Source organism: Christiangramia qingdaonensis (assembly GCF_048381525.1).
GTDB lineage: Bacteria > Bacteroidota > Bacteroidia > Flavobacteriales > Flavobacteriaceae > Christiangramia.
In genome coordinates this window covers 35,815-93,485 of record NZ_JBLWIM010000015.1, presented here as the reverse complement: position 1 = coordinate 93,485, position 57,671 = coordinate 35,815, and the positions used below count along the sequence as shown (strand labels likewise).

Annotated in this window: 54 protein-coding genes (1 of these 54 running past the window's edge); 16 read left to right on the top strand and 38 right to left on the bottom strand. The window is 37.7% G+C overall.

Going from position 1 to position 57,671, the window contains the following annotated elements; all coding sequences use genetic code 11:
* The 3 genes from ACNI3T_RS11750 to ACNI3T_RS11740 all read right to left on the bottom strand — a co-directional run.
* Positions 1 to 2,210, bottom strand: the 5' portion of a protein-coding gene (locus tag ACNI3T_RS11750) for a choice-of-anchor L domain-containing protein (RefSeq protein WP_418227972.1). Its footprint begins 118 nt before the window's first position; 2,210 of the gene's 2,328 nt are visible here — the first part of the coding sequence; it begins with the start codon at positions 2,208 to 2,210; its stop codon lies off the left edge, out of view.
* A 478-nt stretch (positions 2,211 to 2,688) separates the two neighbouring features.
* Positions 2,689 to 3,372, bottom strand: a complete 684-nt coding sequence (locus ACNI3T_RS11745; RefSeq protein ID WP_418227971.1) for a response regulator transcription factor — start codon at positions 3,370 to 3,372, stop codon at positions 2,689 to 2,691.
* On the bottom strand, positions 3,362 to 4,933 hold the full coding sequence (locus ACNI3T_RS11740; RefSeq protein ID WP_418227970.1) for a sensor histidine kinase: 1,572 nt from the start codon (positions 4,931 to 4,933) through the stop codon (positions 3,362 to 3,364). The genes ACNI3T_RS11745 and ACNI3T_RS11740 overlap by 11 nt, the downstream gene beginning before the upstream one ends.
* A gap of 125 nt (positions 4,934 to 5,058) precedes the next feature.
* On the opposite strand from ACNI3T_RS11740, the gene ACNI3T_RS11735 reads away from it, so the two are divergent.
* Positions 5,059 to 5,457 carry a hypothetical protein gene (locus tag ACNI3T_RS11735; protein WP_418227969.1) on the top strand — a complete coding sequence of 133 codons (399 nt, stop codon included), beginning with the start codon at positions 5,059 to 5,061 and terminating at the stop codon, positions 5,455 to 5,457.
* Between the two features lie 61 nt (positions 5,458 to 5,518).
* On the opposite strand, the gene hisIE is transcribed toward ACNI3T_RS11735, so the two are convergent.
* The 22 genes from hisIE to ACNI3T_RS11625 form a co-directional block, all read right to left on the bottom strand.
* A complete protein-coding gene (gene hisIE / locus ACNI3T_RS11730; protein WP_418227968.1) occupies positions 5,519 to 6,142 on the bottom strand; it encodes a bifunctional phosphoribosyl-AMP cyclohydrolase/phosphoribosyl-ATP diphosphatase HisIE in 624 nt (207 codons plus the stop codon).
* A gap of 4 nt (positions 6,143 to 6,146) precedes the next feature.
* A complete protein-coding gene (hisF, locus tag ACNI3T_RS11725; RefSeq protein ID WP_418227967.1) occupies positions 6,147 to 6,902 on the bottom strand; it encodes an imidazole glycerol phosphate synthase subunit HisF in 756 nt (251 codons plus the stop codon).
* 51 nt (positions 6,903 to 6,953) lie between these two features.
* The gene (gene hisA / locus ACNI3T_RS11720) at positions 6,954 to 7,682 is read right to left on the bottom strand and encodes a 1-(5-phosphoribosyl)-5-[(5-phosphoribosylamino)methylideneamino]imidazole-4-carboxamide isomerase (RefSeq protein ID WP_418227966.1); all 729 of its coding nucleotides are present in this window, start codon (positions 7,680 to 7,682) and stop codon (positions 6,954 to 6,956) included.
* A 1-nt stretch (position 7,683) separates the two neighbouring features.
* Positions 7,684 to 8,265 (bottom strand): imidazole glycerol phosphate synthase subunit HisH, encoded by a 582-nt coding sequence (gene hisH, locus ACNI3T_RS11715; RefSeq protein ID WP_418227965.1) that lies wholly within the window; start codon positions 8,263 to 8,265, stop codon positions 7,684 to 7,686.
* Positions 8,265 to 9,404, bottom strand: a complete 1,140-nt coding sequence (gene hisB / locus ACNI3T_RS11710) for a bifunctional histidinol-phosphatase/imidazoleglycerol-phosphate dehydratase HisB (protein WP_418227964.1) — start codon at positions 9,402 to 9,404, stop codon at positions 8,265 to 8,267. Before hisB ends, hisH begins: the two co-directional genes overlap by 1 nt.
* On the bottom strand, positions 9,401 to 10,447 hold the full coding sequence (gene hisC, locus ACNI3T_RS11705; protein ID WP_418227963.1) for a histidinol-phosphate transaminase: 1,047 nt from the start codon (positions 10,445 to 10,447) through the stop codon (positions 9,401 to 9,403). Before hisC ends, hisB begins: the two co-directional genes overlap by 4 nt.
* Complete coding sequence (hisD, locus tag ACNI3T_RS11700; RefSeq protein WP_418227962.1) at positions 10,447 to 11,733, bottom strand: histidinol dehydrogenase; 1,287 nt, start codon at positions 11,731 to 11,733, stop codon at positions 10,447 to 10,449. The genes hisC and hisD overlap by 1 nt, the downstream gene beginning before the upstream one ends.
* 9 nt (positions 11,734 to 11,742) lie before the next feature.
* Positions 11,743 to 12,606, bottom strand: coding sequence for an ATP phosphoribosyltransferase (gene hisG / locus ACNI3T_RS11695; RefSeq protein ID WP_418227961.1), 864 nt, complete (start codon positions 12,604 to 12,606; stop codon positions 11,743 to 11,745).
* A 210-nt stretch (positions 12,607 to 12,816) separates the two neighbouring features.
* On the bottom strand, positions 12,817 to 13,632 hold the full coding sequence (locus tag ACNI3T_RS11690) for a prohibitin family protein (protein WP_418227960.1): 816 nt from the start codon (positions 13,630 to 13,632) through the stop codon (positions 12,817 to 12,819).
* A gap of 14 nt (positions 13,633 to 13,646) precedes the next feature.
* Complete coding sequence (locus ACNI3T_RS11685) at positions 13,647 to 15,683, bottom strand: hypothetical protein (protein ID WP_418227959.1); 2,037 nt, start codon at positions 15,681 to 15,683, stop codon at positions 13,647 to 13,649.
* A 98-nt stretch (positions 15,684 to 15,781) separates the two neighbouring features.
* A complete protein-coding gene (locus ACNI3T_RS11680) occupies positions 15,782 to 15,982 on the bottom strand; it encodes a hypothetical protein (protein ID WP_418227958.1) in 201 nt (66 codons plus the stop codon).
* Between the two features lie 12 nt (positions 15,983 to 15,994).
* A complete protein-coding gene (gene fabG / locus ACNI3T_RS11675; RefSeq protein ID WP_026916300.1) occupies positions 15,995 to 16,741 on the bottom strand; it encodes a 3-oxoacyl-[acyl-carrier-protein] reductase in 747 nt (248 codons plus the stop codon).
* A 110-nt stretch (positions 16,742 to 16,851) separates the two neighbouring features.
* The gene (gene sucD / locus ACNI3T_RS11670; protein ID WP_141877647.1) at positions 16,852 to 17,727 is read right to left on the bottom strand and encodes a succinate--CoA ligase subunit alpha; all 876 of its coding nucleotides are present in this window, start codon (positions 17,725 to 17,727) and stop codon (positions 16,852 to 16,854) included.
* Between the two features lie 151 nt (positions 17,728 to 17,878).
* The gene (locus ACNI3T_RS11665) at positions 17,879 to 19,867 is read right to left on the bottom strand and encodes a M56 family metallopeptidase (RefSeq protein ID WP_418227957.1); all 1,989 of its coding nucleotides are present in this window, start codon (positions 19,865 to 19,867) and stop codon (positions 17,879 to 17,881) included.
* A 1-nt stretch (position 19,868) separates the two neighbouring features.
* On the bottom strand, positions 19,869 to 20,234 hold the full coding sequence (locus tag ACNI3T_RS11660) for a BlaI/MecI/CopY family transcriptional regulator (protein ID WP_418227956.1): 366 nt from the start codon (positions 20,232 to 20,234) through the stop codon (positions 19,869 to 19,871).
* Between the two features lie 106 nt (positions 20,235 to 20,340).
* Entirely contained in the window at positions 20,341 to 20,736 is a 396-nt protein-coding gene (locus ACNI3T_RS11655; protein WP_418227955.1) for a nuclear transport factor 2 family protein, read from the bottom strand.
* A gap of 5 nt (positions 20,737 to 20,741) precedes the next feature.
* A complete protein-coding gene (locus tag ACNI3T_RS11650) occupies positions 20,742 to 21,671 on the bottom strand; it encodes a UDP-3-O-(3-hydroxymyristoyl)glucosamine N-acyltransferase (RefSeq protein ID WP_418227954.1) in 930 nt (309 codons plus the stop codon).
* 3 nt (positions 21,672 to 21,674) lie between these two features.
* Positions 21,675 to 22,241, bottom strand: a complete 567-nt coding sequence (efp, locus tag ACNI3T_RS11645) for an elongation factor P (protein WP_298247039.1) — start codon at positions 22,239 to 22,241, stop codon at positions 21,675 to 21,677.
* A gap of 6 nt (positions 22,242 to 22,247) precedes the next feature.
* Positions 22,248 to 23,033, bottom strand: coding sequence for an acyl-ACP--UDP-N-acetylglucosamine O-acyltransferase (gene lpxA / locus ACNI3T_RS11640; RefSeq protein ID WP_141877641.1), 786 nt, complete (start codon positions 23,031 to 23,033; stop codon positions 22,248 to 22,250).
* A gap of 5 nt (positions 23,034 to 23,038) precedes the next feature.
* Positions 23,039 to 24,436 carry a bifunctional UDP-3-O-[3-hydroxymyristoyl] N-acetylglucosamine deacetylase/3-hydroxyacyl-ACP dehydratase gene (locus ACNI3T_RS11635; protein ID WP_418227953.1) on the bottom strand — a complete coding sequence of 466 codons (1,398 nt, stop codon included), beginning with the start codon at positions 24,434 to 24,436 and terminating at the stop codon, positions 23,039 to 23,041.
* Positions 24,429 to 25,454: a UDP-3-O-(3-hydroxymyristoyl)glucosamine N-acyltransferase gene (gene lpxD / locus ACNI3T_RS11630; RefSeq protein WP_141877639.1), complete on the bottom strand. Its 1,026-nt coding sequence runs from the start codon at positions 25,452 to 25,454 to the stop codon at positions 24,429 to 24,431. Before lpxD ends, ACNI3T_RS11635 begins: the two co-directional genes overlap by 8 nt.
* Positions 25,455 to 25,478: 24 nt before the next feature.
* On the bottom strand, positions 25,479 to 26,708 hold the full coding sequence (locus ACNI3T_RS11625; RefSeq protein WP_418227952.1) for an HD domain-containing protein: 1,230 nt from the start codon (positions 26,706 to 26,708) through the stop codon (positions 25,479 to 25,481).
* 108 nt (positions 26,709 to 26,816) lie between these two features.
* On the opposite strand from ACNI3T_RS11625, the gene porX reads away from it, so the two are divergent.
* From porX to ACNI3T_RS11595, 6 genes are all read left to right on the top strand, one after another.
* Positions 26,817 to 28,367, top strand: coding sequence for a T9SS response regulator signal transducer PorX (gene porX / locus ACNI3T_RS11620; RefSeq protein ID WP_418228301.1), 1,551 nt, complete (start codon positions 26,817 to 26,819; stop codon positions 28,365 to 28,367).
* 129 nt (positions 28,368 to 28,496) lie between these two features.
* Positions 28,497 to 28,901 carry a tRNA (adenosine(37)-N6)-threonylcarbamoyltransferase complex ATPase subunit type 1 TsaE gene (tsaE, locus tag ACNI3T_RS11615; RefSeq protein WP_418227951.1) on the top strand — a complete coding sequence of 135 codons (405 nt, stop codon included), beginning with the start codon at positions 28,497 to 28,499 and terminating at the stop codon, positions 28,899 to 28,901.
* A 279-nt stretch (positions 28,902 to 29,180) separates the two neighbouring features.
* The gene (locus ACNI3T_RS11610; protein ID WP_418227950.1) at positions 29,181 to 29,327 is read left to right on the top strand and encodes a hypothetical protein; all 147 of its coding nucleotides are present in this window, start codon (positions 29,181 to 29,183) and stop codon (positions 29,325 to 29,327) included.
* Between the two features lie 232 nt (positions 29,328 to 29,559).
* Positions 29,560 to 29,868 carry a hypothetical protein gene (locus tag ACNI3T_RS11605; RefSeq protein ID WP_418227949.1) on the top strand — a complete coding sequence of 103 codons (309 nt, stop codon included), beginning with the start codon at positions 29,560 to 29,562 and terminating at the stop codon, positions 29,866 to 29,868.
* A gap of 55 nt (positions 29,869 to 29,923) precedes the next feature.
* Positions 29,924 to 31,126, top strand: a complete 1,203-nt coding sequence (locus tag ACNI3T_RS11600) for an alanine dehydrogenase (RefSeq protein ID WP_417920897.1) — start codon at positions 29,924 to 29,926, stop codon at positions 31,124 to 31,126.
* Between the two features lie 3 nt (positions 31,127 to 31,129).
* Positions 31,130 to 31,510, top strand: a complete 381-nt coding sequence (locus ACNI3T_RS11595) for a hypothetical protein (protein WP_418227948.1) — start codon at positions 31,130 to 31,132, stop codon at positions 31,508 to 31,510.
* A gap of 22 nt (positions 31,511 to 31,532) precedes the next feature.
* Here the strand turns inward: ACNI3T_RS11595 and bcp are convergent, their stop codons facing one another.
* Positions 31,533 to 31,985: a thioredoxin-dependent thiol peroxidase gene (bcp, locus tag ACNI3T_RS11590; protein ID WP_418227947.1), complete on the bottom strand. Its 453-nt coding sequence runs from the start codon at positions 31,983 to 31,985 to the stop codon at positions 31,533 to 31,535.
* Positions 31,986 to 32,016: 31 nt separating this feature from the next.
* Here bcp and ACNI3T_RS11585 point away from each other — a divergent pair, with 31 nt between their 5' ends.
* Positions 32,017 to 32,676: an endonuclease III domain-containing protein gene (locus ACNI3T_RS11585; RefSeq protein ID WP_418227946.1), complete on the top strand. Its 660-nt coding sequence runs from the start codon at positions 32,017 to 32,019 to the stop codon at positions 32,674 to 32,676.
* Between the two features lie 27 nt (positions 32,677 to 32,703).
* Here the strand turns inward: ACNI3T_RS11585 and ACNI3T_RS11580 are convergent, their stop codons facing one another.
* A complete protein-coding gene (locus tag ACNI3T_RS11580; protein WP_418227945.1) occupies positions 32,704 to 32,856 on the bottom strand; it encodes a hypothetical protein in 153 nt (50 codons plus the stop codon).
* A 58-nt stretch (positions 32,857 to 32,914) separates the two neighbouring features.
* A complete protein-coding gene (locus ACNI3T_RS11575) occupies positions 32,915 to 33,499 on the bottom strand; it encodes an RNA polymerase sigma factor (RefSeq protein WP_141877630.1) in 585 nt (194 codons plus the stop codon).
* 223 nt (positions 33,500 to 33,722) lie between these two features.
* Here ACNI3T_RS11575 and uvrA point away from each other — a divergent pair, with 223 nt between their 5' ends.
* Positions 33,723 to 36,512 carry an excinuclease ABC subunit UvrA gene (gene uvrA / locus ACNI3T_RS11570; protein WP_418227944.1) on the top strand — a complete coding sequence of 930 codons (2,790 nt, stop codon included), beginning with the start codon at positions 33,723 to 33,725 and terminating at the stop codon, positions 36,510 to 36,512.
* A 132-nt stretch (positions 36,513 to 36,644) separates the two neighbouring features.
* Positions 36,645 to 37,871: a hypothetical protein gene (locus ACNI3T_RS11565; protein WP_418227943.1), complete on the top strand. Its 1,227-nt coding sequence runs from the start codon at positions 36,645 to 36,647 to the stop codon at positions 37,869 to 37,871.
* A gap of 82 nt (positions 37,872 to 37,953) precedes the next feature.
* Here the strand turns inward: ACNI3T_RS11565 and ACNI3T_RS11560 are convergent, their stop codons facing one another.
* From ACNI3T_RS11560 to ACNI3T_RS11545, 4 genes are all read right to left on the bottom strand, one after another.
* Positions 37,954 to 39,411, bottom strand: a complete 1,458-nt coding sequence (locus ACNI3T_RS11560; protein WP_418227942.1) for an oligosaccharide flippase family protein — start codon at positions 39,409 to 39,411, stop codon at positions 37,954 to 37,956.
* Entirely contained in the window at positions 39,411 to 40,691 is a 1,281-nt protein-coding gene (locus ACNI3T_RS11555; RefSeq protein ID WP_418227941.1) for a glycosyltransferase family 4 protein, read from the bottom strand. The genes ACNI3T_RS11560 and ACNI3T_RS11555 overlap by 1 nt, the downstream gene beginning before the upstream one ends.
* Positions 40,692 to 40,699: 8 nt before the next feature.
* Complete coding sequence (locus ACNI3T_RS11550; RefSeq protein WP_418227940.1) at positions 40,700 to 43,129, bottom strand: YfhO family protein; 2,430 nt, start codon at positions 43,127 to 43,129, stop codon at positions 40,700 to 40,702.
* A gap of 62 nt (positions 43,130 to 43,191) precedes the next feature.
* Positions 43,192 to 43,485, bottom strand: a complete 294-nt coding sequence (locus ACNI3T_RS11545; RefSeq protein WP_418227939.1) for a DUF4834 family protein — start codon at positions 43,483 to 43,485, stop codon at positions 43,192 to 43,194.
* A 106-nt stretch (positions 43,486 to 43,591) separates the two neighbouring features.
* Between ACNI3T_RS11545 and ACNI3T_RS11540 the strand changes: the two genes are divergently transcribed.
* Positions 43,592 to 44,557, top strand: a complete 966-nt coding sequence (locus ACNI3T_RS11540; RefSeq protein WP_418227938.1) for a transporter — start codon at positions 43,592 to 43,594, stop codon at positions 44,555 to 44,557.
* A 49-nt stretch (positions 44,558 to 44,606) separates the two neighbouring features.
* Here the strand turns inward: ACNI3T_RS11540 and ACNI3T_RS11535 are convergent, their stop codons facing one another.
* The 3 genes from ACNI3T_RS11535 to ACNI3T_RS11525 form a co-directional block, all read right to left on the bottom strand.
* A complete protein-coding gene (locus ACNI3T_RS11535; RefSeq protein WP_322302710.1) occupies positions 44,607 to 45,869 on the bottom strand; it encodes an aminotransferase class I/II-fold pyridoxal phosphate-dependent enzyme in 1,263 nt (420 codons plus the stop codon).
* Positions 45,870 to 46,007: 138 nt separating this feature from the next.
* Complete coding sequence (locus tag ACNI3T_RS11530) at positions 46,008 to 47,048, bottom strand: PLP-dependent cysteine synthase family protein (RefSeq protein ID WP_322302709.1); 1,041 nt, start codon at positions 47,046 to 47,048, stop codon at positions 46,008 to 46,010.
* A gap of 70 nt (positions 47,049 to 47,118) precedes the next feature.
* Complete coding sequence (locus ACNI3T_RS11525) at positions 47,119 to 49,245, bottom strand: S9 family peptidase (protein ID WP_418227937.1); 2,127 nt, start codon at positions 49,243 to 49,245, stop codon at positions 47,119 to 47,121.
* Positions 49,246 to 49,309: 64 nt separating this feature from the next.
* On the opposite strand from ACNI3T_RS11525, the gene ACNI3T_RS11520 reads away from it, so the two are divergent.
* Positions 49,310 to 49,633, top strand: coding sequence for a YbaB/EbfC family nucleoid-associated protein (locus ACNI3T_RS11520; RefSeq protein WP_418227936.1), 324 nt, complete (start codon positions 49,310 to 49,312; stop codon positions 49,631 to 49,633).
* Positions 49,634 to 49,678: 45 nt separating this feature from the next.
* On the opposite strand, the gene ACNI3T_RS11515 is transcribed toward ACNI3T_RS11520, so the two are convergent.
* The 3 genes from ACNI3T_RS11515 to ACNI3T_RS11505 all read right to left on the bottom strand — a co-directional run bounded on the left by ACNI3T_RS11515 (position 49,679) and on the right by ACNI3T_RS11505 (position 53,888).
* On the bottom strand, positions 49,679 to 50,194 hold the full coding sequence (locus tag ACNI3T_RS11515; protein WP_141877618.1) for a redoxin domain-containing protein: 516 nt from the start codon (positions 50,192 to 50,194) through the stop codon (positions 49,679 to 49,681).
* 79 nt (positions 50,195 to 50,273) lie between these two features.
* The gene (locus tag ACNI3T_RS11510; RefSeq protein WP_418227935.1) at positions 50,274 to 51,302 is read right to left on the bottom strand and encodes a threonine aldolase family protein; all 1,029 of its coding nucleotides are present in this window, start codon (positions 51,300 to 51,302) and stop codon (positions 50,274 to 50,276) included.
* A gap of 198 nt (positions 51,303 to 51,500) precedes the next feature.
* Positions 51,501 to 53,888 carry a zinc-dependent metalloprotease gene (locus ACNI3T_RS11505; RefSeq protein WP_418227934.1) on the bottom strand — a complete coding sequence of 796 codons (2,388 nt, stop codon included), beginning with the start codon at positions 53,886 to 53,888 and terminating at the stop codon, positions 51,501 to 51,503.
* A gap of 95 nt (positions 53,889 to 53,983) precedes the next feature.
* On the opposite strand from ACNI3T_RS11505, the gene prfB reads away from it, so the two are divergent.
* The 4 genes from prfB to ACNI3T_RS11485 all read left to right on the top strand — a co-directional run.
* A protein-coding gene (gene prfB / locus ACNI3T_RS11500; RefSeq protein ID WP_418227933.1) for a peptide chain release factor 2 occupies positions 53,984 to 55,082 on the top strand; the annotation gives its coding sequence in 2 pieces (ribosomal slippage) (positions 53,984 to 54,046 and positions 54,048 to 55,082; 1,098 coding nt in all).
* Between the two features lie 51 nt (positions 55,083 to 55,133).
* Positions 55,134 to 55,478, top strand: a complete 345-nt coding sequence (gene arsC / locus ACNI3T_RS11495; RefSeq protein ID WP_322302703.1) for an arsenate reductase (glutaredoxin) — start codon at positions 55,134 to 55,136, stop codon at positions 55,476 to 55,478.
* 11 nt (positions 55,479 to 55,489) lie between these two features.
* Positions 55,490 to 55,858 carry a hypothetical protein gene (locus ACNI3T_RS11490; RefSeq protein ID WP_418227932.1) on the top strand — a complete coding sequence of 123 codons (369 nt, stop codon included), beginning with the start codon at positions 55,490 to 55,492 and terminating at the stop codon, positions 55,856 to 55,858.
* 111 nt (positions 55,859 to 55,969) lie between these two features.
* Positions 55,970 to 57,671: outer membrane beta-barrel protein (locus ACNI3T_RS11485; protein WP_418227931.1), on the top strand; the 1,702-nt coding region annotated here is incomplete at its 3' end.

Below are 57,671 nucleotides of genomic sequence, written 5' to 3'. Positions count from 1 at the left end.
TTAGGATCCAACACGGTATATAACTTACCATACCTGCTATAGATTTGCACGACATAATCTGCAGATATTCCATGAATAGTCCAGGTGTCATTAAGACCATCACCGTTTGGAGTAAAGAAATGATCATATCCAAATATGGATAATTCTTTCGAAATCAAACTGCAAGACTTGGTATCTCGAACATATACAGTATGATTTCCAGGCGAAACATTACTAAAGATCGAACTTTGCTGAAATTGTCCGGTATCATCTAGCGAATATTCATAGGTTGCATTTCCGGTGATATCAACCTCTACCTCGTATCCATTAGTAAGGTTCCTTATATTCACATCCCGAATGATAGCTGTTTCTATAAAGTTAACTTCGAAGTATCTTGAACTTACACAGGAATTTTGATTTGTAACTTCTACTCTGTAATTTCCTGATTGAGAAATGTAAATTTTCGAGGATGACTGCGGAAGTTGCTCCTCTTCGTAAAACCATTCAATTGAAAAATCTTCTGAAGCATTCGAGTCCAGACCAGAATCAAGCAACAATTGTTCTTCATTAGCATTGCATAAACTTAATACCAAATCTTCCGGAAGTTCAGCCACACCCGCATTTTGAATTGGTAAAACCGCAAAACCTAAGCAAGCTTCTTGGTCAAGAATTTTTACGTATAGCTTTTCCTGTTCTAATTCTGAAAATGAAATATCTGTTAGTATTTCAGATTCCTCGTTTAAGGCATTTTCTTTACTTAAGTAAATTTGGAAGTCGGAAGCATTATTATTTTGTTCAAAAAGATGATCTCTAAGCTCGTTGATTTGTAACTCAGCATCACCAGATCCTACAGTTGAACAAATTGTGAAAGCGTTCAAAATGGTTTCAGAAGCTATAGTAAGTTTTATCTCTGCGATTTCAGAACATCCAAAACCATCATGAACAGTCCCGTAAACGATTGCCAGACCAGAACTGTAATTTTCAGGGTCGCTGATCTGATTAACTCCGTTTTCAGCATCTGCCCTATTCATAAAAAACTCTTCTACAACCGTTCTCTGACTCGGATTCAAAATTTGGGAAGCACTTTCAAGCAAGTTGAAGCGGACAGTTTCAGTATCAGAAAAACCACATGCGACAAGTTCTGCCGGGCTATAATCTATTTGAGGATAATATTCTATTATCGCGTTACCCTGCGCAATGCAGCCTTCCGTAGAAGTTAATTTAATTGAGTATTCACCTGGTGCGGTTACAAGAAGTTGATTCTCTGTCTCATCCTGCAATAGTTTACCATCTCTGTACCACTCGACCTGATCTCCAGTTGCTGTAGCCGGCGTAAGTAATAAACTTTCACCATGGCAAATAGCATCATTATTCTGAACCAATCGATCTGGCCCTAGATCTGCACTGGATCGAAAACTTCCGGCTTCCAGGAATACTGCAGAATCATATTTATCATTGAGATCGTCAGCGATTACTAGCTTCACATGGTAGGTTTCACCAGGGATGACATCTGCGACAGCATTCAAAACTTTCGTCTGACCATCGAAAATCGTTTCAGCATCAAAATTAAAGCGATCAAAATAAGCTTCGTTCACGGCCGGACAATTATCAGAGATAAAAGGATGAACGGTCGTATTCAAAATAGGAGTTTGGGTACCCGGAACTACTGCAAGGTTTTCATATGTAGTTTCATCTGCCTTCCGAATGAAAAAGGCAAAAGCATCAGAAAAATGACAAGTCACCGAATTATCAAACTGATATTCTTCCGAAGCAAAAAGATAGCGAAAACTAATGCCGGCTACATTAGGCACAAAATCAAATTCTATAACCGTGGCGTTATAGGAGTCGATATTAAGTTCTTCCTCTAACTGACTATCACCATCCCAAGCGGGATGAAAATCATTTGCAAGGTTGGAAGTAGGTTCTGTAATGGTCTTTAGCTTTCCTGTGCTTAGAACCAGTCCAGTACTAATTGGAAATCCTGTTCCTGCTGCATCAAAATATCCATAACTTTTGCTGCCATCTGAAAAATTTGCTCCGGAAACATTGGTCACAACCACCTCTGTAATACAGTCACTTTGAATTAGTACATCTTCAATAAGTTCCTGTGCAGTATATCTATCCTGATCGACCTGAATGCTTTGAGAGAAAACAAATCCTGAAAATTGCAGAAATATTAAAACGAATAAAAAGCGTCGCAGCATACTGTAAAAATACGTTCGTGCGATCATTTATAAAACTTTATTTGTATTCACTTAATTAAAACTTGATAAGGTTTAGGAATCCAGAATTTTCTTTTCAATTATTGCAATACAATTAGACTAAACTTTACAAAGTAGTGATTACAATCTCTGCTAATACAACCTTAGAACCTTTAGATTAAGGTAACATCTATTAAAATCACATAAATAGACCTGAGAATGAAATTGCTATTGTAGATGAGGATCAAAGTTCATAGCATTTTGAGAATTGACATTACTTTGTTAGCATCTTCAGAAATTGCGATAAGAAACACCAGGACAGTATAATATTTCGATATCGAGAGTAGGTAAAAGATCCCGACGGTGTAATTATGAAAGTAGAGAAAGTAATTGGTGCGGTATAAAATATTGGAAACTCTATAGAAAAGGTCATTCAGTAGTAACATATTCCGCAGACTCTCTAAAAGATAATTGTGGAACTAGGTATTGAATTACTACAAAGGATTTTTTAAAAAGTAAGTTTATACCCAAAGCCTCTAACATTGAGGATCTGTATCGACTCATCTTTTTTAAGCTTTTTTCGTAACTTGGTAATAAATACATCCATACTCCGAGCAGTAAAAAAATCATCATGTCCCCATAACTTTTCAAGAATATAGGTTCGATCAAGAACTTTATTGCGATTTTTATAAAGATTAAATAATAGATGTGCTTCCCTATGAGTAAGTCTTACCTCCTCTTCATTCATATACTTTAGAATCTGCTTTGGGAAATCAAAGGTATAAGTTCCTATTTCAATTTTTTCCGAATTCTTCTGTACCTTCTTCCTTGATAGAAGATTATTGATCCTAACGATCAATTCTTCCATGCTAAATGGTTTTTTCAGGTAATCATTCCCACCAATTGAGAATCCTTCTACTACATCCTTAGTTTGAGACTTTGCCGTAAGAAATATAATCGGGATCGTATCATCAAAATTTCTGATCTCTTTCGCAAGTGTAAATCCATCCTTCTTAGGCATCATTACATCCAGCACCAACAAATCTGGTTTGTCATTTTTAAAAGCCTGTAAAGCTATCTCGCCATTTTCGTAGTGTTGTACCTTGAAATTCCTGCTTTCAAGACTCTCCTTTGTAATATAAGCCAGGGAAGTCTCATCTTCGGCAAGTAATATCTTGATTTTATTTTCCATCAGGTAAGTTTATTTTAAAACTGGTTCCATTTTTCTGCAATTTTACTTCAATAGTTCCACCATGTTTTTCAATAACCTTTTTCGTATAATATAGACCGATTCCAAATCCTTTAACATCATGTATATCTCCTTTAGGCACCCTGTAAAACTTATCAAAGATCAAATCAAGATCTTTCTGCTTTAATCCAGTACCATTATCAAAAACTTCAATATTAATGTAATCTGCATTTTTGTTGAGCACAACATGAATTATATCACCACCATATTTAACTGCATTATCAATCAAATTATTCATCGCATTCTCAAGGTGAAAAGGGTCCCCAATGAAATGAATCACTCCAGAAATATTTCTTCGCTCAAGGGTTTTCTCCTTAAGATGCATTCTATGGTTATCAACACAGTTTTGAATTAATCGCGTCAGATCAATTTTCTCAGCCTGGAATTGCAAATTGTCTTTATCCAGACTGGCAGTTTCCAATAATTTCTCTACCATAAGATTTAGCTTTCGAAGTTGAACTTCAGAAATATCCAGGTAGTTTCTGGTCTTCTCCTTATTCTTTAACGCATCAAAATGCTTCATTCCTTCAACTGCCGCAGAGACCGTGGCAATAGGTGTTTTAAATTCATGAGTGATATTGCTGATAAGGTCATTCTTCATTTCAGCAAGCTGTTTTTGATTATTTATGATCTTCAGTAGATAAAAGAGAATACCTATAACTCCCAATATCAATACTACTGAAATAAAAATACCAGTTAAACTTCTTAAAAAAACTTCCTGGTTGGGATTGTCAAAATAGATTAGTAAAGAAGTGCCCTTAGGAAGAAAAGAAGATTCAGACCGTGATTCGAGTTCAGCATTTTCAACTATACTCTCATTAAAAAATGAACTTGTACTGTCTTTTTTTATAAACTCCAATCCGTAAGAAGATTTAATATTTTTGCGAGCTAGCTCTTTTTTGACAATTGTATCAAACACTTTAAGTGGAATAGAATCTGAAGTGTAGGTGATGATGATTTGCGAGGTTAGAAAATCAATATCCAGCGCTGACTTTATATTTGAAGTGTCTTCATCCATAGCTTTTAAGTCTTCCATTGTAACTTCAGGAATTCTTAAATTAGTAGAACCTTTTTCAATACCATCCTCGTTATATTTAGTGTTATCAACATTGAACCCAGCTCCCGAATTTTTCAGTTCCAGAGCCCGCTTTGCAGAATCTGCTTGCTTCCCCTGGTAGATCTTTACCTTATCTGAGGATAAATTTTCAACAGAATCAATTCCCGCAATACTGTTACTTCTGTCTATTCTTTTGGTAATGCTGTCTAGAGTTCCATCTTCAAAAATATCAAACCCCTCATTTGGCTCAAGTGCCAATGTGTTTTTTTCAGCTTCATTAGTGAAATATGTATTCACAGCATTATCAAGGCTTACCTGAACATCATTCACTAATTGAATTTTATTATTCTGATAATTTAATACATTCCAATATATCTGAATGCTTATCACTACAGTGATTATTCCGATAATGGCATATATAGCATACTTATATCTCTGCGCGTTCATAAGTCAAATTTAATTTTTTTAAAAGACTAAATACGAATCTGTTAACACTCGATAACACTAGTTAACCAGCATTAAAGGAAATGATGCTGAAGTTTGTATCAGTAAAAATCATTAAAACTTAAATTATGAAAACTTTATTCTTTGTTATCGCACTTGGATTTTCAACTCTAATGGTTGGTCAAAAATCAGAAAAAACGAACAGTACTGCTTCTTCAATTAACTACGTAGAAAGTACAGAAGTAGAAAAGATGAACTTGAGCAACTTGAAAATTGCTGTTTCTATGGAAAGTCTAAAAGAACTTAAGGAATTTGAAGTGGAAAATCTAAGAGAGATTTTTGACGAAATGAAACCAGACGAAAAAATTGAATTTAGTTTAAAATATATTTATCCAGAAAAGGTAAATAATGTAGAAATGACTCGTTCTTTCAGCTATAAATTAGAAGGAAATAGCAATAAAATCGATGATTTAATAACGAGTATTAGTGAAATTCAGAAAATAGCTATTAGGGTTGCGAGTAAGTAATATTCGTACATGAACTTAAAAATGGGATTTGAAATGAGTCTTTTTCAAATCCCATTTTTAACTATTTATGTCTTTGCTTTAAAGTCATTACAATATCCTCAAGTCCATAACCTTTGGCTTTGAGTAAGATCATATAATGAAACAACAGATCTGCGCTTTCATTCAGGAAAAGCTCTTCGTCATTATCCTTGGCTTCAATAACCACTTCTACAGCTTCTTCACCAACCTTTTGTGCGATCTTATTGAGCCCTTTATCGAACAATGAAACCACATAACTATTCTCATTTTCCTGCCTGTTTTCCTTAGGTGTCTCACTCAGTTTCTTCCTGCTGGCTATAATTCCTTCCAATTCTGAAAGAAAACCATATTCGGTAGCGTTTTCCTCAGCCCAGCAAGTATCTGTTCCTTTATGGCAAACTGGTCCTTCAGGGCGAACTTTGATTAGTAAAGTATCTTTATCACAATCAAGTTTTATAGAAACCAGGTTCAGAAAATTTCCGCTTTCCTCACCTTTGGTCCAGAGTCTCTGTTTGGTTCTACTGAAGAAGGTTACTTTTTTGGATTCGTTGGTTTTCAGGTATGCTTCCTCATTCATATAGCCAAGCATCAAAACCTTTCCAGTATCCTGATCCTGAATGATCGCAGGAACGAGTCCGTCGTTATTTTTATTAAAATCGATATCCATAATATTATATTCTTACCGGAATTCCGGAATTTTTAAGACTGTTTTTTAGATCTGAAATTTCAATTTCTTTAAAGTGAAAAACGCTTGCAGCCAGAGCGGCATCTGCTTTACCTTCCTTAAAGGTATCTTCAAAATGCTGAATATTTCCTGCACCTCCAGAGGCAATGATCGGAATATTCAATTCTTCTGAAAGTCTGGCTAATGCTTCATTCGCAAAACCATTCTTTGTACCATCGTGATCCATGGAAGTGAACAGGATCTCTCCAGCCCCACGGCTTTCTACTTCCTTAGCCCATTCAAAAAGATCCAGTTCTGTTGGAACCTTTCCTCCAACCAGGTGAACCGTCCATTTGCCATCAATATTTTTAGCGTCTATAGCAACCACAACACACTGACTCCCAAATTTTTCTGATAATTGATTAATAAGATCAGGATTCTTTACTGCGGAAGAGTTTATAGACACCTTATCTGCACCATTCTTCAGAAGTATGTCTACATCTTCTACGGAAGAAATTCCGCCACCAACAGTAAATGGAATATTTAGCTGCTCTGCAACATTAAGAACAAGTTTCGCCAGCGTTCTTCGTTTTTCTTCAGTAGCTGAAATATCCAGGAATACTAATTCGTCTGCACCTTTTTCAGCATAAGCAGCGGCCAGTTCTACAGGATCACCAGCATCACGCAAGTCAATAAAATTGACGCCCTTTACCGTTCGGCCATTTTTAATATCCAGACAGGGAATTATTCTTTTTGTAAGCACAGGTCTTAAATTTCAAGGTTTTTGAGTAGTTCTTAGTTAAGTGGTCTACTCCTATTCGTTTTCTAAAATATAATTTTCAAGTTGTTTCAGACTAATACGATTCTCATAGATCGCTTTTCCTATGATCACGCCTTCGCAACCAAGTTCCAGCAGTTTCGGAAGTTCATCGAAATGAGATATTCCACCAGAAGCGATCAATTTAATATCTTTAGTTTCGTCCAGAATATCAGCATAAAGATCAAAAGATGGACCTTCAAGCATACCGTCCTTGCTAATATCTGTACAGATCACATATTTGATACCTTCAGTTTCGAAGTTCTGAATAAATGGAATCACCTCCTGTTTGGATTCTTCCAGCCAACCTGAAACCGCGATCTTTTTGTTCCTGGCATCTGCTCCAAGAATGATCTGTTCAGCTCCAAATTTGGTAAGCCATGACTTAAAAATCTCCGGATCTTTTACCGCGATACTCCCACCGGTAATCTGGTTCGCACCACATTCAAAAGCGATCTCCAGATCCTTATCTGTTTTGAGTCCGCCACCGAAATCCACTTTTAAAGAAGTTTTTGAGGCGATGGATTCCAATATTTTATGGTTGACGATATGACTGGATTTAGCTCCATCGAGATCTACCAGGTGAAGATATTTGATTCCATGAGCTTCAAAGGATTTTGCCACTTCCAGAGGATCCTCATTGTATATTTTCTTTGTGTTGTAATCTCCTTTAGAGAGTCTTACACATTTGCCGTCGATAATATCGATCGCAGGGATAATTCGCATACTATAAATTCAAAAAGTTCTTTAATATCTGTTCTCCGGTTTTACTGCTCTTTTCAGGATGGAATTGTACACCGTAAAAATTATTCCTGTTTAAAGCAGTGGAATAATCGACACCGTAATTCGTTCTGGCAATTTCATCGCTGCATTCCGGAACATAGAAACTATGCACCAGGTAAACATATTCTTCTGCAGAAACATTTTCAAAAAGTTTACCTTCCAATTCGGTAATGGTATTCCAACCAATTTGAGGCACCTTTAGATCTGCGTTAAATTTCTTCACTTCAGCATCGAAGATACCTAATCCCGCAGTATTTCCTTCTTCCGAAGATTTACACATCAACTGCATTCCCAGGCAAATTCCAAGTACCGGTTGTTTCAAATCTGGAATGAGCTTGTCTAAACCAGTGGATCGCAACATTCGCATAGCGCTACCAGCTTCTCCAACCCCAGGAAAAATAACTTTATCAGCATTTTGAATTTCTTCGGCATTACTGGAAAGAACAGCTTCAAAACCCAATCTTTGAACAGCAAATTTTATAGACTGGATATTTCCTGCCCCATAATCGATAATCGCAATTTTCATTATAGCATTCCTTTTGTAGATGGAAGGATCATTTTTTCTGTATCTCGTTTAACCGACATTTTTATCGCCTTGGCAAAAGCTTTAAATATCGCCTCGATCTTATGATGCTCGTTAGCCCCATCAGCTTTGATATTTAAATTAGCTCTGGCACCATCTGTAAAGGACTTAAAGAAGTGAAAGAACATTTCCGTAGGCATTTTACCAATAATTTCACGTTTGAACTCTGCTTCCCAAACCAGCCAGTTTCTACCACCAAAATCAATAGCAACCTGGGCAAGACAATCGTCCATTGGTAAACAGAAGCCATATCGTTCCGTTCCGAGCTTATTTCCAAGTGCTTTATTGAACACTTCACCCAGGGCAATGGCTGTATCCTCGATGGTGTGGTGTTCATCCACTTCCAGATCACCCTTTACCTGGATTGTAAGGTCCATTTGTCCATGCCTGGCTAGTTGATCCAGCATATGATCAAAAAAGTCGATACCTGTACTAATATCGCTTTTCCCGGTACCATCCAGGTTTAGATCGATCTTAATATCTGTTTCATTCGTTTTTCTCTCGATTCCGGCTGTACGATCTTTAAGTTTTAAAAATTCATAGATCTCCTTCCAGGAAGCGGTTTTTAAAGCAATATGCTGACGTACTTCTTCTTCATCCTTCGAAATTTCATCTGCAGCCAGAGCTTCATGCGTATCTATAAAGATGCCTTTTCCTCCAAAGTTCATGGCAAATTCCATATCTGTAAGCCTGTCCCCGATCATAAATGATTTCTGAAGATCATATTCTTTATTGTTTAAATATTTCTCTTCCAGCAATCCGGTATTGGGTTTGCGGGTCTTCGCATTGTCTTTAGCAAACGTGCGATCTATCAACTGTTCTGAAAATTTTACGCCTTCACTTTCAAAAGTTCTTATAATAAAATTTTGATAAGGCCAGAAATCTGATTCAGGGAAACTGTCGGTTCCAAGTCCGTCCTGATTGGTGACCATCACCAGTTCATAATCCAGTTCTTTAGCTATTTTATTCAGGTAAGTGATCGCCTGGGGATAAAAAACAAGCTTATCGATACTATCAATCTGGTAATCTTCAGGTTCGTGGATAAGAGTTCCATCCCGATCTATAAACAATACTTTTTTCATGATTCTAATTCTTTGAAGGCCTTGAGTAAATTCTGATTTTCTAATGCGGTTCCTACTGTAATTCGAAGACAATTTTCGCAAAGAGGCTGCTTGCTTCTATTCCTAACGACAATACCTTTACCGATCAATTCCATATATTTTTGATCTGCATCATCCACTTTTATAAGTAGAAAATTGGCATCTGAAGGGTATATTTTGAAAACATATTTTAGTTGAACTAAAGCTTTAGATAAGCGCTCCCTTTCATTCTTAATATCAATGACTTGCTTTTTTATTTCTGAATAATTCTGAAGACCTCTTAAAGCTCTTTGTTGTGTAAGTTCATTTACATTATATGGAGGCTTGATCCTATTCAGAATTTTAATGATCTTTTTAGAAGCGAATAGCATTCCCAACCTGATTCCGGCCATTCCGAAGGCTTTGGAGAAGGTTTGAGTAATGATAAGATTTGGATATGTATCAAGCGATTGAGACCATCCTGCAATGTCTGAAAAGTCTATATATGCTTCGTCGATCACAACCAGACCATTAAAGGATTCTAAAAGTTTCTTTACCAGTTCAGCATTGAAAGAATTTCCAGAAGGATTATTTGGAGAGCACAAAAACAATAATTTAGTATTTGCGTCTACAGCTTCCAGGATCGCTTCCACATCAGGTTCAAATTCTGAAGTTAGCAGCACTTCACGATTTTCAACATTATTAATTTCAGAAAGCACCTTGTACATTCCGTAAGTTGGGGGTAAGCTTATAACATTATCCGTTTCAGGTTCACAGAATGCCCTGAATATGAGATCCAGAACTTCATCACTCCCATTCCCAAGCAACATTTGTTTTTTAGAAACCTGCTTAATTTCTGAGATTTTGGATTTTAAAAGTATTTGCTGTGGATCCGGATATCGATTCAGTCCGTTTTCATATGGATTTTCATTCGCATCCAGAAATATCATCGCCTCGCCATCAGTCTTATATTCATCCCTGGCAGATGAATATGGCAGAAGATTTTTCACGTTATCCCTTACGAGATTATTCAGATCGAAGTTCATTATTGTTTCAGTGATTTTAATCTTAGAGTTACAGCATTTTTATGAGCCTGTAATCCTTCAGCTTCTGCCATTAATTCAATCGCAGGGCCAATATTTTTAATTCCTTCTTCTGTAACTTTCTGATAAGTGATCTGCTTCATAAAACTATCAAGATTCACCCCGCTATATTGTTTTGCATAACCATTGGTTGGTAAAGTGTGATTCGTACCTGAAGCATAATCACCGGCACTTTCCGGAGCATAATTCCCAATAAAAACAGATCCTGCATTCACAATATTTTCCACAAAATAATTCTCATTGGTTGAACATACTATAAAATGCTCTGGTCCATACTCATTAATTAGATCCAACGCTGTCTCTTCAGTTTCTACCAGAATAAGTTTGGAGTTTTCAATCGCCTGCTGTGCAATGGCCTTTCGAGGCAATTCATTAAGCTGCTTCTCTAGTTCATCACTTACCCTATCGAGCATTTTTTCTGAAGTGCTTACCATAATCACCTGACTATCCAATCCATGTTCTGCCTGGCTCAATAGATCTGAAGCAACAAAAGCTGGATTCGCTGAATCATCTGCATACACCAGCAGTTCTGATGGTCCAGCAGGCATATCTATCGCTACCTGGTATCTTGTAGCCAGCTGCTTTGCCACGGTAACAAATTGATTCCCTGGCCCAAAGATCTTATAAACTTTGGGTACAATTTCGGTACCAAAGGTCATTGCTCCAATCGCCTGAATTCCACCAATTTTAAAAACCTGTGTTACTCCGCATAATTTCGCTGTATATAAAACTGCAGGGTTTACGTTTCCATTCTTATCTGGCGGTGTACAGAGTACGATCTCCTCGCAACCGGCAATATTTGCTGGAGTTGCCAGCATCAAAATAGAGGAAAATAAAGGTGCAGTTCCTCCTGGAATATAAAGTCCTACTTTCTGAATCGCCTTTTTTTCCTGCCAGCATTTTACTCCATTCATAGTTTCCACAACAACTCTTTCAGTTCTCTGTGCTGCGTGAAATATTTCGATGTTCTTTTTAGCGAGTGCTATCGCCTCTTTTAATTCCTGAGAAATTTCATCTGAAGCTGCATTCATTTCAGAAGCCGAAACCTTAAACGTATCCAAGTCGATTCCGTCGAAAGCTTGCGTATATTTTCGAACTGCCGTATCTCCTGTAAGCCTGATCTCATCAAAAACTTTGTGCACCGTTTGCTCAATGTCGGCAACCGTTTGAGTTGGACGCTTTAAAATTTCGTTCCACTTAGATCTGTCAGGATTGTTGATCGTATTCATCATTGTAAATTAAAGTACCATAGTTTCTATTGGTGCTACCAGAATTCCTTCAGCACCATTACTTTTCAGTTCATCAAGAACTTCCCAAAACCTATCTTCATTGATCACGGTATGGATCGAACTCCAGCCCTTCTCTGCCAAAGGTAAAACAGTTGGGCTTCTCATCCCGGGAAGCAGGCTAATAATCTTTTCCAAATTATCATCAGGAGCATTCAGTAGAATATACTTTGAAGTTCGCGCATTCAATACAGATTTTAATCTGAATTGCAGTTTTTCAAGTATTTCCTTGCGCTCTTCAGAAATCTTAGGAGAAATCGCTAATACCGCTTCACTCTTCAGCATTACTTCAACCTCCTTAAGTCCATTTTTGAAAAGTGTACTTCCACTGGACACAATATCGCAAATTGCATCTGCAAGCCCAATATTAGGAGCAATTTCAACAGAACCATTAATAATATGAAGATCGGCAGAGATACCTTTCTCCTGCAAATAGTCTTTCACCGTGTTTGGATAGGAAGTGGCGATTTTGAGTCCGTCAAGATCCTTGATATTGTTGTATTTAAAAGACTTAGGAACCGCGAGGGAAACTTTACATTTAGAGAAACCAAGTTTCTCTCCTCTAATAATATCTTTTCCCTTCTCGATAAGCACATTCTCGCCAATAATGGCAACATCTACCACACCGTCCCTCAAATATTGAGGAATATCACCATTACGCAAATACATCACTTCTAATGGAAAATTTCTCGATGATGCTTTTAGCTGCTCTTTCCCATTATCAATGGAAATACCTGCATCTTTTAAAACCTTGATAGAATCTTCAAAAAGTCTTCCTGACTTCTGTACTGCGATTCTTAATTTTTGCTGACTCATAATTTAGTTAATATTAGGAATAAAAAAACCCGCTTGATTTCTCAAACGGGTTATGATATTATAGTTAGTGTTACAACATATCAAATTTACCTCGCTTGAGCGTGGAGTAAAAAATGATGATGATGTACATTAAAATTCTTCATTGTGATGCCAAAGCTAAATAAAAATCTGAATTATAAAACCAGTTTTTTAATTTTTAATATTTGTTTATTAATTGTCACCAAGAATAATAGGCATTCCACCTTCACCAGATCCAATGACAACCACTTTACTATTTGGTGATTTTGCCAGTTCTACGGTAGCCTGAATTCCTTTCTCCTGTAACACCTTATCTGTAAGTGATTCACTAAGAATACGGTTTGCGCGCGCTTTACCTTCAGCATCAATTCTTTGTCTCTCAGCTTCCTGTTCTGCTTTTGAAAGTCGGAATTCGTACTCAAGCGATTCCTGTTCCTGTCTAAGTTTGCGTTCGATCGCATCTTTGATCGTAGACGGTAAGGAAACATCTCTTACTAAAACCTCATTTACCTGAACATATTGATCTTCCAGAAGCAGGTTTGTTTCGTCGAAGATTTCCTTCTGAATTGCTTCACGCTTACTGGCATAAAGTTGCTCCGGATTGTAACGTCCTACCACAGCTCTGGTTGCAGATCTTATCGCTGGCTGAAGTAAACGTTGAATGTAAGCCTCTCCTTTTTCCTGGTGTAATTTACCAAGAGCTTCATATTCTGGCTGAAACCATACGGAAGCATCCAGGCTAATTTCCAGACCGTTTGAAGATAATACAGTCATTTCTTCATCGATGGATTGTTGACGCACTTCGTAGACAAAGACTTTGTTCCAGGGTGCAACTACGTGAAATCCTTCAGAAAGAGGACTTCCTTCAGTTACAACACCACCTCCAAATGTTTTGTATAGAACCCCGGCTTCTCCGGAATCAATAGTTACAGTAGATTTTGCTAATAAAATTATTACAATGACTAACCCAATAAATAACGGGATACCAATTTTAGGTAATCTTTCCATATAAATTTTTGAACTTAAATTAGACCCTTATATTTTCGGTAAAACCATTCCAGGGCAAGGGCAAATACAACAAGAAATAGCAGGTAGTACCAGTCTATCAAAGGTACGGTTTTTTGTTCGCTTTTAAGAACTGGCCTGTGACTATCATTCTTCAACAAATAGTCTTCAAAGGTTTTAAACTGATCTTCGTAAAAAACAGTTGAATTATTGTTCGTGGCCAGGAATTGCATGGATGCCAGGTTTGCTGTTTGCTGTTGCTCTTCCGCATTATAATCGAGCACGTTGAAAGCTCCATTTTTTCGCAGATTCGTATTTTCAGCCTGTAATTTATAAGTGTAATTCCCAGGTGCAAGATTCCCGATCTCTGCCACATATTTCAGGTTCCTGACTACAAGGCTAGTTTTTAAAACAGTATTTCCCAGACTATCCGAAATACTGATATTAATATTAGCTCCGGAATCGAAGCTGTAATTTTCATCGTAATAAGCAGCACTTATTTCTATAAGTTCATTCTCCAGAAATGATTGCGGATGCTCTACGATTAATCTTTCATTAGATTTCACAGCACTTAAATTCTGTACCAAATCACTAATAAACCCATTGAACTGCTCGAAATTCTGATCTTTTCGAAAACTTGCCGCTCTCCAACGCCAAATATTTTCACCCGTAAGCAAACCGATTTTTGGTTTGGTTCTGGAAACGGCAAGAAGCGGACTATCAGTTTCGACTCCCTGAATTTTCTGGTATAACTGTACTGCGTAACGATTAGCATCGACCTCAGTTTTACCGAATGCGATTTGTAGAGGCGGTAGATCTTCGTATGCCAAATGTTTTGGTTGATAAATGGTGAAATTGTCGTTCTTTACAGCAAAAACATCTTGTTCCTGATCGATGCTGTTTTTGGAGAACCCTAATTGGAATTCGTTCAGAAATTGCCAGTCGGTCTCGGGTCCTGTAATGAATAACTTACCTGCCTCAAGACCAGAAATTGACTCCAAATTTTTCTGAAAGTTTTGGTTTACATTGTACAGTACAAATAACTGTATATCAGATATTTCATTATTATTAAAATCAGGAATATATTGTATCTCAACCTTACGTTGTGAGTTCGATTCTATAGCAGCCTTCAAAGCTCCCAGATCTGGATGAGGACCTGGACTTAGAATCATTATCTTAGAACTTTCGTCTATAATTTCGACGGAGAAGTTTTCAGTATTATTTCGGAAATTCTTCTCATCTGGTAATTTGCTCAGCCTGGCCGTATAGTTTTTGAGTCCGATACTTTTAGCTTCCAGTTCAGCATTTATTATCAATGATCTATTCTTTTCAGAAAATTCTATATCCTTCTGAAAGATAACTTTTCCAGAGTTCAGGATCTGCAACTTTGTAGTACGTTCATTAGATCCAGAATAGTTCAGGAAAACTTCAACAGGAAATTTATTATTCAGGAAGGCATACCTGTTTACATTGATGCGCTGAATAGCTACATCTTCAAAACTACTCGTATCGCCAACGATTATTGGTAGTATTTCAGTAGTTCCAGAAGATTTATAATATCGAAAGTCTCTGCCGGTATTTTGATTTCCATCACTAAGTAAAACAAGTACACCTTTGCTGTTATTCATTAGCTCTTCAGCCTGTTTCAAAGACTGCTGAATATTGGTGAGGTCTTCACTGAAGTAAGAAGTACTATCTGATGTTATAAGTTCCTCTCCGAAGTTGTAATTGATAATTTCGAATTTATTATTTAATTTTTCTGAAGAGAGAATCTTGTTTTGAAAATTCTGAACCACAGAATCCTTCTGCAGAATTTTAATGGACTCTGAAGCATCGGATAATATTATCAGTTTCTCTTTCACCCGGAAGCTTTCATTGTGAGTGATCTTGGGATTCACGAGTAGTAAAAGAATCAGCAATATAGAAAAACTACGAAGTCCGAAAAGTGCAAAATTCCCGAAACTTTTCGTGTTTTTATATAGATTCAGGTAAAAAGAAAACCCCAGAGCTATTAAAAGCGCCAGGGTTATCAATAATATTATTTGAATGTTCATTAATTCACGTTGGTATAGTGAAAATACGAATTATAGACTGATTACAAATTCTGTAAGCCACAAAGCTCGATTAATTTTAAACCTTGAGTTTCATACACTTAATTAGCAGATCTTCTTCTAAAATTTAATTCACTCCATTTAAACGGAATAAATTTCAGAAGAAAGGCCAACCCCACTCCCATCAATGCTCCCGAAAGAGTCTGAAGTAGAGAATCCTGAGGCAACAAATATGTGGCGATTCCAGATAAGACCATGATCGCAAGTCCTTTCCATTGACTCCAATTAAATATTAGATTCACAGGAATATTCAATTAAGTATGCATTCCGCCATCAACATGGATCACCTGTCCCGTCACGTAAGAACTCAAATCACTACCAAGATACACACACGTATTCGCGATATCTTCAGGCTTTCCACCACGTTTTAAAGGAATAGAATCTCTCCAGCCCTGTACTGTTTTCTCATCAAGCTTTTCGGTCATTTCGGTTTCGATGAAACCTGGAGCTACTACGTTTGTTCTAATATTTCTGGAACCAAGTTCCTGAGCCATCGATTTTGAGAATCCAATGATCCCGGCTTTAGACGCTGCGTAGTTTGATTGTCCGGCATTTCCGGTCACCCCTACTACAGAACTCATATTAATGATACTACCAGAACGTTGCTTAAGCATGGTTCTTTGTACGGCTTTGGTCATATTAAATATAGACTTCAGGTTAACCTCGATCACCTTGTCAAAATCTGCTTCGCTCATTCGCATTAAAAGGTTATCCTTTGTAATACCAGCGTTGTTGATCACGATGTCTATAGATCCAAATTCAGCATTTACATCATCGATTAATTTCTGTGCTTCTTCGAAACTGGCAGCATTAGATTGGTAGGCTTTAGCTTTTACACCTTTAGCTTCTAATTCTTTTGCAAGATCTTCAGCAGACTGTGCCGAAGAATTATAGGTGAATGCGACATTGGCTCCATGCTCGGCAAAAACCTGAGCGATTCCTTTTCCAATACCTCTACTACCACCTGTGATGATGGCATTCTTTCCTTGTAGTAATTTCATATAACTTGATCTTGGTTAATTGTCTTTCCAAATATAGCAAAAGCCCAAGGCTTTGCATAAAAAAACCCTTCTTAGAGTATAAGAAGGGTTTTAAATTATTTAGGGTTTGCTTATCCTTTTAGAACTTCAGCAACTTTCATCCCTATTTCAGCAGGAGAATCAACCACGTGGATTCCATTCTCTCTTAAAATTTTCTTTTTAGCCTGAGCAGTGTCTTCACTTCCTCCAACGATCGCACCAGCATGTCCCATTGTACGTCCAGCAGGAGCAGTTTCTCCAGCGATAAATCCAACAACTGGCTTTCTGTTACCGTTTTGTTTTACCCACTGTGCAGCATCAGCCTCAAGCTGACCTCCAATTTCACCGATCATTACGATACACTCAGTTTCATCATCGTTCATCAACAATTCTACAGCTTCTTTCGTAGTAGTTCCAATTATTGGATCCCCACCAATACCAATTGCAGTAGTGATACCAAGACCTTGTTTTACAACCTGATCTGCAGCTTCATAGGTAAGCGTACCAGATTTAGAAACAATTCCAACTTTTCCTTTTTTGAAAACGAAACCTGGCATGATACCAACTTTAGCTTCTCCCGGAGTGATCACACCTGGACAGTTAGGTCCAATTAATCTACAATCACGGTCTTTAATATAATCTGAAGCCTTTACCATGTCTGCTACAGGTATTCCTTCAGTAATAGTAATAATCACTTTAATTCCTGCATCGGCAGCTTCCATAATGGCATCTGCAGCGAAAGCTGGTGGTACGAAAATGATAGAAACATCTGCTCCAACCTGCTCTACAGCTTCAGAAACTGTATTAAAAACTGGCTTGTCAAGATGCTTTTGTCCTCCTTTACCAGGAGTAACTCCACCAACTACATTTGTACCGTATTCTATCATTTGTTCAGCATGGAAAGTACCTTCACTACCGGTAAAACCCTGCACGATTACTTTAGAATCTTTATTGACTAAAACGCTCATAAATGTCTTTTAATTTTGGAACACAAAAGTATGTTTTTAAATATAAAACCTAAAGTCATTTTATAGATTATTGCGATAAAAAACCTTAAAGTTGATATAAAATTAACCTGAAATGAAAAATCCCGATGAGTTTGCATCGGGATTTCTAAAATTATCTACTTCCTATAATCTTCATTAAACCATTTGAATCTCCTGTTTGATTAACAACAATCTTCCTATAGTTATTTGATTCTATAATCTTAGTTGCTTTTTTAGCCGATATCTTTCTGCCGTTATAGAAAAAACTTCCACCCTCTGCATTGATCTCTTTGATTGTCTTTAATGGATCTGGAGCGGCTGGCGGTCCTGGAGGATTTGGCACCGCTTTTTGTTTGTTCTTATTCTTAATTTTAGACTTGTTCTTTAGCTTCTTATCTTTAATGTCGTTCTCTTCCTTAGCGTAAATGACCTCTAAGGATTCAGCGGCTACTAACTCTTCCTCAACTGTAACATATTTCCCTGGTTTTGCAGCCTTGTGACTCTTGGGTGGTTTTGGTGGTTTCGGAGCCTTTTGTGGTTTTGCTGATTTAGGCGGTTTTGGTGGCTTTGGAACATGATGATTTTCACCAGGATGCACTGGCGGTGGAGGAGGAAGAATATTATGACCGCTAACCCTGGAGATTCTGCTTTTTCTAAATTCGTTGTTCAATGATTCCATAAACCCAGGCGCAGGGTCAATCACTTGCATTCTAAAATTATAATTTTTTAACTCCTCGTCTGTTTTCCCTTCGGAAAGTTTATCCAGTTTTTCACTTAAATTATCTGGACTCGTTTTCACACCATTAACTCGAAGCAATTTCCCGGTTATTTGTATACTGAAGAGATTGTCCCTATGTGCCCTAAAATCTGAATTTGAGCTTTTGGAGGCTGATTCTCTGCCTTCTATAGCCCGTACAGCTGGTGGCGGAGGTGGTGGTGGCGTTGCGGCTGTGTCTGGAGTGCTTGGAGCTAGAAACTCAGTTCCTGAAATTCTGGATAATTCAGTTTTACGATACTCAGCATTAAGTTTTTCAATAAAACCGGTAGTTGAATTAGCGAAGTCTGCATAAAAATATGGGTTTTTCAACTGCCAGTCGTTCCAGTTCTTAGTAAGCTTATCCAACTCCTCTGCAAAATCATTTAGGGATACAGGCTTGTCATACAAAAGAATATCTTCATTGTTCACTGTGATATAAACCGAATTTTTCTTCTGAAACTCGATCAATTCCGAGTTTTCATCAATTGATAGCACTGGCTTCGCTACAATTTCTTCATTGAAAGTATAGATACAACCACCAAGAATAGGTGCCAAAAGCAGCATTTTCATACTCAGCCTTCTGGCTGAAAGATTTTTTGTCATCATAAGTATTCGTTTTTTGATTAATGAATGATTGATGGGACTTGCCAGAACATTATGATCCTGTCCCCGGCTGTAACCTAAAAGAAGTTCACTATAATCCTTTAGATTTTGATGCTTTGCAAGTACTTGCTCATCTGCTAGAAACTCATGGTTTAATTTGATGGAGTTTTTGATAAATATAAATATAGGATTGAACCAGAAAATCGCATGTACCAATTCAAGAAATAGCAGATCCCAGGAATGTTTTTGATCTACATGTGCTTTTTCATGTGCTATCACCGCTTCTGAAATCTGAGCGTTCTTAAATTCCTTTCTACTGAAAAATATATAATGCAGAAAACTAAAAGGATTGATGGAATTACCAAGCAGTACATAGATATACGGTAATTCTTTTTTAAGCTGACCTGTTCTTATAGTCAACCGCATTTTATTAAGGTTCCAAAAAAACCGAAGTAAAAATGCGATAAAACCAATCAAGTAAATTGCTAGCAAAATCTGACTCCCATATTGTTCTAAAAAACCTGTTCCCTGTCTTTCTGATGAGTTTTCAGATGGTATTACTATCATCGGCGCAGTGTCAACGAACTCTTTCGCAGCAACCTCGTAAGAAATGCTAATAAATGGTAGGATCACTGAAAACAACAGCATGAAGATCAGATAAAAACGCTTTAGCCTGTTGGATTTTTCAGCTTCCAGAAAAAATTTATAGAAGGCAAAAAGAACCAGCAAACATCCCGCAGATTTTAAGATATACTCCCGCATCTCAATCTTTTTTTAATTTCTCATCAATCAGTTTTCTTAATTTCTTCAACTCATCGTCAGTAAGATCTGTTTCTTCAGTAAAGAAAGACGCGAACTGCGATGCAGAGTTATCAAAAAAGGACTTGATCATCCCATTCATTCTTTTAGAGAAATAAGCTTTCTTGCTCACTTTTGGATAATATTCTCTGGACCTGCCTATCTGCTCATAAGCAACGAAATTTTTATCCTGCATTCTTTTAAGCAAAGTTGCAATAGTTGTCGTAGCAGGTTTTGGATCGGGATAAGCTTCGATGAGATCTTTCATAAAAGCTTTCTCCTGTTTCCAGAGCAATTGCATTAATTCTTCTTCAGCATTAGAAAGTAACATAAAACAGATATTGATTCTCTACAAATGTAGAATAATTATTTGATTCTACAAACATAGAATAGTTTAATTATAAAAAAACCCTCTGTAAATCAGAGGGTTTAAAGTTTTATGACCAGGGATCATCATCGATCTCTTCACCTAGCTGACTAACTTGGGTGCCCTTGTATAGTTTTCCATCTTTCAGCTCCCACATAGCGACAAAATGCGCTAGCGGCATTTCTTCTTCGGGGTTTTCTATAGTTCTAACGAAATAGGTAAAATGGATTGCAGCTTCATTCCCATTAGAGATGATCTTTTCAGTCTCAGCCCGCAATGATTCGTATGATTCTGAAATCTCTTTCGTAATCTCAGAAATACCATCCAAATTTAATTTTCTGAATCCTGTAGTACCGTACCATCGTAATTCAACATCTGGATGAAGAAAGGCTTTCAACACTTCTTCATCTTTATAGAAGTTGGATTCATAAAATTTGGTTACAATATCTTTAGTCTCTAGATCCATAAATCTTATTTTAATTTTTTGACAATCTCCGGCAACTGTTTTATCGCCGCATATTCTCTAAGTTTTGTTCGAACTTCACCAAAAGGCGTGCCCCAATAGGTTGTGCCAGGTTCTGTATCTTTTGAAACTCCGCATTGTGCCATAAGAACCGTTCCGGTAGCAATTCGAACATCACTTCTAATTCCAACCTGTCCCCAGATAGTGACATCGTCTTCTACAATCACACAACCAGCTATTCCAATTTGAGATGCTAATAAACAATTTTTTCCGATAACAGTATCATGTCCTATCTGAATTAAATTGTCAAGCTTGGAACCTTCACCAATCGTAGTATCTCCGGTAACGCCGCGATCTATCGAACAATTTGTTCCTATCTCCACACGGTCCTGCACTACTACTCTACCACCGGAAAGTAATTTATCGAATCCTTCTGGTCTCTTTTTATAATAAAAAGCATCACCGCCCAGTACCGTTCCACTATGGATAATCACATGATCCCCAATTACACAATTATCACCAATGGTAACATTTGCGTGGATAAGACAATTCTTACCAATAGTTACATTATTTCCAATAACGGCATTTGGTTGCACGACAGATCCTTCACCTATCTTTGCAGATTCTGCGATAGTAGCATTCAGTTTTTCAAATGGTTTAAAATAGCGTGTAAGCTTATTGAAATCGCGGAAAGGATCTTCAGAAACAAGTAAAGCTTTGCCTTCAGGACAGTCCACTTTTTTATTAATTAGAATAACAGTCGCTGCAGAGTTCAGTGCTTTATCGTAATATTTAGGATGATCTACAAAAACGATATCTCCCGGATTTACTACGTGAATTTCATTCATACCCAGCACAGGAAAATCTGCTTCCCCTACATAGGAACAATCTATAAGATCTGCTATCTGAGAAAGTTTATGTTCTTGAGGGAATTTCATAGATTATTCCTTAATTCTCTCTTTGTAAGTACCTTTTTCGGTTTCGATCTTGATCTTATCACCTTCGTTGATAAAAAGAGGAACATTCACTTCATAACCAGTTTCTACAGTTGCTGGTTTTGTAGCATTTGTAGCGGTATTTCCTTTCAAACCAGGTTCTGTATGCGTAACTTCTAATACTACACTTCCGGGCATTTCTACTGAAAGTGGCATATTATCCTCGGTATTGATAAGAATAGTTACCACTTCACCTTCCTTCAAAAGCTTTGGCATATCCAGAGCATTTTCTGTAAGTCGAATTTGTGTGTAATCTTCAACGTTCATGAAGTGCCAGAATTCGCCATCTTCGTATAAGAACTGATATTTATGAGTTTCAACTCGAATATCTTCGATCTTATGCCCTGCAGAAAATGTATTATCAAGAACTTTTCCTGTAGTAACGCTTTTCAGCTTGGTTCTTACGAAAGCAGGACCTTTTCCTGGTTTTACATGTAGAAATTCAATGATCTTATAAATATCGTGGTTGTAACGAATACATAAACCGTTTCTGATATCACTGGTACTAGCCATAAGTTTTTAGTTTGAACTGAAGTATCCTTTCATGATACCCCTTTGTGAGTTTTTAATAAATTCTAATATTTCGTCCCGCTCTGCAGTTGCCTGCATTTCAGCTTCAATGATTGCGACCGCCTGGGAATTATTGTAGTTCTTCTGGTATAATATTCTATAAATATCCTGAATTTCCCGGATCTTTTCCGTAGAAAAACCTCTTCTTCTAAGTCCGATAGAATTAATTCCTACATAACTTAGAGGTTCTCTACCCGCTTTTACGAATGGCGGGACATCTTTTCTAACCATAGATCCACCGGTAACAAATGCATGTTTTCCAATGCTGCAAAACTGCTGAATTGCCGCCATTCCTGCGAGAACCACATGATCCCCAACGTTTATATGACCTGCAAGGGTACTGTTATTTGAAAAGATACAATTATCCCCTACAATACAATCATGAGCAACGTGGCAATAGGCCATGATCCAGCAATTGTTCCCAATTACCGTCTTCATTCTATCTGTAGTTCCTCTATTTATGGTGACACATTCCCGAATGGTAGTATTATCTCCTATTACAGTTAGCGTATCTTCGTCATTAAATTTCTTGTCCTGAGGCACCGCAGAAATAACTGCGCCTGGAAAAATACTACAATTCTTACCAATACGTGCACCTTCCATGATGCTAACATTGGAACCAATCCAGGTACCTTCTCCAATCACTACATTATTATGTATGGTCGCGAAAGGCTCGATCACCACATTCTTGGCGATCTTTGCTCCCGGATGCACATATGCTAAAGGTTGGTTCATAGTTTTTATTTTGATTTTACAATTTGTGCCATTAGGATGGCTTCCGTCGCTAATTGTCCGTTTACATAGGCATAGCCCTGCATCTGGCAAATTCCACGACGTATAGGAGCCAGCAACTCCAGCTTAAAAATTAGAGTATCCCCAGGCACTACCTGTCTTTTAAACTTCACGTTATCGATCTTCATAAAGAAGGTTAGATAGTTTTCGGGATCCGGAACCGACTTTAAAGCCAAAATTCCACCCGTTTGAGCCATGGCTTCTACCTGTAAAACACCAGGCATGACTGGTTTCCCAGGAAAGTGACCAACAAAGAATGGTTCGTTCATGGTCACATTCTTCATCCCGATTACGTGAGTATCTGTAAGCTCATAGATCTTGTCTACTAAAAGAAACGGAGATCTATGCGGCAACGTATTCATGATATCATTCACATCCATTAGTGGCGGTTGTGAGAGATCGATCTTTGGTACATTGTTCCGTTTTTCAGCCTTGATAACCTTCGCTAATTTTTTAGCAAATTCTGTATTAATATAATGACCAGGTTTAGTAGCAATGATTTTACCTCTAATCCTTGTACCTGCTAAAGCCACATCCCCAATAACATCCAGCAGTTTGTGTCTTGCTGCTTCGTTAGGGTGATGTAATGTTAAGTTGTCCAGAATCCCGTTAGGTTTTACTGAAATATCATCTCTGTCGAAAGCTACTCTTAACTTCTGAAGAGTATCTTCACTAATCTCTTTATCTACGTATACGATCGCATTGTTTAGATCGCCACCTTTAATAAGTCCATGTTCCAGCAAAGTTTCAATTTCATGCAGAAAGCTAAATGTTCTGGAATCGGCAATTTCAGTCTTAAATTCTGAAATATGTTCTATTGAAGCATTCTGAGTACCCAGTACTTTGGTTCCAAAATCTACCATGGTCGTTACCTGATATTCATCTGCAGGCATAAGGATGATTTCAGATCCGGTGTCATCACGATAACAAATAATATCGGTCACCACGAATTCATCTCTGTCTTCTTCCTGTTCTTCAGTACCAGCTTTCTCAAGAGCTTCTACGAAAAATTTGGAAGAACCGTCCATAATTGGTGGTTCCGGAGCATTAAGTTCAATGTATAAGTTATCTATTTCAAGACCTACACAGGCAGCAAGTACATGTTCCGAAGTCTGGATCGTAACACCCTTCTTATCGAGGTTAGTTCCACGTTGGGTATTCACAACGTAGTTGACATCTGCCTCTACTTCAGGAGATCCTTCAAGATCTGTTCTTCTAAAAACATAGCCTGTATTTACAGGTGCTGGTTTAAAAGTTAGCGTTACTTCTTTTCCAGTATGCAGGCCAACGCCTTCAAGAGAAATCTCTTCCCTTATGGTTCTTTGTTTTGAAACCTTATTAGCCATTATTAATCTTTTTTTCCAGTTGGTGAATTAATTTCATTGTTTTCGGTAGGTTTTTGAAATGTATGTAGGACTTATTATAATCACCATAACCAAATGCTGGCGACCCCTGAAGCATTTCATCATCCTTAATATCTCTACCAATACCAGATTGGGCCTGTATTTTCACACGGTCTCCAATCGTTAGATGCCCGGCGATTCCTACCTGTCCTCCAATAAGACAGTTCTTTCCAATCTTTGTAGATCCGGCAACACCAGTTTGTGCAGCAATAGCAGTATTCTCTCCTATTTCTACATTATGTGCGATTTGTATATGATTATCCAGTTTCACACCTTTTTTAATAATCGTAGAACCTAAGGTTGCACGATCTATAGTCGTTCCTGCACCAATGTCCACATGATCCTCAATAATAACATTCCCTATCTGCGGAACCTTACTGTAAGCACCAGTTTCTCCCGGACTAAATCCAAAACCATCAGCACCCACTACCGCGCCACTATGAATGGTTACATCATTTCCTATAATACTTTCAGAATAGATCTTCACTCCGGCAAAAATAGTCGTGTTATCTCCTATCTGCACGTTATCACCTATATAAGCATTCGGATAAATCTTTACATTTTCGCCCAGTTTCACCTGTTCTCCTATATATGCAAAAGCACCCAGGTACAGTCCGTCACCATGAGTAGCAGATTCAGCAATAAAACTAGGATTCTCAATTCCTGACTTATTTAACTTGATCTGGTTATAATATTCAAGTAAGGTTGAAAAAGCCTTGTAGGCATCCTTTACTTTTATCAATGTAGTATTTACCGGTTGCTCAACCTCGAAGTTTTCGTTAACGATCGTAACGCTCGCATTCGTGGTATATAAAAAGCTGTTATATTTAGGATTACTTAGAAAGGTTAGTGAGCCTTCACTCCCCTCTTCTATTTTAGCAAGTTCAGAAACTTCGGCTTCAGGATTTCCCTCCACCTTACCTTCCAATATCTCGGCAATTTGTTTTGCTTTAAATTTCATTCTGGCAAAAGTAAAAAAAATGAACTAATCTTTAACTTTTGGATAACACATATAGTATTTGGTCACAGTATTTGTAAGAGCTTTGAGATTAAACTGGTCTGAAACCTTTACTACGTCACATATTTTACCATTTTTATGTAAAATATTGATATTATCCTTTTCTCGTTTATAGGCAAGATTTGCGATTTCTCCCTCGAATACAAAGTAGGATGCTTCTTTTTCTGAAATATTATATTTCTTCTGAAGAGCTTTTTTACGTTGATCCAGCTTTTCCTGGGAAGGTCGTTTCTTCTTGATTTTACTCTTCAGAAGTTTCCTGTTAATAATCATTTCGCACAAATTACTGAGTACAAAATCATCTGAATACATCCATTCCTTCATTGCAGAGATCACATCATTATCATCAAGCCTCGAAAACATCTCAAGGGTATGCTGATCAAAATTATGTCTTTCTACTTTATTCTGAAGAAAATACAATAGACTACCACTGGCATGTAATTGATGACCCTCACCAATCAATTCCTTGGCCCGCTTTAATACCCGTATTAGCAATTGCTCTGCCACCAGACTGGTTTTATGTAAATAAACCTGCCAGTACATTAAGCGTCTACCTATCAAAAATTTCTCTACAGAATATATACCTTTCTCTTCAACCACCAGTTCATCATTCACCACATTCAGCATGGTAATAAGGCGTTCACTATTGATATTACCTTCTACAGCACCGGTATAAAAACTATCGCGTTTTAGATAATCCAGACGATCCATATCCATCTGACTACTAATTAACTGGTTCATAAATTTGCGATCGTAACTTCCTTTGAAGATCTGAATTGCCAGAGTTAAACTTTGGTTAAATTCAATATTCATTTGCTCCATGAAAAGCAATGAAATGGTCTCATGATCTACTCCTTCCACCAGGCTGTGTTCCATCGCATGACTAAAAGGACCGTGACCAATATCATGCATCAAAATTGCTATAAGTAATGCTTCTTCTTCCTCTTCTGAAATCTCCACCCCTTTAATCCTGAGTATCCTAACTGCTTTCAGCATTAAATGTACACAACCAAGAGCATGATGAAACCTTGTATGATGTGCCCCTGGATAGACCAGATAGGATAAACCCATTTGGGAAATTCTACGTAACCTCTGGAAGTAAGGATGCTCGATAATCTTAAAGATCCGTTCATTAGGAATGGTAATAAAACCGTAAATTGGATCGTTTAATATTTTGAGTTTAGTTTGTGAAGCCAAGCTTTTATGATCTAATGTTCAAAACAAAGATACATATATGAACTTAGCCCCGGTAATAAGTTCTATTTCAATTATAATGGTTCTCTTCGGAAGCCATAAATAATCATAATTATGACGATAAAGATATTATGGGTCGATGATGAAATTGACCTTCTAAAACCACATATATTATTTCTTCAGAAGAAAAACTACGAGGTGCAAACCTGTAAAAGTGGAACTGAAGCGCTTGAACTTATCGAAGAAGAAAATTTTGACATCATATTCCTGGACGAGAATATGCCGGGTCTTACTGGTCTGGAAACCCTTGCTGAAATTAAAGAGCGTCGCGAAACGGTTCCGGTAGTCATGATTACAAAAAGTGAGGAAGAGTATATTATGGAGGAAGCGATTGGATCTAAGATCGCCGATTACCTTATCAAACCGGTAAATCCAAACCAGATACTATTGAGCCTTAAGAAAAACCTGGACCATTCCCGACTCGTCTCTGAAAAGACAACTTCCAACTACCAGCAGGAGTTCCGGAAAATTGCTATGGAATTGTCTCAGGTGAATTCCTATGAAGAATGGGTATCGTTATATCAGAAATTGATCTACTGGGAAATCCAGTTGGAAGAAATTGAAGATTCTGGTATGTTTGAAATTCTGGAATCTCAGAAACAGGAGGCAAATAATCAGTTCTTCAAATTCATATCTAAGAATTACGAGGATTGGTTTCAGCAAGGTGGTGAGCCTCCGGTGATGTCACATACTTTATTTAAGAAAAAGATTCTGCCAGAAATCAAATCTGGAGAACCAACGTTGCTGGTTGTAGTGGATAATTTAAGATATGACCAATGGAAATCACTGGAACCAATTATAACGACGCATTATAAGAAAGAGAAAGAAGATGCTTACTTCAGTATTTTGCCAACTGCAACACAATATGCTCGAAATGCGATCTTCTCTGGAATGATGCCAAGTGAAATGGAAAAGCTTTTTCCAGAATACTGGAAGAACGATACCGAAGAAGGAGGTAAAAATCTACACGAATCTGATTTTCTCAGGGAACAGCTCAAAAGATTGGGAAAAGACCTGAGGTACGAATATCATAAAATCACAAGTTTAAAGGCGGGAAGAAAGCTAGCAGATAATTTTAAGAGTCAGAAATTCAACGATCTTACGGTAGTCGTCTACAATTTTGTAGACATGCTCTCTCACTCTAAGACTGAGATGGAAGTAATAAAAGAGCTGGCATCAAATGATAAATCTTATCGGAGCCTAACGCAGAGCTGGTTTAAAAATTCACCATTACTTGATATCATACAAAAAGCACAGCAACAAGGCTTTAAATTGATCATTACAACAGATCATGGAACTATCAATGTAAAGAACCCTTCAAAGGTCATTGGTGATAAGAATACAAGTTTAAATTTGAGATACAAAACAGGCAGAAGTCTGACTTACGAGAAGAAAGAAGTTTTCGCTATAGAGAATCCGAAATCGGTACATCTGCCGACGATCAATATGAGCAGTTCTTATATTTTCGCTAAGGAGGATTTATTTTTTGCATATCCTAATAATTTTAATCACTACGTAAGTTATTATAGAAATACATATCAGCATGGCGGTATTTCCTTAGAAGAAGTTGTAATCCCATTTGTAGTCCTGAACCCAAAATAATCGATAAACGACGTTTTTACACGTTGAAATACATAACATAAGAATGTACTTAATTGATTATCAAAAACATACAGCAGTATATCCTTTTTTTATATATCTTTATCATCCCAAATCTGACATATTGAATTTATGGAGTTAACCTACGAACTTCACGAACTGGATCAAGCAGTAGATTACATTCTACGTAATACAAAGAGTAAAACACTACTCTTCTACGGCGAGATGGGTGCAGGCAAGACGACTCTAATTAAAGAGTTATCTAAAGCATTAGGCGTTAAAGACGCCGTTTCCAGTCCAACGTTTTCCTTAGTTAACCATTACGAGTCAGATCAGGGTGCTGTATATCATTTCGATTTTTATAGAATCGAATCAGATATTGAAGCATTAGATATTGGATTTGAAGATTACCTGGATTCTGGAGCATGGAATTTGATTGAATGGCCACAAAAAGTAGGGAAACTACTTAGTGATGATCATCAAAAAGTGCATCTACAGGTAGTTTCAGAGAATTCTAGAATGTTAAAGTTAAGTTAACGAAATCAAAATTTCGGAAAATTAACGCTGAAAATTATTTGTAAGAATATTATTACTTTTGCAGATATTTTATAAACCTGATTTATTAATTTATATTCGTTAAACGATTTATAAACAGATTTAAACTAACATATTTAAAGTTTTTTATGCGATTTTTCGGGTGTTTTATACCTTGAAAAAGGGCGCAAAGGTACGATTAATGTTTTAACCCACAGGATTTTAAGTTGTTCTATGTTTGTCTCAGAACAAAACGAAACAACCATATTAAAATCTAATATTATGAAACTTAAAGCAGTACTTTTCGCAGCAGCAATTTTTGGAGCAAGTTTTTTTGTAACTTCAACTTCAGATAATGATACCAATAAGGATGAAATTCAAAAGCAAGCCGTTGACAAAAGGCTCATCAGGGTTCCTACTCACGGGTAGTATAATCGCGATTCTTATCGCGTTTTCACCTTATTTATTCTATTTATATGAAATTTTCCCAAGCGCTCGCGTTTGGGAAACTTCTTTTTTTACATATGAGAGTATGTATTATGAGGATGTTCTTACTGCGGCTTGGACTTACTTGGGTAAATTTGTACCTCTTTTTCTACTCTTGATATGGTTTTTTACTTGCAAGCACTGGTGGTATCATGTTATTTTAGTACCGGCTGCGATGTATGCTTTTCAATTGATAGGTACGGTGTATGACGATGTTTATCTGGAAACTTTTATAATGGATGCTAATGATCTTTTCTATTTAGCTCCATTTTTTATATTAATATTGTCCATAGTGTATTTGATCCGTATTAAAATTTTTGATCGCATTTATGGATTTGATCTCTCAGAACTAGATGAAACCGAGGTATCTGTATTCTCAAATATTTCTGATAAGGATCGAAAAGATCTAAGAGAGTTCCAGGAAGATGATGACGGAATCGAACATTCTAATGTACTTGTTGAAGACTACTACCGTAAACTTTAGTTTATATTTTTCAATTCCATATTAAGTTGTAATTTAACTGCTTTAACCAATAACTATGGGCAAACAGCAGGTTTCACCTTTTACTAAAGAACAACTAATTCCGCAGGAAGAAACTCTTGAGATCTACAAAAAAAAGGGTGAATTATTCATAGGAATACCCAAAGAAACCGCTTACCAGGAAAAAAGGATTTGTTTAAGTCCTGATGCTGTTGCAGCCATCACCGCACATGGGCATCGAGTAATGATAGAATCCGGTGCTGGGAAATGGGCACGCTTTAGCGACAAAGATTATTCAGACGCCGGAGCAGAAATTACCAAAGATACCCGAAAGGTATTCTCCTGCCCCACCATTTTGAAAATCGAACCGCCATCCCTGGAGGAACTGGAAAATATCAATCCGCAAACAACCATAATTTCTGCGCTACAAATTAAAACTCAGTGTAAAGAGTATTTTCAGAAGCTTGCAGAGAAAAGAATTACCGCCCTTGGATTTGAATTTATCCGGGATGATGATGGTTCCTATCCTATTGTGCGTGCCTTGAGCGAAATTGCAGGAACTGCTTCTGTACTTATAGCTTCAGAGATCATGAGTAATCATGCCGATGGAAATGGACTTATGTTTGGTAATATTAGCGGTGTACCACCAGTTGAAGTGGTTATTATCGGGGCAGGTACTGTAGGTGAATTCGCTACCAGGTCGGCTATTGGTCTGGGAGCAAGTGTCAAAGTATTCGATTCTTCCCTTACGAAACTGCGTAATATTCAGGCGAATCTTACCAATACGTTTTACACCAGTACCATTCAGCCTAAAAATTTATCAAAAGCGCTAAAACGTGCAGATGTTGTGATTGGTGCTGTTCGTGGAAAGGATCGAAGTCCCGTGCTCATTACCGAAAACATGGTGCAGAGTATGAAAAGAGGCGCTGTGATCATTGATGTAAGCATAGATATGGGAGGTTGTGTGGAAACCAGCGAGATCACGAGCCATGATGAACCTATTTTTAAAAAGCATAATGTCATTCATTATTGCGTTCCAAATATTCCTTCCAGATACGCCAGAACGAGTTCTCTATCTATAAGTAATATTTTCACCCCGTATTTGTTGCATATTGGTGAAGAAGGTGGCCTGGAAAATACTCTAAGATTTGATCGCGGTTTACGGAATGGTTTGTATTTTTACCACGGAATTTTGACCAACAAATCGATAGCAGAATGGTTCAATCTTTCTTACCGTGATATAAATCTCCTGATTTTCTAATTAATGAAACTTATACATCGCTTTGGTTATTTTGGTGTCGGACTATTCTTCGGAATTGTATTATTAATATTTTTTTTAGGTGGTAAAAAAGCTTCCTGCGATTACTCTCCTAATGCCCGTGTGTTGAAAAATATTAAGATCAAAGAGAGAAAGTGGTCCGAAGAATCATTGAGCTTTTTCACGGATCGTGAAATTGACACCTCCTATATTTCCGAAGTGCTTGAAAATGGAGACGTTGATTTTAACTTAAGTGATACTGATGCGAAACCCTGCAATATCTATTTTGTTATTGGAACACGTCAATCTGAAGAATTAGAATTCAGAATACAGAATTGCGATAGTATTGCTACGATTCAGAAATTAAAAATAAGAACGGCCGAATAAATCGACCGCTATCTCCTCTAAATTATTCCATGATCTGCTCGGCATGAGCCTTGGTTTTGACTTTCTGAATTACTTCTTCGATCATTCCATTTTCATCAATAATAAAAGTGGTTCGGTGAATGCCTTCGTATTCTTTGCCCATAAATTTCTTGGGTCCCCAAACTCCGTAGGCTTCGATTACTTCCTTGTCCTCATCTGCAAGTAATGGATATTTAAAATCATACTTATTTCTAAAGTTTTGCTGTCTTTTTTTTGAGTCGGCGCTAACCCCTAGTATATCATAACCTTTCGCACTCATCGCTTCATAATTATCACTCAAATTACAAGCTTCCGCAGTACAACCAGGCGTACTCGCTTTCGGGTAGAAAAATAGAACCAGCTTTTTTCCTTTATAATCGTTTAATGTGATGGTATTTCCGTCCTGATCTTCAGCTTTAAAATCGGGAGCCTTATCCCCTTCCTTTAATGTTGTCATAATTCTTACTTTTGCTTAAAAATAAAGCTTTATGACCAAAAAGGAAAAGGTTCAGTTTGTAATTGATACTTTAAATGAAATTTATCCCGAAATTCCTATACCCTTAGATCATAAAGATCCATATACTTTGTTAATCGCTGTGTTGCTTTCTGCTCAAAGTACCGATGTGAAAGTCAATCAAATCACTCCGATACTATTTGAGATTGCAGATACTCCTGAAAAAATGGTGAAATTGAGCGTAGAGGAGATTCGCGATATTATCAGGCCTGTTGGGCTTTCTCCGATGAAGTCCAAAGGTATACATGGGCTCTCCCAGATTCTACTGGACAAGTATAATGGAGAGGTGCCGAAAAGCATTGAAGCTCTTGAAGAACTGCCAGCGGTAGGTCATAAAACTGCCAGCGTAGTAGTGGCACAGGCGTTTAATATTCCTGCTTTTCCTGTTGACACGCATATTCACAGACTTATGTATCGCTGGAATCTTACGAACGGAAAAAACGTGGTGCAAACAGAGAAGGATGCTAAAAGACTCTTTCCGGAGGATCTATGGAACCGACTTCATTTGCAAATTATCTGGTATGGGAGACAGTACTCTCCGGCACGCGCCTGGAATCTGGATAAGGATATCATTACTAAAACTATTGGCAGAAAAAGTGTAATTGCCGAATATAATAAGAAGATAAAAAAATAAAACCTGCCAATAATGACAGGTTTTTGTTTAGTTCAAAAGTGTTTCAAACTTCATGTTCTGATATTCCACAACGTTCAGGGCTTTGGAATAACTGAGCAAAAACTCAATCGTTTCCTTTGCTGGACGTGATTGAACATTTTTTTCTTCTTTCGAAGATTTTTTAAAGTAGAGTTTCCCCATGTGCCGTTATTTTTTGGTATTTATAAATTAACGGCATTTACTTCATAATATTGCGAAATTAGTTTGTTAAGATCAAATTTCGTTTTTCAATGATTTTTCTAAGATTGATCAAAGCGTATCGCATTCTACCTAAAGCGGTATTAATACTAACTCCTGTTCGATCTGAAATCTCTTTAAAACTCATGTCTTTATAGATCCTCATAGTAAGAACCTCCAATTGATCTTCCGGAAGCTCTTTAATAAGTTCCTGAACGTCTGATTCGATTTGATCTTTAATGATCTGGGTCTCTGCATTTAGATCACCATCGCTTAGTACAGAGAAAATATTGAAATCCCCACTATTATCGAATTTAGGCATTCTTTTATTTCTTCGGAAATGATCAATAACAAGATTATGAGCGATTCTCATTACCCACGGGAGAAATTTACCTTCCTCATTGTATTTACCTCTCTTAAGAGTACGAATCACTTTAATGAAAGTATCCTGAAAAATATCTTCAGAAATATCTTTGTCGTAGACCTTTGAGTAAATAAAACTATAAATTCTTTGTTGGTGACGGCTAATAAGTGTTCCTAGCGCATTCTCGTTTCCTTCCAGATAATCACGTACAAGTGAGGCATCGGTGACCTTAGTGTTATTCATACCAGTTACTTTAAATTTCAGGAACAGATCCTGAGGTTAGGTTATTTAGAGTTTAAAAGTAACTGTGCTTTATAGGCCTATGAATTTTGGTTATGCACCAAATATAGCAACTAAAATTTGAGAAATGCAAACAAAAGCTTAATATTTTAACAATACTATAGGCTTTTCCCGGCTTTCTTCTCCGCTTGATAATGAGTAACTTTGCGACCTTATCCCAGAGAGAATGACCGTAGATATAGCCAATGTTGATCCTAAGAAAAATATCATTATTAAAGGTGCAAAGCTGCACAACCTTAAGAACATAAATGCCATAATTCCCAGAAACAAACTCGTGGTTATCACAGGACTATCGGGTTCAGGAAAGTCCAGTCTTGCATTTGATACTCTTTATGCAGAAGGTCAACGGCGCTATGTTGAAAGTCTTAGTTCCTATGCGCGGCAGTTTCTTGGCAGGTTAAATAAGCCAAAAGTAGATTATATTAAAGGTATAGCCCCGGCAATTGCCATTGAACAAAAAGTCAATTCTACTAACCCAAGGTCTACCGTTGGTACTTCTACGGAAATCTATGACTATCTAAAATTATTATTTGCCAGAATTGGTAGAACCTATTCTCCCGTTTCTGGTAACGAGGTTAAAAAGGATACTGTTACAGACGTTATCAATTATGTAAAAGCCTTTCCTGAACGCGAAAAATTGCTTCTTCTCTCCCCTATTCATCTGGAAGAAGGTCGTACACTGGAGAACAAAATAAAAGTACTGGCTCAGCAGGGTTATAGCAGGATAAAACTAGGTGATTCAGTAGTGCGTATCGATGAAACTGATCTATCAAAAGCAAAAGTTGAAGATACTTTTCTAGTAGTAGACCGAATTATTACAAAGGATGAAGAAGACTTTTTCAACCGACTGGCAGATGCGGTTGAAGCAGCTTTTTTCGAAGGTAAAGGCGAATTATTCATTGAAAACTTATCAGATAACAGCTCGAGACACTTCAGTAACAAATTCGAACTGGATGGAATCAATTTTCTGGAACCAAACGTTCATTTATTCAGCTTTAATAATCCCTATGGAGCCTGTCCCAAGTGTGAAGGTTATGGCGATGTTATAGGAATTGATGAGGAACTTGTGATTCCTAACACAGGTTTATCCATTTACGAAAATGCGATCTTTCCATGGCGAGGCGATAGTATGAGCTGGTATAAGGATCAATTGATCAAGAATTCGCATAAATTTGATTTCCCTATACACAAACCGTATTTTGAATTGAGTGATGAACAGAAGGAGCTCGTTTGGAATGGAAATCAGTATTTCGAAGGATTAAACCAGTTTTTTGAGTTTCTGGAAAGTAAGGCATACAAGATTCAGAATCGGGTGATGCTTTCAAGATATCGCGGTAAAACCAGGTGCTCAGTTTGTAAAGGAAAACGACTTAGAAAGGAAGCACACAATGTAAAAATAAACGGACTCAATATCACCGATCTGGTAGAAAAACCTCTGGATAAAGTCCGAGCATTCTTTGATGATATAACTCTGGATGAATACGAAGAGAAAATTGCGAAGAGATTGCTGCAGGAGATAAGAAACCGACTTCAATTCCTTTCCAATGTAGGTCTGGATTATTTAACTTTAAATCGTAAATCCAATACACTTTCTGGCGGGGAATCTCAGAGGATCAATCTTGCCACCTCTCTTGGGAGCAGCCTTGTTGGTTCCATGTACATCCTGGATGAACCTTCTATTGGATTACATCCTAAGGATACAGAGAAATTAATTGGTGTTTTAAAGCATTTACGAGATCTTGGCAATACGGTCATTGTGGTGGAACATGATGAGGAAATTATGAATGCTGCAGATGCGATTATCGATATTGGACCGGAAGCTGGAACTAATGGTGGTCACGTGGTTGCTACGGGTAATCTTAAACAAATTCTCAAATCTAATTCTCTTACTGCGGAATATCTTAACGGTAAGAAAAATATTGAAGTCCCTGAAAAGCGAAGAACTTCTAAGAATTTCATCAAAATACTGGGAGCACGAGAGAACAACCTGAAGAATATAGATGTCGAAATTCCATTAGGAGTTTTTACTGCGATCACCGGAGTATCGGGAAGTGGAAAAAGCACATTGGTCAAAAAGATCTTTTACCCAGCCATTCAGAAAGAATTAGGCGGCTACGGAGAGAAAGCAGGACAATTTTCAGGAATAGAGGGCAATTTTAAAAACCTTGGCAGTGTTGAGTTTGTAGATCAAAATCCAATTGGTAGATCATCAAGATCGAACCCGGTAACTTATATAAAGGCTTACGATGATATTCGGAATCTTTTCTCTTCCCAGAGACTTGCGAAATTACGTGGTTTTCAGCCGAAGCATTTCTCTTTTAATGTAGACGGTGGTAGATGTGAAACCTGTAAAGGGGAAGGCGAAGTTACTATTGAAATGCAATTTATGGCAGATGTTCATCTCGAGTGTGAAACCTGCAATGGTAAGCGTTTCAAAAAAGATGTGCTTGAAGTAAGCTTTTACGATAAGAATATTGATGATGTTTTAAATATGACTATCGATGATGCAACCGCATTTTTTGAAGATCATGATCAGGATAAGATCGTTAAAAAGCTGAAGCCTTTAAAGGACGTAGGTTTAGGATATGTGCAACTGGGCCAAAGTTCTTCTACTCTATCAGGTGGTGAAGCTCAGCGTATCAAACTGGCCTCGTTCCTGGTTAAAGGAACTACCAAAACCAAAGCTCTCTTCATTTTTGACGAACCAACCACCGGCTTGCATTTTCACGATATAAAGAAATTATTGAAATCTTTCAATGCTCTGATATCTAAAGGGCATTCGGTAGTAGTTATTGAACACAATATGGATCTTGTAAAATGTGCAGATCATGTGATTGACCTGGGAGTGGAAGGTGGTGAAAACGGTGGTTATTTAATTACCACAGGAACTCCGGAGGAAGTTGCTAAAAATAAAAGATCGGTTACCGCACCCTACCTTTCAGAAAAGTTGAATTAATATAATAAATTGATTTTTAGTAGATTAAACTCTATTCTGGGGCCTGATAAATACGTCGTATGCAGTATTTTCAGGTTTTGGCATGAGCTTTGTATTTAGTTAAGAAATGTTCTTAATTTAAATACTACTACTATGAGAAATCTGACCTTATTTATCGTTTGCCTTTTTGTAGGATGGTCAGTTAGCGCTGAAAATCCGCATTCTGAAATATCCAAAACTACTACCTACTCTAATCTTTTCAATGACTCTTTTATTTTTGTTGAAGGCGGTGTTGAATTTGCGGTATATCCTAATGGAGAGTTCGATTTCTTCTATAATCCCGATTTCCGAAGAGGAAATGCTGTAAGAATCTCTACACCCAACGTAAACATTAGCTATAATTCTGGTTACAACTATGAACCATTTATTCAATATGATGATTATGGAGCTGTAATCCAGATCGAAAGTGTTCCGGTTTACTACGATTATTATGGTAGAATCATCCAGGCTGGAAATATTGTAATGAATTATAATAGTTATGGAATGCTTGCTAGTGTTGGATCCTTAAGATTACATTATAACAATCTTGGCAGAGTAATTCAACGAACAGGCTATATAAACAGTTACAACCGCCATTATGTTCGCAGACCATGGCATTCATACTATCGTCGCCCATCGGTAAATGTTAGTATTGTATTTAATCAGCCGTACAGAGCTTATTATCAGCCACATCGTGTAAGCTACAACCAGTATACAACGATTTATAACAACTATTACAGCACACATAAGCAGAAAAGAAATTTTTATAGACCTTCCCAGCGTGTTGCGCAATATCACTACGGAAAGCAGGTAAAACAGAAACGTGATCTTACTCAATATCGTGGTCGTACCAGTAAAAGCGATCAATTAGTTCGTAACAGACAACAAGCTGCAAGATCCAAAGCTTATGAGAATCGATCAAATATTTCAAGAAGCAATAGAATAAGCACTGCTGAACGTTCTCCTATTAAGAATAATAGGTCTAAGGATTACGGAGCGAGATCTGAAAGAAGTACAAATTCTAAAGGGCGTATATCTTCAGATAATCGAAAAACTAGTTCCAGGACGATAGATAGAAACTCTCGATTAGATACAAGGTCTGCTAAAAACAGAGTTCAGAAAACCAATCGTTCTACATCAGTACGAAACACTGAAAGGACTCCTAAAGTTCAAAATAAAACTCGTTCTGTTGAAAGGAATGCAAGAGCTCAACGTCCAACCAGACAGAAGTCTGAGTCGACCAGAGCAAGATCTTCGAGCAGGTCTAAGTCTTCTGTGAATGAAAGAAAAAATAATTCTTCAAGAAGTAGAAGTTCGGCACGAAATATGAATAATATATAATAGATGACAAGTTCATAATTTAATTTTTTGGTTGGTTAGTTAGAAAACCCCTGATGCTGCCTTGCGGATGGGGTTTTCTCGTTTATGACAATTTCAGAACCTTGTCGATCATCTTATTTATTTCCGAAGAAACCTTGGAGAAATAGATGATTAGTCCATAGATAATTCCGGAAATTAAAACCTTCAAACATATATTCAGAATTGGTAGCGTCGAGATATCGATATAATAAAAGCCAGCCGTTAAGACAAGAGTTAACAATAACATCAACCAGGTAGACTTCGAAAAAGGCTGAATCCTGAACTTGATATAAACCAGGAATATTTTCGAAGTATTGTAAATAAAGAAAGCAAGAAAACTTGCAATAGCAGCACCCTCGAGTCCGAATTTTGGTATAAGGAAATAGTTCAGGATAAACGCTAGCAGTACGAGGATGACACCAATACCAAGAACAATTCTATAATAATCTGAATTGAATAAAATACTATTGTTATTCCCCAGCAGGTTATCGTAAAGTTTAACGATTGAAATCAGAATTACTACAACTACTGAAATTTGATATTGCTGCGGAATAAGTTCATATAAGGCTTCTACATTCGTAATTATCCAGATGAAGATCAACGCGCTAATTATTAGAAGGTTTAGAGAACTTTTCTGGTATAGGTTTTTCAGTCCTGACTTATCTTTAGTGTTCAGCATTTCGGCGGTCAATGGATGTGTGATCTGATGCATTGCCTTTTGGGGTACAGAAATCACAGTTGCGATATAGACTGCAATTCCGTAGATAGCAACATTCTCGATAGGCATATAGTATTCTATCATCACTTTATCAAGATCCAGCAACACGGTAGCAACAGAGGCTGCAATAAGTATTAAAGCGGAATACTTGAGTAATCTGGATAGGTTTTCAGGAGCTTGCAGGCTAATTCTTGGTGGATGTAAGGAAAAAGCATATAACGCCATTACAATCATCCTAAATACGAAAACGCCGGATATAGCATAGATAAAAGCAGAAACGCTGATCCAGTTCTTATAAACCATAAGCAGGAGAACACTAATGCAAAACCTATGAAAGACCTCTTTCATAAAATTACCAAAGCTACTTTTATAGTAGATCTTAGACCAGGCAAAAAATACTTCAAAATAAGCGGTTGCAAAAGCGATCAGGAAAATCAACCAGATATAGGGCTGGACGAGCTCATTCTCACCCTTAAAATATTCCAGCAATTCCGAATAAAATATTACACCGACTAATCCCAGTAGTAAAGCCGCCAGTGCCGGTAGAATCAACATTAGTGTAAGTAAGCGATCCTGTTCTTTTCGTGTTTTGTAAGAAGTAAAGAATTTGATTAGCGTACTGTGCACCCCAAAAACCAAAAACGGCCAGATAAGATTTGCTGCAGAAAGGAGAAAACTTACCAATCCATAATATTCTTTAGTAAGAAAATAGGTGAATAGAAACAAGGTATTAACAGCTCCAATGGCAAAACCCAGGTAGGTAGTCACCATATTTTTGATGGACTGATTAATAATTATTCCCATTAGATCTTATTAATTAAATCTGCCAGTTCACCTGTAAGTTCTTTACGATGATATTGTGAAATATCACTATTCATTCGCTTAGTTCCCTGTGATTCTTTTTGATAAAACTGATCCTTAATCCAGGATTTGACTTTTTCCTTATCACCAAATAACAAGTAAGTGCCGCTTTGTGTATCCAGAACCATTTTACCTGCCTCCCAGTTTTCGGGACCTATAGCCAGAATTGGTCTTTTCGCAGCAAAATATTCGAAGATTTTCCCTGGTATAATTCCCCTGGTTTCTAAACTGTTAATTTCCAGAAGTAGTAGAATTGAAGCTCTATTTTGTAATTCCAGAGCTTCTTTATGACTAACATAACCTTCAATTTGAAGATACTTCTGAAGTCCCAGCTCTTCGATACTTTCCTTTACTTCGGAACTTATTTTTCCTGCTAAACGAATTTTTAATTTATTCCTGAAGGTTGGGTCATCCTCTAAGATCTCTGCGATAGCCTTCCATAAAATATCAGGACTTCTACCTGATAGCAAAGAACCAATATGTGAAATCTCAAAATCCTCTGAAGTGATTGACTCCTCCTGAAGTTTATCGAAACCATTCGTAATTACGCGAATAGGTCTGGTAGTTTTAGATTCAAATTCAGCTTTGGTAGTATAGCTTGTAGTGATGATATGATCAGCTTTACTGAGCACTTCAGACTCAAGGCTTTGATGCTTTTGTCTACTAGACCTAGTGAGTTTAAGTTTCTTGTGATAACCAATCTCTGTCCAGGGATCTCTAAAATCTGCTATCCACTTTATGTTTAAATTTTTCTGAAGCTCAAGACCAATCAAATGCAGACTATGCGGAGGTCCGGTTGTAATAAGAACATCAAACATCTCTTTCTCCAACACAGACTTTAAATAATTCACCGAAGGTTTGACCCAGAATTTTCTGGCGTCTGGGATAAAAAAGTTTCCCCGAACAAATAACATTAACTTCTGAATGGCACTTTGCTCCTGCTCTTTGGCTATAATTCCAGAACTTATAGTTTTAGAATCACCTCTGGAAAAAATCTCTGCAAATTTGTATGGTTCAAATATTGGTTGCTTTAAAACTCTAATTCCCGTTGGAATTTCTGCAACCAAACTTTTATCTAAAAGAGGATAATTTGGATTTTCTGGAATATATACTACAGGTTCAATACTAAAATCTCTTAAGTAAGTTACGAATTTCAACCAGCGTTGAACTCCCGGTCCACCGGCAGGTGGCCAATAATAGGTAACAATAAGAGCCTTCTTCATTCAGAGATTTAAATTTGGTCACGATTTTTGATCTCGTATCCTAGTCCGCCCAATAATATCAAACCAAATAGAATAGAGCTTACAAGAACGATCGTGCTTCCGGTTTCCACAACCTGAGGTTCAAACTTAAAAGTAATATCATGATTCCCTGCAGGCACATTCATAGCTCTTAGTGTATAATTCGCCTGAATATGATCAACTTCCTGTCCATCGATATAAGCCTGCCAGCCGGGTTGATAATAGTTTTCAGAAAAAACGATAAACTGAGCGGTATCTGCTTCGTATTTGTACTTGAGTTCATTCGGTTTTTGTGATACTAGATTTATTTTAGCGCTGGAACTATACACAAATTCATTACTCACCTCGTCTTTAAATTCAGAATTAACAACAGCGGTGTTCATCAGGTTGACATCCTTCAGAATCTGAATTTCCTCGTTCTGAGTTTCCACCCATTTGATGGTTTCAACCGCCCAGGCATTTCCAAAGGCCTGCGGGTTTTCCTGCGCCTGTATTCCGTTTTCCGTAGGAACAATAAAATATTTTACATTTAGCATGCTTAGAATTTCCATATCATTCTTAGCAATATAGAAATCAAATAGATCCTGTATCCTGCCCGGTTTGGCAGCGTGATAACCACCTAATGCATTATGATAATAAGAAGTTCTTCCTGTATTAAACGGACTTCCGGAAACATCAAACACGCGATAATGCGTAGTATCTTGCAGGATCTGATCATCTGCAGCATATCGCTCGTATGGCTGATCGATCTTTCTGGATTGCACAAAGTCATCACTATTTACATAACGCCTGTCCACTCCAATTAAATCGACAAGTATAAGCACTGCAAAACCTGCAATAAGTAGATTGGACCGTAACTTACTCTTAAGATATGCCCAGATCAAACCAACTCCCATACCGGTAAAAAGTAAGGATCTCATCACATCACTGAAGAAGATATCTTTTCTATCTTCCTTCAAAGCATTGATAAAATCCATGCCGAACTGCTCCCTGTACAACGAGTCGTTAGCACCGGCAAAATCGAATACTGAACTCAGCAGTAAAAACAAAATAAGCAGGCCTCCGGAAATAAACCCTGAATATTTTAGGGCATTTAATTTTTCTTCCGAAGATATTTTTTTAGATAGTAATTTATGTAGTCCTACGATCGCTAATAGGGGTAAACATAATTCCAGCAACACCTGAATCGATGACACTGCACGGAACTTATCATATAATGGTACAAAGTCTATAAAAAGATTGGTGATAGGATTGGAACCGGCAAACCAGTTTTTTCCCCAACTCAAAATCAAAGCAAGTATACTGCCACCAGCTACCCACCATTTTAATCTTCCTTTTATAAGAAATAGGGCAAAAATGAATAAAAAAATGACACTCGCTCCTATATATGCTGGTGCGCCAACAAATGGTTGATCTCCCCAATAAGTTGGAGCCGATTCTGCAAAATCTTTGGCCTGAGCCGGTGCAGCTCCAAGTTTTAATATAGCATCGTATAAATTGGAATCGCTACCAATATTTTCTGAACTACCTCCGCCAAGTAACCGAGGAACCATTAAATTGAAGCTCTCCAGAATTCCATAACTATACTCCGTGATATAATCGTAGCTAAGACCAGATTCTGTCTTAGGAGCACCGTCTGGACCTATGCTTAGATCTGACTCTCCCCTGGTGCTGTAGTTGGCATATTCACTGGTAGCAAGCAGGCTGGTTGCATTCATAGCCAGGGCAAGAACCACCGCAAGAACCATAACTACGAGTGATTTAAAATAATTGCCTATCCAGGCCTTTTTAAACGCATCTATAAAGTAAACGATGCCAAGAACTATGACCAGAAGCAACAGGTAATAGGTCATCTGGAAATGGTTTGCCTGGATCTCGAGAGCCATTCCAACGCTTAAGAGCAGGAAGCCCCAAACATTTCGATTTCTGAATATTGAAATGATACCAGCAAGCACAATGGGCATATAGGCAACGGCATGAGCCTTGGCATTATGACCAATTCCAAGAATTATTATGAGATAAGTGGAAAAACCAAATGCAAGAGAGCCTACAAAGGCAACCCGGTAATCTATTTTTAGACAGAGAAGTAAAATATAAAAGCCTATAAAATAAAGAAACAGGTAATCTGCCGGCCGGGGTAAAAATCTCAATGCAGAATCGAGTTTTTTAATGTAGTTATGCGGATAGTTTGCTCCTAATTGGAAGGTAGGCATTCCTCCAAAAGCAGAGTCTGTCCAATAAGGTTCTTCTCCCGTTTGTTCCCTAAAGTCATTCTGCTCCTTGGCCATCCCGATATACTGAATGATATCGCTTTGATAAATTTCCTTTCCCTGTAGGACAGGATGAAAGTAGAATAGGGATAAAACAACAAATCCTGCCAGGACCAGCAGGTGTGGTATGAATTTCTTAATATCAGGCATTCACGAGTCTTTTGAAACTGAAAATTTTAAAAGCAGGATCTAAAACCTGCTAAGTATCGAAATTAATCAATTTCTTCGTAATCGATATATTCGCCTACCTTTTTATCCTTATTGGGTTTGGCTTTAGGTTCCTTACCAATATTTGTAGGATTTGACTTTGACTTTTTGGATGCCGCGCCGCCAAACTGCTGACCAAATTGTTGGCCAAACTGCTGTTCGAACTTTTTACCCATTTTCCGCATAAAATATTTGAGAATAAGAGGGCCGAAAAATCGAATTATTATTTTGAATCCGAAATATATAAGTAATACTACAAGTACAAATTTTAATACTCCAGATAAGGATGCTTCTAACATTCTAATGCTTTTGACAAAAATAAAAATTAGCGCTTAGATTGGAAGTAGCTTCAGCAATAAAATTATAATAAAACTTATATCTTTGATTGAATTAACTCCGCAAGTTATGCGCATTACATGCATCTTCAGCCTGATTCTGCTATTAGCAGTCTTCACCACTCAGGCCCAATATACTGAAACCATAAACTCCAACCGCCCGGGACAATCACAGGGCGCTTTCGCTGTAGGAACCAATGTGATTCAGCTGGAATCCGGATTCTACCTTGGAAACGATATGCATGAAGGTCTGGGCGCCGATATCGACATTTGGGGAGTAGACTATCAACTGCGATACGGTCTATTGATGGAAAGCCTTGAAATCAATCTTACTGGTGCTTTTGAGAATCAGGATATCGTTCGGAATTTTCTTGGGAATACAGTAGAAACTTCGGGTAGAAATTTTAAGTCAAATACACTTGGTCTTAAATATCTATTCTATGATCCATATAAGAATATGGAAGAGGAGAAACCAAACATTCGAAGCTGGTATGCGAACAGAAAGTTTAAGTGGAAAACCCTGATTCCTGCAGTTTCGATCTACGCCGGGGCAAACTTCGCCTTTGGTGATAATCCTTATCTGGTCGAAGGAGAGAATAAATTTAGTCCGAAGGTAGCTCTTATCACTCAAAATAATTGGGGACGGTGGGTATTGGTGATGAATATCATTGCAGATAAGCTAACCGAGGAATATAGAACCTACACAGGAATTGCAACAGTAACCCATACGATCACACCTAACTTTGCGATTTTTGGAGAATACCAGGGAATTAAAAGTGACCTGTACGCTGATGATCTACTTCGTGGAGGTGCTGCTTATCTTGTGGGTGAAAACCTTCAGTTTGATGTAAGCGGACTGGTAAACTTCAAAGACACTCCTTCCCGCTGGCAGGTTGCCCTCGGGGTATCATATCGATTGGATTTGCACAAAGTAGATGAATTCCTGGAAGAGTCCAATGAAGGAAATAAAAGACGTGCAAGGAGCAGGAAACTAAGCCGTGAAGCTGAGGAAGATTCTGAAGATAACGATCAATAAAAAAAGGCCGGAAATTCCGGCCTTTTTTTATTATGATAGTTGATACTCCTTATTTATTAGACATCGCTGCTTCTACTGAAGCTGAAAGTCTTTTGTACGTACCATTTTCAAGTCTTTCTCTAATTGCTGAAAAAGCAGTTAAGGTTTCTTCAACATCCTGTAACGTATGCGTAGCTGTTGGAATCATTCTAAGCAGAATAAGACCTTTAGGAATTACCGGATAAACTACAATCGAACAGAAAACACCATGATTTTCACGAAGATCTTTTACGAGAGCCATCGCTTCCGGAATACTTCCTTTCAGATAAACTGGAGTCACACAACTTTGCGTAGTTCCAATATCGAACCCGTTATCTTTTAATCCGTTTTGCAAAGCATTTACGTTCTCCCAAAGTTTTTCTTTAAGTTCTGGCATTGTTCTTAACATATCCAGGCGTTTTAAAGCTCCAACTACCAATTGCATTTGTAGCGATTTAGCGAACATTTGAGATCTCAGATTATATTTCAAATAATCCATGATCTCTTTATCTCCAGCGATAAATGCACCAGTGCTTGCCAGGGATTTGGCAAAAGTTGCGAAGTATACATCAATATCATCCTGTACGCCTTGCTCCTCACCTGCTCCGGCTCCTGTCTTACCAAGAGTACCAAAACCATGGGCATCATCTACGAAAAGTCTGAAATTATATTTTTTCTTTAATTCAACGATCTCCTTCAGTCTTCCCTGCTCTCCTCGCATCCCGAAAACTCCTTCAGAAATTAGCAAGATACCGCCACCTGTTTGTTCAGCGATCTTAGTTGCACGCTGCAGGTTCTTCTCGATACTTTCTAAATCGTTGTGTTTGTAAGTAAATCTCTGTCCAAGGTGAAGACGAACACCATCAATGATACATGCGTGAGCATCAACATCATAGACAATAACATCCTGCTTGGAAACTAAAGCATCTATAGTAGATACCATTCCCTGGTATCCAAAATTCAACAGGTATGCTGCCTGTTTATTTACAAAAGAAGCAAGTTCATCCTGCAACTTTTCATGAAGATCTGTATGACCACTCATCATTCTGGCTCCCATTGGGTAAGCCGATCCATAATCTGCAGCTGCCTGAGCATCTACTTTACGGACTTCAGGATGATTGGCAAGACCAAGGTAATCGTTAATACTCCAGGTAATTACATTCTTACCTCGAAACTTCATTCTATTGGAAATAGGTCCTTCAAGTTTAGGAAATACAAAATATCCTTCTGCCTGTTCCGCCCACTTTCCTAACGGTCCTTTGTCTTTGTAAATTTTATCAAATAAATCCTTCATCGGTCATTTTTTAGACGAGCCGCAAAAATACTGAAAATTGGCCCAATTTTACAAGGTAAATTATAAACATCGAAATCTAACAAAAACAAAAGCATCCTGCAAAGAACAGGATGCTTTTTGTTAATAATTGTTAATATTTTATTTGATGATTTCTATGGATTGAGATTTCGAATCTTTTTGTGTGTCAAGAAAACCCTGCTCATTCATCCAGTCATCGCTATAGATCTTACTCATATACCTTGAACCATGATCTGGAAAAATCAATACCACCTTAGAATTCTCATCAAATTCACCTTCTTCTTGATATTGTTTCAATCCCTGCATTGCTGCTCCACTGGTATAGCCTACGAATAGACCTTCGGTACGCGCAAGTTCTCTGGCAGTATGCGCAGCATCCTCGTCACTAACTTTCATGAACTTATCGATCATGTCAAAATCTGTAGCTGATGGGATCAGGTTCTTACCAAGACCTTCAATCCTGTAAGGATAGATCTCATCCTTATCAAACTCTTTGGTTTCATGATATTTTTTCAATACTGAACCAAATGCGTCGATTCCTAGGATCTTTACTTCAGGATTTTTAGACTTCAAATATCTCGCAGTTCCAGAAATTGTTCCACCAGTACCGCTACAGGCAACAAGATGCGTTATAGTTCCTTCAGTTTGCTTCCAGATTTCTGGTCCCGTTGAATTAAAGTGAGCATCAATATTTAGCTCATTAAAATACTGATTAATATATACCGAACCTTTAATTTCAGAATGAAGTCTTTTTGCAACTTCATAGTAAGAGCGTGGATCATCTGCTGGAACGTTCGCCGGGCATACATGAACCTTTGCTCCCATTGTCTTCAGCATATCGATCTTATCTTTCGAAGACTTTGAACTTACCGCAAGAATACAATCGTAACCTTTAATACAACTCACCATCGCAATACTAAAACCTGTATTACCTGAAGTTGTTTCAATAATAGTATCTCCGGGCTTCAGAATTCCTTTTCTTTCAGCTTCTTCAATGATATACAAAGCGATCCTGTCCTTCGAGGAATGACCTGGATTAAAAGCTTCGATCTTTGCGGAGTATTTTCCGGGGAAATCTTTTGTGATTTTATTTAAGTTGATCAACGGGGTGTTTCCAACTAATTGCAATACGTTATCGTAAACATGCAAATCTTCTCTCATAAAATGATCTTTAAATAAAATGCATTTTCACACATTTTACTAATCGACAAATTTAAGTCAAATTTTTTAATTACTCTTTAATACCTTCAAGATCCAGCAAAAACGCGTATTCTTCCGCGACTTCTTTAAGCGCTTCAAACCGTCCTGAAGCACCACCATGACCAGCATCCTTATTGGTATGTAATAACAGAACGTTTTGATCTGTCTTATATTCTCTAAGTTTCGCAACCCATTTAGCAGGTTCCCAGTATTGCACCTGGCTATCGTGAAGACCTGTAGTAATTAGCATATTGGGATAATCCTGTTTTACTACATTATCATATGGAGAATATGACTTCATATAATCATAGTATGACTTTTCATTGGGATTACCCCATTCGTCATATTCGCCTGTTGTAAGAGGAATACTATCATCCAGCATTGTAGTAATGACATCTACAAATGGCACGGCGGCAATTACTCCGTTATATAAATTTGGAGCCATATTCACCACTGCACCCATCAGTAATCCTCCTGCTGAACCTCCCATGGCATATAAATGGTTGGAAGAAGTATAATTTTCCTGTATCAGAAATTCAGAAACATCTATAAAATCTGTGAATGTGTTTTTCTTCTGAAAAAGTTTCCCATTCTCATACCATTCCCTGCCCAGATATTCACCACCTCGAATATGTGCAATGGCGTAAATGAATCCGCGATCCAGTAAACTCAATCGAACAGTTGAAAAGTATGGATCAATTGTAGAACCATAAGAACCATAAGCATATTGCAGAAGGGGATTTTTTTGATCCTTCTGAAGTCCCTTTTTGTAAATTAATGAAACAGGAATGCTAGTGCCATCTTTTGCTGTAGCCCAGATACGTTCTGAAGTATAATTATCTTTATCAAAATTTCCACCAAGTACTTCCTGCTCTTTTAGAACTGTCTTGTCTCCGGTCTTCATGTTATACTCCACAACTGAAGTTGGAGTAGTAAGGCTGTTGTAAGTATACCTCAACAATTCTGTGTCAAAATCAGGATTTATGGAAGTGTAGGCAGTATAGGTTTCGTTATCGAACGGAATGTAGTATTCTTTATTCCCTTCCCACTCGATGATCCTTATCTTGTTAAGTCCGTTTGTTCTCTCGCTAACTACAAGGTATTTCTGGAAGATATCGATATCCTCTAACAAGAAATCCTTTCGATGAGGAATCACATCTTCCCAGTGCTCCTTTTCAGTTTTAGCAAGCGGAGTCTTCATTAATTTAAAATTCGTGGCATCATCCTTATTGGTGACTATATAAAAATTGTCCTTGTAATGGGCGATGCTATATTCAAGTCCGCGTTCACGAGGCTGGAAAATTTTAAATTCTTTGTCCGGCGTATTAGCGTCAAGAATCCGGTATTCGGTAGTTAAAGTACTATGAGATCCTATGATAATATATTCCCTTGATTTGGATTTGTAAACATAGGAATTGAAGGTTTCGTCCTCCTCTTCATATACTAGCTCATCGGTTTCAGGATCTGTTCCCAAAATATGCTTGTAAATTCTGAAAGATCTTAAAGTTTGAGGATCCTTTTTAGTGTAATAAAGCGTTTTATTATCGTTCGCCCAGGTTGAACCACCCGTAGTATTTTCAATATTTTCATCGTAGATCTGACCTGTTTCCAGGTTTTTGATCCTGATGGTATACCGTCTTCTGCTTACCGTATCGGTTCCAAAAGCCACCATTGTGTTATCTGGTGAAACATTAAGACCTCCAAGGCTATAGTAGTCGAAGTCTTTCGCCATCTCGTTCACATTGAACATCACTTCTTCGTCTGCCTCAAGAGTTTCCTTCTTACGACTATAAACCGGGTAATCATATCCTTTCTCGAACCGGGTTATATACCAGTAACCATTTAACTTATAAGGAACAGACTCGTCATCTTCTTTAATGCGGCCCTTCATCTCCAGGAATAATTTCTCCTGAAGATCTTTAGTATGAGCAGTCATTTGATCGTTGTATGCATTTTCAGCATTCAAATAATCCAGTACTTCCTGATCTTCCCGCTGATTCATCCAGAAATAATTATCGATACGCACATCACCATGCTTCTCTAATTTTTTCTCGATCTTTTTGGCGATCGGAGCCTGCAAATTCTTTTCCAAATCATTGTTTTTTTGAGCGCTTGCAAATGTAATGCATCCTAACACAATAACGAATAGTCTTTTCATAATGGCATATTTCAAACCTTAATTTAGTAATTTTGAGCTTACCAATTTTTAAAATGATATATATATGTTTGGAGATATGATGGGCATGATGAATAAGCTGAAAGAAGCCCAGGAAAAAGTAGAGCAAACCAAGAAGAGACTTGATACAGTATTAATAGATGAACAATCTGCAGATGGACTGCTAAAAGTGACCATCACAGCAAATCGAGAAGTCAAAAATATTAGTGTTGACGAGCAATTACTAAATGATAAAGAACAACTGGAAGATTACCTGGTTCTTACGATGAACAAAGCGATCAAAAAGGCGACAGATATCAACGAAGCTGAAATTGGTTCTGCAGCTAAAGATGGAATGCCAGACATTCCAGGAATGGATATGTTCAAATAAAAAAAGCGGGCACAGCCCGCTTTTTTTATGTTTATTCTAAAATTACTATGCCTCTCCCCTGGCAGGGTAATCTTCTTTATTTACAAAAGAGATCGATTTTATAAGATCCACAAATTGTGGTCTTGCGAATGGCATAGACTGAATACTCGCTGAATATAAGGTACTATCAGGTCTTATTAGGAATAAAGCTGGTTCTACAAACTCAGCAGGTTCAGAATCCTTAATCCCTTCAGATACATACAAATCCCACTTTCTTCCATCTTCTACATCAAAACTATGACCTATAGTGAGATTATCAACATCCCATTCTTCCACAGTTTTCTCAGCTAACTCTTTAGTATTGGAGCTTACACAAATGATATTGACGCCCTTATCTTTAAAATCGTCTACCATAGTGTTCAATTCCTCAAGGTAGCTTTTACAAACCGGGCAGTGTATACCTCGGTAAAAAATAAGCATGGTGAAATTCTCAGGTTGGTTATCTCTAAGGTTCCAGTCCATACCATTAGTAGTTTTTACTATAAGTTCTGGAACTGCCTGTCTTGGTCTTAAATTTTTCATTGCTTTAAGTTTTTCCGAAAATTACAGGAAAGTCTATTTCTTCTGTGATAAAGCCCTGCTAATATTTAGTTAAGAAACTCTAGAAACGTATTTTCTGCAAGGTTTCCTTAAAGAATTGGTGCATCTCCTCACTATAATCCAGATGAGTTACAATTCTAAGTTTTCCCTGTCCCATATTACTTATTCGTATGTTCTTCTCATCCAGCTTTTGCATGAACTCCAGTTCTTTAACATCATCCTTCAGATAGAATATGATAATATTGGTTTCGGTTGGTTCAAGACTCTTTACATAAGGCTGTTTTGACAATAATTCTGAAAGTTCTAATGCGCGATCATTATCTTTCTTCAGCTGCTCAAGATGATTATCCAGAGCGTAGATTCCTGCGGCAGCCATAAAACCTACCTGGCGCATTCCTCCACCCAGAACTTTTCGAACTCTAATGGCATTTTTCATCAAAGATTTTTTACCAATAAGCACTGAACCCATTGGAGTCCCTAAACCTTTAGAAAGACAAACCGAAATGGTATCGAAAACTTTTCCGAAGTCTTTGGGAGTATAATCTTTTTCAGCAAAAGCATTGAAAAGTCTGGCTCCATCAAGATGTAATCCAAGTTCATGACGATCGCACACTTCACGAATCTCCTGGATGGTTTCAAGTTCATAGCATGCTCCACCTCCTTTGTTCGTAGTATTTTCCAGACAGACAAGAGTAGTCAACGGACTATGGTAAAAATCTGGAGCATTGATATTTTCTTCTACCTGGGAAGCAGTGATCATCCCGCGATCTCCATCCACAAGCTTACAGGAAACACCACTATTAAAGGAAACACCACCACCTTCATAATTGAATACATGCGCCCACTTATCACAAATGAGTTGCTCTCCGGGTTGCGTATGTAGTTTAATCGCAGCCTGATTCGCCATGCTTCCCGTAGGAAAAAATAAAGCTTCATCCATTCCGAACATATCTGCTAGCTTTTTCTCCAAAGCATTTATAGTCGGATCTTCTTTATATACATCATCCCCAACTTCCGCAGTCATCATCGCCTGCATCATTCCTTTTGTTGGCCTGGTTACGGTATCACTTCGTAAATCTATTTCTTTCATCAAATAAGTTTTGCTGCTTGCTAAGGTAAAAACTTAAAATTTCTTTCAGCGGTATTTCAAATTGAATAAATGGCACATCTATTTGCTATGGACATTATTCATAAATAGAATGAGCGCAATGCACGGGCACTCTATGGGTCGCAGTATTAATACTTCAAATTTAAACCCCTCAAATTGCACGATACTAAGAATTACCGATTAATTACCAATAGGTGATCCATCGGGTATCTTCGGAATATTCATTTTCAACTGAAATTGTTCTGGATGCTCCCTGAATTCTTTGATAGTTCTCAGCATTTCTCTGTTTACTGAGGTATCATTCTTCTGAAGCCATTGTCGTAGCCCATCAATTTCAGCGTTTGCAACCGATTTAACCAGGCTCGTGGATTTATCACTGGCAGCAAGATTGAGAAGGTGTTTAAAAACCACGAAATTTACTGTTTGCTGAACCTTATTAAGGTATTCATCTTTATAAACTGACTTGATTGTATTGCGAACAGTTTCCTGCAACAAAAACTCCAGACCTGGATTGTTTTTATCTACTGCCTTTTGCTGAATTAATCTTTCAGCTCTCGCTGGATGAAAAAGGAATTGCATGGTCATCCCTGCCGCAGTCGCAGGCGCCCCTAACAAATCAAACGCAACATCGGTATTACTTTTAAAACTTTCCCGGTCACGACTAAATCCAAATGCACGTGGTGGAAACAGCTCCAGCTTTTCCTTCGGAATTGCGATTTCTTCAGCTTTAAGAGTTTTCAATATCTCTTTAATCGCTTTCTTCTGAATATTACCATCCAGAATTTTCACGTTTAAGTTATCCGCTCCTTTAACCGCATATTCATATTCGAGTCCGCCCACAAGTTTTACTGCAGCTTCAGTTTGGTATCTATGGAAAAAATACAACGGTACAAAAACATCTTCCAGTACAGAAAATGGTTCTCCATTTCTAATATTATCAGCTGAAAAGTTTTGTATTGCCTGTTTGCGAATCTTTAGAACATCTTCAAGTTCATCAACCGCATTTTTACCATTATCCCATAAGTGAGCGAGTGCATTTGCTCCACCTGCAGCCCGGGCATCAGCATCAGATATAAAAATGAGTCCGTTTCTGTTAGCTTCTTCAAGAGTTTCATTTAAATATTCACTTTCGTTCTCTCCCTTCGGAATATCACCATAACTATATTGAACGGTAACCTTGTCCCACTCCCCTATTCCTTCAGCGTAGGCATCTTCCGCAGAAATTTCGCCATTCTTCAAACTGAATTGTGGATGAGGGTAGTCCATTACAGAGGCTCGGTCACTAGTACTTGCTGCAAAGTTATGAGCAAAACCTATAGTGTGGCCCACCTCATGTGCAGATAACTGTCTAATCCTGGCTAGCGCAAGTTCCATCATAGGTTCAATATTATCATCAGATTCTGCAAAGGGCTTATCTAAAAGCGCCTGTGCAATCATAAAATCCTGGCGAATCCTCAAACTACCCAAGCTAACATGCCCCTTAATAATCTCGCCAGTTCTTGGATCTACAACGCTTGCTCCATAGCTCCAACCCCTGGTAGATCTATGAACCCACTGGATCACATTATATCTTACATCGAGTGGATCTGCATCTTCAGGCAGCATTTTAACCTGAAAGGCATCTTTATAACCAATGGCTTCATAAGCCTCGTTCCACCAGGATGCACCTTCCAGTAAAGCAGAGCGAACGGGCTCAGGAGTTCCAGGATCTAAATAATAAACAATAGGTTCAACAGCTTCGCTTACTAATGAATCTGGCGTCTTTTTTTCCAGCCTATGCCTTATCGCATAACGTTTTGTGATTGGTTCATAAACCGGACTTGCATAATCCTGGTAAGAAATAAAGATCGCACCGCTTCTGGGATCGAATACTCGTTTCTTATAATTATCGTCTGGTAACTTCACGAAAGAATGATGCTGTTTAACGGTAATATTATTGGCGTCTGGCACCACCGAATTTACTGTTCTTCCTGTAGGTTTTCCCGAAAATGTAAGAAGCGCTTCAAACTCCACATTCTCTGGAAAGGCTTTAGTGCGATCCAGGCTAAGAGCACTTTTGGACTTGTCGAGGCTGTAAGAACCAAATTTACCTCTCTTAAGCTTCTCACTAACACCATGGGCATCTTCCAATAGAAACGGTGTAAAATCAATGACATAAGTTGAATCTTTAGTCTCTTTGATTTCAAAACCAAATATGACCGACTCTGCAAATGCTTCTTTTACACTATTCTTTTCTGCCTGATTGGAAGTGATCGCTCGATAATTTTGATTGGGCTCCACTAATAGCAATTTATTACCTGCCTTTCTAAATTCCAGAACCTTCGTATTACCAAGTTGCCCCCTGTCAAGTCCAATATCATTTGATCCTACTCCGGTAGTTAAGAACTGGGTATACAAAAAAGCAGTATTTAAGCTGTCCACTTCCAGGTAGATCTCGTCCTCATTTTCGTTATAGTGAAAATCAAAAAATCCTTCATAAGATTTAAGATCCTCTTTTTTCTCAAGGAATTGTGCGTTTATAGACATGGATATACTGAATGCCAGAAAGATAGATATGAAGTAGCGCATAGATGGATTTTTTAAAGCCGTCTAAAGCTAAAAATTATTCGTTAAATACTTTCCCGAAACACCCCTAAATTCTATTTTTACATCAAATCGAACATATGATTACTACCGAGAACATAAGAGATCTCAAAGAGCGCCTGGTTGCGTTAAGGAGGTATCTTTGACATTGATGCCAAAAAGATTGAAATAACCAACATGGAGGAAAAGACCTTTGCTCCAGACTTCTGGAATGAACCCAAAAAGGCTGAACAGATAATGAGAGAGGTCAATGCTGAAAAAAGTTGGGTAAATGAATATGAAAAAGCTGAAACTTTAGTAGAAGATCTTGAGGTCCTCTACGAGTTCTATAAGGAGGATGAGGCTTCTGCGGAAGATGTACAGCAAAGAAATGACGAAGCTCTTGATCTTATTGAAGACCTTGAGTTTAAAAACATGCTTTCCGAAGAAGGAGACAGCATGAGTGCAGTTTTGCAAATTACTGCGGGTGCTGGGGGTACTGAAAGTTGCGACTGGGCTGAAATGCTTATGCGCATGTACATGATGTGGGCTGATAAGCGTAAGTATAAGATTAGAGAATTAAATTATCAGGGCGGTGATGTAGCTGGAATTAAAACGGTTACACTGGAAATCGAAGGTGAATTCGCCTTTGGTTGGCTAAAAGGTGAAAATGGAGTGCACAGGCTTGTGAGGATCTCTCCTTTTGATAGTAATGCCAAACGGCACACCTCATTCGCTTCTGTTTATGTCTACCCACTGGTAGATGATACTATAGAAATTGACATCAATCCTTCAGATCTTAGCTGGGAAACGATGAGATCTTCCGGAGCAGGTGGACAAAACGTAAATAAAGTGGAGACCGCTGTACGTCTTCGTCATGAGCCGACTGGAATCGTTATCGAAAATTCTGAAACCAGGTCTCAGCTTGAAAATAAGAACAAGGCGATGCAATTATTGAAGAGTCAGTTATTTGAAATTGAACTTCAGAAGAGACAGGCGCAACGAAGAGAAATCGAAGATTCTAAGATGAAGATAGAATGGGGTTCACAGATCCGTAATTACGTGATGCATCCTTATAAGCTCGTGAAAGATGTTAGAACTGCGGAAGAAACCGGAAATGTTGATGCTGTAATGGACGGCGCTATTGATCCTTTTCTGAAAGCTTTTCTGATGATGATGGGTCAGAAAAATGAAGATTAGTTCATATTAAAGCTTTTATTGTTTAATCTGAAATGTTTATATTAAGACTTGATGAAATATACTATTTACCATAACGCAAGATGTAAGAAATCCAGAGAAGGACTCGAACTTCTGAAGAATTCTGGTAAGGAATTTGTAATCAGGGAGTACCTTAAAGAGCCACTTTCAGCAAAAGAGCTTAAACAGCTACTCACGAAATTGAGTTATACCCCTATTCAATTGATGCGAACCGGAGAAAAGATCTGGAAAGAGAATTATAAAGGGAAAGATCTAAGTGAGGATGAATTAATCCATATTATGGTGGAAAACCCTAAATTGATTGAAAGGCCAATTGTTGAAAATGATAAAAATGCAGTAGTTGGAAGACCTGCTACTGAAATTGATAAATTGCTATAATTACTACTCATATGAAACTACAATACAGGATTACAATTATTGGTCTGGCCGCTGCGGCAGTAGCTGGTTTCGTATACTCCCAGATCCATATTCACGAAAAAAATCGCAGGGAAATTAGAGAGATCGCCGCTGAGCTTGCTCTAACCTGGAAAAATCAGTTAAACCTGACCTTAGGACAGACGCAACTTCTGGAAGATGCGATCATAGAATACACGATTAAGAAAAACGAGATCATTAATTCCAGTTTAGGAACTGGTCAGCAAGTGAATAAATTGAAAACTATCCAGAAGAGTGAATACAAATCACTTCAAAGATTTCTTGATGAGGAGCAATTCGAAAAATATATTCATCTAAATAAACAGCTTACCAGAAAATCCTGATTTACAAATAGCTGCAATTGTTTATTAAACCAAATTTTGCGCTTAACAATATTTTAACCCTCGTTCATTAAACTAAGTGAGTTTCCTGTGGTCATAGGGTAAAAATATATAATGACCAATCGGAAGATCTATACCCTAAGTTTACTATTCCTATTCATCGGCTTGCTGAGTTTTAAATCTTACGCTCAGGGCCCTTCACCTCTTAAAAAATACACCATTTCCGGAAAGGTTCTGGACGACGAGCTAAATGTTCCTCTGGAATATGCTACTGTCGCAGTTCAGAATACCAACGATCCTTCAAAAGTAGATGGAACTGTTACCAATATAGATGGTGAATTTGAGATCACGGTGCAGGAAGGTACCTATACGATCACCGTAGAATTTATCTCTTACGAATCCAAAGTATTTAAAAACCGAAATGTGAATTCAGATCTGGACCTGGGAACTATTCTACTAGGACTGGGATCTGAAAATCTCGATGAAGTAGTTGTTCGGGCAGAAACTACCCAGGTAGATGTTAGACTTGACAAGAAGATCTACAACATTGGAAAAGATCTTACCACCGCTGGTGGAACTGTTAGTGATGCCTTGAACAATGTACCTTCTGTTACCGTGGATATCGATGGCGGAATCAGCCTTCGTGGTAATGAGAACGTGAAAATTCTTATTAATGGTAAACCTTCAGCTATGGCTGGATTTGGTGACACCAATGTTCTAAATAATTTACCTGCTGATGCTATACAACGTGTGGAGGTAATTACTTCTCCTTCGGCGAGATATGATGCAGAAGGTACGGCAGGTATTCTGAATATAATTCTTACTCAGAAGGAAACGCTAGGTTTTAATGGTTCTTTCACGGTGAACGTTGGTACACCAACAAATGCAGGTGCAAATGCGAACCTTAATTACCGTACAGAAAAATTCAATTTATTTACAACGACCGGAGTTCGATATAATGAATCTCCAGGAGGCGGATTTTTTGATACCAGATATTTTGAAAATAGTTCTACAGATTATTCCCGAATTTATGAAGACAGGGATATCGATAGGCTGAGCAGGAATTTCAACACCAACTTTGGAATGGAGTATTTTCTGAACGATCAATCATCTGTAACAGGAACAATTTTCTACAGAGGTGGTAATGATGTGGATATAACTACTAATAATTCAGATTACTTCACGAGTGATGCTGGTCTTGCCCTGCAGACTGAACGTCGAGAAAGACAGGAAGAAGATGATAACAGCTGGCAATTTGCTTTGAACTACATCAATAACTTCGACGATAAAGGCCATACCCTTACGGCAGATTTCCAGTATGAGATTGATGGTGAAACTCAGGCTACCAGAATTACAGAAGATATTTTTAACAATCCTGAAAATATAGATTTTGCTTTGATTGGTGAGAACGTCAACCAGATCGAAGATCAAACAGAAATTTTGATCCAGACAGATTACGTTCTTCCATTAGGGGAAGATTCTCAATTCGAAGCCGGTTACCGTGGTAATTTTGAAAATGAAGTTACAGACTATGAATTGTTTCAGGAAGATGTGAACTCCGGTAATTTTATTCTGAATGAAACATTAACCAACGAATTCGATTACACCGAGAATGTAAACGCTCTCTATACTCAATACGGTAGTAAATTTGGACAATTATCCTTTTTACTCGGGTTGAGATTAGAAAATACGCAGTTAAAAGGTAAGATCGAAAGTGAACTTACAGATGCCCAATTAGAAGAAGCTTTTGGTATACCTATCGATACAGATTTTGACAATAATTACCTGGGGTTATTTCCAACTGTAAACCTTATCT

Coding starts and splice junctions, on each gene's coding strand:
- ACNI3T_RS11585 (WP_418227946.1), top strand. CDS start 32,017: ATGACCAAAAAGGAAAAGGTTCAGTTTGTAATTGATACTTTAAATGAA.
- hisIE (WP_418227968.1), bottom strand. CDS start 6,142: ATGGATATCGATTTTAATAAAAATAACGACGGACTCGTTCCTGCGATC.
- arsC (WP_322302703.1), top strand. CDS start 55,134: ATGAAATATACTATTTACCATAACGCAAGATGTAAGAAATCCAGAGAA.
- ACNI3T_RS11545 (WP_418227939.1), bottom strand. CDS start 43,485: ATGTTAGAAGCATCCTTATCTGGAGTATTAAAATTTGTACTTGTAGTA.
- hisB (WP_418227964.1), bottom strand. CDS start 9,404: ATGAAAAAAGTATTGTTTATAGATCGGGATGGAACTCTTATCCACGAA.
- ACNI3T_RS11550 (WP_418227940.1), bottom strand. CDS start 43,129: ATGCCTGATATTAAGAAATTCATACCACACCTGCTGGTCCTGGCAGGA.
- ACNI3T_RS11650 (WP_418227954.1), bottom strand. CDS start 21,671: ATGAAATTCCCTCAAGAACATAAACTTTCTCAGATAGCAGATCTTATA.
- ACNI3T_RS11655 (WP_418227955.1), bottom strand. CDS start 20,736: ATGGATCTAGAGACTAAAGATATTGTAACCAAATTTTATGAATCCAAC.
- ACNI3T_RS11525 (WP_418227937.1), bottom strand. CDS start 49,245: ATGAAAAGACTATTCGTTATTGTGTTAGGATGCATTACATTTGCAAGC.
- ACNI3T_RS11515 (WP_141877618.1), bottom strand. CDS start 50,194: ATGAAAAATTTAAGACCAAGACAGGCAGTTCCAGAACTTATAGTAAAA.
- ACNI3T_RS11735 (WP_418227969.1), top strand. CDS start 5,059: ATGAAAACTTTATTCTTTGTTATCGCACTTGGATTTTCAACTCTAATG.
- uvrA (WP_418227944.1), top strand. CDS start 33,723: ATGACCGTAGATATAGCCAATGTTGATCCTAAGAAAAATATCATTATT.
- efp (WP_298247039.1), bottom strand. CDS start 22,241: ATGGCTAGTACCAGTGATATCAGAAACGGTTTATGTATTCGTTACAAC.
- ACNI3T_RS11665 (WP_418227957.1), bottom strand. CDS start 19,867: ATGCGGGAGTATATCTTAAAATCTGCGGGATGTTTGCTGGTTCTTTTT.
- ACNI3T_RS11555 (WP_418227941.1), bottom strand. CDS start 40,691: ATGAAGAAGGCTCTTATTGTTACCTATTATTGGCCACCTGCCGGTGGA.
- hisH (WP_418227965.1), bottom strand. CDS start 8,265: ATGAAAATTGCGATTATCGATTATGGGGCAGGAAATATCCAGTCTATA.
- ACNI3T_RS11685 (WP_418227959.1), bottom strand. CDS start 15,683: ATGAACATTCAAATAATATTATTGATAACCCTGGCGCTTTTAATAGCT.
- ACNI3T_RS11565 (WP_418227943.1), top strand. CDS start 36,645: ATGAGAAATCTGACCTTATTTATCGTTTGCCTTTTTGTAGGATGGTCA.
- hisD (WP_418227962.1), bottom strand. CDS start 11,733: ATGAATACGATCAACAATCCTGACAGATCTAAGTGGAACGAAATTTTA.
- ACNI3T_RS11595 (WP_418227948.1), top strand. CDS start 31,130: ATGAAACTTATACATCGCTTTGGTTATTTTGGTGTCGGACTATTCTTC.
- ACNI3T_RS11745 (WP_418227971.1), bottom strand. CDS start 3,372: ATGGAAAATAAAATCAAGATATTACTTGCCGAAGATGAGACTTCCCTG.
- lpxD (WP_141877639.1), bottom strand. CDS start 25,454: ATGAAATTTAAAGCAAAACAAATTGCCGAGATATTGGAAGGTAAGGTG.
- ACNI3T_RS11580 (WP_418227945.1), bottom strand. CDS start 32,856: ATGGGGAAACTCTACTTTAAAAAATCTTCGAAAGAAGAAAAAAATGTT.
- ACNI3T_RS11540 (WP_418227938.1), top strand. CDS start 43,592: ATGCGCATTACATGCATCTTCAGCCTGATTCTGCTATTAGCAGTCTTC.
- ACNI3T_RS11575 (WP_141877630.1), bottom strand. CDS start 33,499: ATGAATAACACTAAGGTCACCGATGCCTCACTTGTACGTGATTATCTG.
- ACNI3T_RS11605 (WP_418227949.1), top strand. CDS start 29,560: ATGTATGCTTTTCAATTGATAGGTACGGTGTATGACGATGTTTATCTG.
- ACNI3T_RS11690 (WP_418227960.1), bottom strand. CDS start 13,632: ATGGAAAGATTACCTAAAATTGGTATCCCGTTATTTATTGGGTTAGTC.
- ACNI3T_RS11600 (WP_417920897.1), top strand. CDS start 29,924: ATGGGCAAACAGCAGGTTTCACCTTTTACTAAAGAACAACTAATTCCG.
- ACNI3T_RS11660 (WP_418227956.1), bottom strand. CDS start 20,234: ATGTTACTTTCTAATGCTGAAGAAGAATTAATGCAATTGCTCTGGAAA.
- fabG (WP_026916300.1), bottom strand. CDS start 16,741: ATGAAATTACTACAAGGAAAGAATGCCATCATCACAGGTGGTAGTAGA.
- ACNI3T_RS11560 (WP_418227942.1), bottom strand. CDS start 39,411: ATGGGAATAATTATTAATCAGTCCATCAAAAATATGGTGACTACCTAC.
- ACNI3T_RS11535 (WP_322302710.1), bottom strand. CDS start 45,869: ATGAAGGATTTATTTGATAAAATTTACAAAGACAAAGGACCGTTAGGA.
- hisC (WP_418227963.1), bottom strand. CDS start 10,447: ATGAACTTCGATCTGAATAATCTCGTAAGGGATAACGTGAAAAATCTT.
- ACNI3T_RS11740 (WP_418227970.1), bottom strand. CDS start 4,933: ATGAACGCGCAGAGATATAAGTATGCTATATATGCCATTATCGGAATA.
- lpxA (WP_141877641.1), bottom strand. CDS start 23,033: ATGAACCAACCTTTAGCATATGTGCATCCGGGAGCAAAGATCGCCAAG.
- tsaE (WP_418227951.1), top strand. CDS start 28,497: ATGGAGTTAACCTACGAACTTCACGAACTGGATCAAGCAGTAGATTAC.
- sucD (WP_141877647.1), bottom strand. CDS start 17,727: ATGAGCGTTTTAGTCAATAAAGATTCTAAAGTAATCGTGCAGGGTTTT.
- ACNI3T_RS11490 (WP_418227932.1), top strand. CDS start 55,490: ATGAAACTACAATACAGGATTACAATTATTGGTCTGGCCGCTGCGGCA.
- ACNI3T_RS11505 (WP_418227934.1), bottom strand. CDS start 53,888: ATGCGCTACTTCATATCTATCTTTCTGGCATTCAGTATATCCATGTCT.
- ACNI3T_RS11610 (WP_418227950.1), top strand. CDS start 29,181: ATGAAACTTAAAGCAGTACTTTTCGCAGCAGCAATTTTTGGAGCAAGT.
- ACNI3T_RS11510 (WP_418227935.1), bottom strand. CDS start 51,302: ATGAAAGAAATAGATTTACGAAGTGATACCGTAACCAGGCCAACAAAA.
- bcp (WP_418227947.1), bottom strand. CDS start 31,985: ATGACAACATTAAAGGAAGGGGATAAGGCTCCCGATTTTAAAGCTGAA.
- hisA (WP_418227966.1), bottom strand. CDS start 7,682: ATGCGAATTATCCCTGCGATCGATATTATCGACGGCAAATGTGTAAGA.
- ACNI3T_RS11635 (WP_418227953.1), bottom strand. CDS start 24,436: ATGGCTAATAAGGTTTCAAAACAAAGAACCATAAGGGAAGAGATTTCT.
- ACNI3T_RS11520 (WP_418227936.1), top strand. CDS start 49,310: ATGTTTGGAGATATGATGGGCATGATGAATAAGCTGAAAGAAGCCCAG.
- hisG (WP_418227961.1), bottom strand. CDS start 12,606: ATGAGTCAGCAAAAATTAAGAATCGCAGTACAGAAGTCAGGAAGACTT.
- ACNI3T_RS11530 (WP_322302709.1), bottom strand. CDS start 47,048: ATGAGAGAAGATTTGCATGTTTACGATAACGTATTGCAATTAGTTGGA.